At 70.1% G+C, this 47,765-nt stretch carries 39 protein-coding genes and 1 tRNA gene (1 of these 40 running past the window's edge); 24 read left to right on the plus strand and 16 right to left on the minus strand.

The genetic code is table 11. The annotated features are described in order from the left end of the window. The 5 genes from purB to AC0IWM_RS16855 form a co-directional block, all read left to right on the plus strand. Positions 1-1,055, plus strand: the 3' portion of a protein-coding gene (gene purB / locus AC0IWM_RS16835; protein ID WP_471756870.1) for an adenylosuccinate lyase. Its footprint begins 253 nt before the window's first position; the window shows 1,055 of its 1,308 coding nt (coding positions 254-1,308); its start codon lies off the left edge, out of view; its stop codon occupies positions 1,053-1,055. Positions 1,056-1,113: 58 nt separating this feature from the next. Continuing rightward, positions 1,114-1,974 carry a D-amino-acid transaminase gene (locus AC0IWM_RS16840; protein ID WP_471756872.1) on the plus strand — a complete coding sequence of 287 codons (861 nt, stop codon included), beginning with the start codon at positions 1,114-1,116 and terminating at the stop codon, positions 1,972-1,974. Positions 1,975-2,112: 138 nt separating this feature from the next. Next, positions 2,113-2,463 (plus strand): hypothetical protein, encoded by a 351-nt coding sequence (locus AC0IWM_RS16845; protein WP_471756874.1) that lies wholly within the window; start codon positions 2,113-2,115, stop codon positions 2,461-2,463. A gap of 160 nt (positions 2,464-2,623) precedes the next feature. Continuing rightward, positions 2,624-3,916 carry an adenylosuccinate synthase gene (locus AC0IWM_RS16850; protein WP_471756876.1) on the plus strand — a complete coding sequence of 431 codons (1,293 nt, stop codon included), beginning with the start codon at positions 2,624-2,626 and terminating at the stop codon, positions 3,914-3,916. Positions 3,917-4,063: 147 nt separating this feature from the next. Further along, a complete protein-coding gene (locus AC0IWM_RS16855) occupies positions 4,064-5,593 on the plus strand; it encodes a histidine kinase (protein ID WP_471756877.1) in 1,530 nt (509 codons plus the stop codon). Between the two features lie 203 nt (positions 5,594-5,796). Here AC0IWM_RS16855 and rpoH read toward each other — a convergent pair whose 3' ends face one another. Further along, positions 5,797-6,687, minus strand: a complete 891-nt coding sequence (rpoH, locus tag AC0IWM_RS16860; RefSeq protein ID WP_056469801.1) for an RNA polymerase sigma factor RpoH — start codon at positions 6,685-6,687, stop codon at positions 5,797-5,799. Positions 6,688-6,922: 235 nt separating this feature from the next. Then, positions 6,923-7,906, minus strand: a complete 984-nt coding sequence (locus tag AC0IWM_RS16865) for an RluA family pseudouridine synthase (protein ID WP_471756940.1) — start codon at positions 7,904-7,906, stop codon at positions 6,923-6,925. A 196-nt stretch (positions 7,907-8,102) separates the two neighbouring features. On the opposite strand from AC0IWM_RS16865, the gene AC0IWM_RS16870 reads away from it, so the two are divergent. Next, positions 8,103-8,177, plus strand: a tRNA-Glu gene (locus AC0IWM_RS16870). A 354-nt stretch (positions 8,178-8,531) separates the two neighbouring features. After that, positions 8,532-8,954, plus strand: a complete 423-nt coding sequence (locus AC0IWM_RS16875; protein WP_471756879.1) for a MarR family winged helix-turn-helix transcriptional regulator — start codon at positions 8,532-8,534, stop codon at positions 8,952-8,954. Between the two features lie 120 nt (positions 8,955-9,074). On the opposite strand, the gene AC0IWM_RS16880 is transcribed toward AC0IWM_RS16875, so the two are convergent. Together AC0IWM_RS16880 and AC0IWM_RS16885 are read right to left on the minus strand one after the other, a co-directional pair. Next, entirely contained in the window at positions 9,075-10,493 is a 1,419-nt protein-coding gene (locus AC0IWM_RS16880) for an ATP-binding protein (RefSeq protein WP_471756882.1), read from the minus strand. Next, positions 10,490-11,209: a response regulator gene (locus AC0IWM_RS16885; protein ID WP_471756884.1), complete on the minus strand. Its 720-nt coding sequence runs from the start codon at positions 11,207-11,209 to the stop codon at positions 10,490-10,492. The genes AC0IWM_RS16880 and AC0IWM_RS16885 overlap by 4 nt, the downstream gene beginning before the upstream one ends. Positions 11,210-11,397: 188 nt before the next feature. On the opposite strand from AC0IWM_RS16885, the gene AC0IWM_RS16890 reads away from it, so the two are divergent. The 6 genes from AC0IWM_RS16890 to AC0IWM_RS16915 all read left to right on the plus strand — a co-directional run bounded on the left by AC0IWM_RS16890 (position 11,398) and on the right by AC0IWM_RS16915 (position 18,023). Further along, on the plus strand, positions 11,398-11,715 hold the full coding sequence (locus tag AC0IWM_RS16890; protein ID WP_471756886.1) for a GCG_CRPN prefix-to-repeats domain-containing protein: 318 nt from the start codon (positions 11,398-11,400) through the stop codon (positions 11,713-11,715). Between the two features lie 83 nt (positions 11,716-11,798). Next, positions 11,799-12,233 carry an EF-hand domain-containing protein gene (locus AC0IWM_RS16895; protein ID WP_471756888.1) on the plus strand — a complete coding sequence of 145 codons (435 nt, stop codon included), beginning with the start codon at positions 11,799-11,801 and terminating at the stop codon, positions 12,231-12,233. A 610-nt stretch (positions 12,234-12,843) separates the two neighbouring features. Continuing rightward, entirely contained in the window at positions 12,844-13,047 is a 204-nt protein-coding gene (locus tag AC0IWM_RS16900) for a hypothetical protein (protein WP_471756890.1), read from the plus strand. A 2-nt stretch (positions 13,048-13,049) separates the two neighbouring features. Further along, positions 13,050-13,610, plus strand: coding sequence for a TetR family transcriptional regulator (locus AC0IWM_RS16905; RefSeq protein ID WP_471756892.1), 561 nt, complete (start codon positions 13,050-13,052; stop codon positions 13,608-13,610). A gap of 42 nt (positions 13,611-13,652) precedes the next feature. Beyond that, positions 13,653-14,819: an efflux RND transporter periplasmic adaptor subunit gene (locus AC0IWM_RS16910; RefSeq protein ID WP_471756894.1), complete on the plus strand. Its 1,167-nt coding sequence runs from the start codon at positions 13,653-13,655 to the stop codon at positions 14,817-14,819. A gap of 45 nt (positions 14,820-14,864) precedes the next feature. Continuing rightward, the gene (locus AC0IWM_RS16915) at positions 14,865-18,023 is read left to right on the plus strand and encodes a multidrug efflux RND transporter permease subunit (protein ID WP_471756896.1); all 3,159 of its coding nucleotides are present in this window, start codon (positions 14,865-14,867) and stop codon (positions 18,021-18,023) included. A 124-nt stretch (positions 18,024-18,147) separates the two neighbouring features. Here AC0IWM_RS16915 and AC0IWM_RS16920 read toward each other — a convergent pair whose 3' ends face one another. From AC0IWM_RS16920 to AC0IWM_RS16935, 4 genes are all read right to left on the minus strand, one after another. Next, a complete protein-coding gene (locus AC0IWM_RS16920) occupies positions 18,148-19,326 on the minus strand; it encodes a DUF3829 domain-containing protein (protein WP_471756898.1) in 1,179 nt (392 codons plus the stop codon). A 339-nt stretch (positions 19,327-19,665) separates the two neighbouring features. Next, positions 19,666-20,298 carry a class I SAM-dependent methyltransferase gene (locus AC0IWM_RS16925; protein WP_471756900.1) on the minus strand — a complete coding sequence of 211 codons (633 nt, stop codon included), beginning with the start codon at positions 20,296-20,298 and terminating at the stop codon, positions 19,666-19,668. 178 nt (positions 20,299-20,476) lie between these two features. After that, complete coding sequence (locus tag AC0IWM_RS16930) at positions 20,477-20,869, minus strand: group III truncated hemoglobin (protein WP_471756902.1); 393 nt, start codon at positions 20,867-20,869, stop codon at positions 20,477-20,479. Between the two features lie 284 nt (positions 20,870-21,153). Further along, a complete protein-coding gene (locus AC0IWM_RS16935) occupies positions 21,154-21,915 on the minus strand; it encodes an isocitrate lyase/PEP mutase family protein (RefSeq protein WP_471756904.1) in 762 nt (253 codons plus the stop codon). Positions 21,916-22,404: 489 nt separating this feature from the next. Here AC0IWM_RS16935 and AC0IWM_RS16940 point away from each other — a divergent pair, with 489 nt between their 5' ends. The 3 genes from AC0IWM_RS16940 (at position 22,405) to AC0IWM_RS16950 (ending at position 26,056) form a co-directional block, all read left to right on the plus strand. Further along, a complete protein-coding gene (locus AC0IWM_RS16940) occupies positions 22,405-24,582 on the plus strand; it encodes a marine proteobacterial sortase target protein (RefSeq protein WP_471756906.1) in 2,178 nt (725 codons plus the stop codon). A 32-nt stretch (positions 24,583-24,614) separates the two neighbouring features. Further along, a complete protein-coding gene (locus AC0IWM_RS16945) occupies positions 24,615-25,205 on the plus strand; it encodes a class GN sortase (RefSeq protein WP_471756942.1) in 591 nt (196 codons plus the stop codon). An 86-nt stretch (positions 25,206-25,291) separates the two neighbouring features. Beyond that, the gene (locus tag AC0IWM_RS16950; protein WP_471756908.1) at positions 25,292-26,056 is read left to right on the plus strand and encodes a helix-turn-helix domain-containing protein; all 765 of its coding nucleotides are present in this window, start codon (positions 25,292-25,294) and stop codon (positions 26,054-26,056) included. Positions 26,057-26,186: 130 nt separating this feature from the next. On the opposite strand, the gene AC0IWM_RS16955 is transcribed toward AC0IWM_RS16950, so the two are convergent. From AC0IWM_RS16955 to AC0IWM_RS16970, 4 genes are all read right to left on the minus strand, one after another. Continuing rightward, on the minus strand, positions 26,187-26,837 hold the full coding sequence (locus AC0IWM_RS16955; protein WP_471756910.1) for a glutathione S-transferase family protein: 651 nt from the start codon (positions 26,835-26,837) through the stop codon (positions 26,187-26,189). A 739-nt stretch (positions 26,838-27,576) separates the two neighbouring features. After that, positions 27,577-29,898, minus strand: a complete 2,322-nt coding sequence (gene katG / locus AC0IWM_RS16960; protein ID WP_471756912.1) for a catalase/peroxidase HPI — start codon at positions 29,896-29,898, stop codon at positions 27,577-27,579. A gap of 403 nt (positions 29,899-30,301) precedes the next feature. Then, positions 30,302-32,749 (minus strand): DNA topoisomerase (ATP-hydrolyzing) subunit B, encoded by a 2,448-nt coding sequence (gyrB, locus tag AC0IWM_RS16965; RefSeq protein WP_471756914.1) that lies wholly within the window; start codon positions 32,747-32,749, stop codon positions 30,302-30,304. 220 nt (positions 32,750-32,969) lie between these two features. Then, a complete protein-coding gene (locus tag AC0IWM_RS16970; protein ID WP_471756916.1) occupies positions 32,970-33,614 on the minus strand; it encodes an MBL fold metallo-hydrolase in 645 nt (214 codons plus the stop codon). A gap of 285 nt (positions 33,615-33,899) precedes the next feature. On the opposite strand from AC0IWM_RS16970, the gene AC0IWM_RS16975 reads away from it, so the two are divergent. After that, positions 33,900-35,534 (plus strand): ABC1 kinase family protein, encoded by a 1,635-nt coding sequence (locus tag AC0IWM_RS16975; protein ID WP_056469745.1) that lies wholly within the window; start codon positions 33,900-33,902, stop codon positions 35,532-35,534. A 15-nt stretch (positions 35,535-35,549) separates the two neighbouring features. Here the strand turns inward: AC0IWM_RS16975 and AC0IWM_RS16980 are convergent, their stop codons facing one another. Then, positions 35,550-35,849, minus strand: a complete 300-nt coding sequence (locus AC0IWM_RS16980; RefSeq protein ID WP_471756918.1) for a HigA family addiction module antitoxin — start codon at positions 35,847-35,849, stop codon at positions 35,550-35,552. A 141-nt stretch (positions 35,850-35,990) separates the two neighbouring features. Between AC0IWM_RS16980 and AC0IWM_RS16985 the strand changes: the two genes are divergently transcribed. Further along, the gene (locus AC0IWM_RS16985; protein WP_056252909.1) at positions 35,991-36,251 is read left to right on the plus strand and encodes a DUF3892 domain-containing protein; all 261 of its coding nucleotides are present in this window, start codon (positions 35,991-35,993) and stop codon (positions 36,249-36,251) included. 76 nt (positions 36,252-36,327) lie between these two features. Here the strand turns inward: AC0IWM_RS16985 and AC0IWM_RS16990 are convergent, their stop codons facing one another. Next, positions 36,328-37,995, minus strand: a complete 1,668-nt coding sequence (locus AC0IWM_RS16990) for an alpha-amylase family protein (protein ID WP_471756920.1) — start codon at positions 37,993-37,995, stop codon at positions 36,328-36,330. A gap of 216 nt (positions 37,996-38,211) precedes the next feature. On the opposite strand from AC0IWM_RS16990, the gene AC0IWM_RS16995 reads away from it, so the two are divergent. The 4 genes from AC0IWM_RS16995 to AC0IWM_RS17010 all read left to right on the plus strand — a co-directional run bounded on the left by AC0IWM_RS16995 (position 38,212) and on the right by AC0IWM_RS17010 (position 44,143). After that, entirely contained in the window at positions 38,212-41,289 is a 3,078-nt protein-coding gene (locus AC0IWM_RS16995) for a penicillin-binding protein 1A (RefSeq protein WP_471756922.1), read from the plus strand. A gap of 74 nt (positions 41,290-41,363) precedes the next feature. Beyond that, positions 41,364-42,434 carry a hypothetical protein gene (locus AC0IWM_RS17000; RefSeq protein WP_471756924.1) on the plus strand — a complete coding sequence of 357 codons (1,071 nt, stop codon included), beginning with the start codon at positions 41,364-41,366 and terminating at the stop codon, positions 42,432-42,434. A gap of 506 nt (positions 42,435-42,940) precedes the next feature. Beyond that, entirely contained in the window at positions 42,941-43,657 is a 717-nt protein-coding gene (locus AC0IWM_RS17005) for a hypothetical protein (protein ID WP_471756926.1), read from the plus strand. 159 nt (positions 43,658-43,816) lie between these two features. Beyond that, positions 43,817-44,143: a 3-keto-5-aminohexanoate cleavage protein gene (locus AC0IWM_RS17010; RefSeq protein ID WP_471756928.1), complete on the plus strand. Its 327-nt coding sequence runs from the start codon at positions 43,817-43,819 to the stop codon at positions 44,141-44,143. Here AC0IWM_RS17010 and AC0IWM_RS17015 read toward each other — a convergent pair. Together AC0IWM_RS17015 and AC0IWM_RS17020 are read right to left on the minus strand one after the other, a co-directional pair. Then, positions 44,107-45,486, minus strand: a complete 1,380-nt coding sequence (locus AC0IWM_RS17015; RefSeq protein WP_471756930.1) for a tetratricopeptide repeat protein — start codon at positions 45,484-45,486, stop codon at positions 44,107-44,109. The two genes, AC0IWM_RS17010 and AC0IWM_RS17015, sit on opposite strands and share 37 nt — an antisense overlap. A gap of 552 nt (positions 45,487-46,038) precedes the next feature. Beyond that, positions 46,039-46,254, minus strand: a complete 216-nt coding sequence (locus AC0IWM_RS17020; RefSeq protein WP_056469719.1) for a hypothetical protein — start codon at positions 46,252-46,254, stop codon at positions 46,039-46,041. A 224-nt stretch (positions 46,255-46,478) separates the two neighbouring features. Between AC0IWM_RS17020 and AC0IWM_RS17025 the strand changes: the two genes are divergently transcribed. Continuing rightward, complete coding sequence (locus AC0IWM_RS17025) at positions 46,479-46,730, plus strand: hypothetical protein (protein WP_056220000.1); 252 nt, start codon at positions 46,479-46,481, stop codon at positions 46,728-46,730. Positions 46,731-46,922: 192 nt separating this feature from the next. Beyond that, positions 46,923-47,732, plus strand: a complete 810-nt coding sequence (locus AC0IWM_RS17030; protein ID WP_471756944.1) for a Crp/Fnr family transcriptional regulator — start codon at positions 46,923-46,925, stop codon at positions 47,730-47,732. Positions 47,733-47,765 lie beyond the last annotated feature (33 nt).

Here is a 47,765-nt window from a genome sequence, read left to right on the forward strand (position 1 = left end):
GCCCCGAGGCCCGCTTCGTCCACCAGGGCATGACCTCGTCGGACGTGCTCGACACCTGCCTCAACGTCCAGCTGGTCCGCGCCGCCGACCTCCTGATCAAGGACGTCGACGCCCTGCTGGCCGCCCTCAAGCGCCGGGCCTTCGAGCACAGGATGACGCCGACCATCGGCCGCTCGCACGGCATCCATGCCGAGCCGGTGACCTTCGGCCTCAAGCTCGCCGGGGCCTATGCCGAGTTCGAGCGCGCCCGCGCCCGCCTCGTGGCGGCGCGGGAGGAGATCGCCACCTGCGCCATTTCCGGCGCCGTCGGCACCTTCGCCAACATCGACCCCCGGGTGGAGGAATACGTGGCCAAGGCCATGGGCCTGACCCCCGAGCTGGTCTCCACCCAGGTCATCCCGCGCGATCGCCACGCCATGTTCTTCGCGATCCTGGGCGTCGTCGCCTCCTCGGTGGAGCGCCTGTCGATCGAGGTCCGCCATCTCCAGCGCACGGAGGTGCTGGAGGCGGAGGAGTTCTTCTCGGAGGGGCAGAAGGGCTCCTCGGCGATGCCGCACAAGCGCAACCCCGTGCTCACCGAGAATCTGACGGGCCTCGCCCGCATGGTGCGCAGCTACGCCCTGCCCGCCATGGAGAACGTCGCCCTCTGGCACGAGCGCGACATCTCGCACTCCTCGGTGGAGCGCATGATCGGGCCGGACGCCACCGTGACCCTGGACTTCGCCCTCGGCCGCCTCACCGGCGTCATCGACAAGCTGCTGATCTATCCCGAGAACATGCAGCGCAACCTCGACAAGCTCGGCGGCCTCGTCCACTCGCAGCGGGTGCTGCTGGCCCTGACCCAGGCCGGGGTCTCGCGCGAGGATGCCTACCGCCTCGTCCAGCGCAACGCGATGCCGGTCTGGCGCGGCGAGGGCGACTTCCTCGCCCTTCTCAAGGCCGATGCCGACGTCACCGCCGCGCTGACCCCGGAGCAGATCGAGGAATGCTTCGATCTCGGCTACCACTTCAAGCACGTGGACACGATCTTCTCGCGGGTGTTCGGCGCAAGCTGAACAGCGCACGAATCCCGCCTGTCCCGAACAGCCCCACCCGGACCGAAGAGGTAACCCCGTGTCCCAGGCCCGCATCGTCTACCTGAACGGCGACTTCCTGCCCTTCGCCGAGGCGCGCGTGCCGATCATGGACCGGGGCTTCCTCTTCGCCGACGGGATCTACGAGGTCTCGGCGGTGCTCGACGGCCGCCTCGTCGACAACGAGGCGCACCTGGCCCGCCTCGATCGCTCGCTGGGCGAGATCGACATCGCCAACCCGCACACTATGTCCGAATGGATCGGCCTGCAGACCGAACTCGTCGCCTGCAACGGGCTCGCCGAGGGGCTGGTCTACATGCAGGTGACGCGGGGCGTGTACGAGCGCGACTTCGCCTATCCGCCGGCCGGCACGGCGCCCACCGTGATGATGTTCACGCAGGCCAAGACCGTCGCGGCCAACCCGTTGGCCCAGACCGGCGCCAAGGTCATCACCGTGCCGGACCTGCGCTGGAAGCGCCGGGACATCAAGTCGGTGGCCCTCCTCGCCCAGGTGCTGGCCAAGCAGCAGGCCGCCGCCGCGGGCGTCGCCGAGGCCTGGATGGTCGAGGACGACGCGGTCACCGAGGGTTCGTCCTCGACGGCCTTCATCGTGACGAAGGCGGGCGCCCTGGTCACCCGGCCCCTGTCCACGGCGCTCCTGCCCGGCATCACCCGCAAGGCGGTCCTGCGTCTGGCCGAGGAGGCCGGTCTCGCCCTGGAGGAGCGGCTGTTCAGCGTCTCGGAGGCCCTGGCGGCGGCGGAGGCCTTCTACACCAGCGCTTCGGCCTTCGTGATGCCGGTGGTTAGCATCGACGGCCACGCCGTCGGCGACGGCCGCCCCGGCCCGCATACGCGGCGCCTGCGCGAACTCTACCTCGGCATGGCGCGCGCGAGCGCCTGACGTTTCAAACTACGGCACGTGAGAGCGCGTGAGGCGTCGTCCCAGGACCCTGTTCCCATCACGGGACCGATGGGACAGGAACGCTTCGGCCCCGGGTCTGTTCTCCCTCAAACCTCGCATCCGAGACAGGGAGACCCTATGCGCTCGATCCTCACCCTCGCGGTCGGCCTCGGCCTGGTCGCCGGCGCGGCCTTCGCACAATCCCCCGACGCGCCGCTGAAGGGCCGGGACACCGACCCGGCCCTGCCGCCGCCGAACCAGACCATCCCCGACAAGATCCGCCCGTCCGAGGGGACCGCCGATAAGGGCACCTCCGGCGACACCGGCACCCTCAGCGACAAGCTCGAGAAGAGCGACGGCGTGATCAAGCCGCCGGGAAACACCGCCCCCGGCATGGTGGTGACCCCGCCCGATCCGAATCCGGGCGGAATGCCGGTGATCAAGCCCGGCGATCTGCCTGGCCGCCAGCCCGGCACGGAAGCCCGGTGAGGCATCGCTGCCGGGGCGGCATGGCCGCCCCCCGCAGGGGCGGGCGGCCCCCTTGCTTGATTTCCGCGCACGGATCGCGGAAAGACCCGAGGACAGCAGGAGCGGTTCGCCCGTCGGGTCGGACCGCTTTCGCGCGGGTTACGGCACAGGTTTTCAGTGAATGGCAAACGTCGTCGTCGTAGGCGCCCAGTGGGGTGACGAAGGCAAGGGCAAGATCGTCGACTGGCTCTCCGAGCAGGCCGACGTGGTGGTCCGCTTCCAGGGCGGCCACAATGCCGGCCACACGCTCGTGGTCGACGGCGTGACCTACAAGCTCGCCCTCCTCCCGTCCGGCGTGGTGCGCGGCGGCAAGCTATCGGTGATCGGCAACGGCGTCGTGGTCGATCCCTGGCACCTCGTCGACGAGATCGCCCGGCTCCAGGCCCAGGGCGTCGAGATCTCGCCCCGCACCCTGCGCATCGCCGACAACGCCACCCTGATACTGCCGCTGCACCGCGAGCTCGACCATTTCCGCGAGACCTCGAACGCGGGCCTGAAGATCGGCACCACGAAGCGCGGCATCGGCCCGGCCTACGAGGACAAGGTTGGCCGCCGCGCCATCCGGGTCGTCGACCTCGCCGACGAGTCGACGCTCGAGGCCAAGATCGAGCGGGTGCTCACGCACCACAACGCCCTGCGCCGGGGCCTCGGCATCGCCGAGGTCGATGCGGGCGCCCTGCTCTCCGAGCTGAAGGCGATCGCGCCGACGATCCTGCCCTACGCCGATACGGTCTGGAAGCTACTCGACGACGAGCGCCGCGCCGGCAAGCGCATCCTGTTCGAGGGCGCGCAGGGCGCGCTCCTCGACGTCGACCACGGCACCTATCCCTTCGTGACCTCCTCGAACATCGTGGCGGCCCAGGCGGCGACCGGCTCCGGCATGGGCCCCTCGGCCATCGGCTACGTGCTCGGCATCGCCAAGGCCTACACCACCCGCGTCGGCGAAGGCCCCTTCCCCACCGAGCTCTTCGACGAGATCGGCGAGACCATCGGCTCCCGCGGCCGCGAGTTCGGCGTGAACACCGGCCGCAAGCGCCGCTGCGGCTGGTTCGACGCGGTGCTGGTGCGCCAGACCGTGCGGACCTCGGGCATCGACGGCATCGCCCTGACCAAGCTCGACATCCTCGACGGCTTCGAGTCGATCAAGGTCTGCACCGGCTATCGCCTCGACGGCCAGGTGGTGGATCATCTCCCCGCCAATCAGGCGGCCCAGGCCAAGGTCGAGCCGATCTACGAGACCATCGAGGGCTGGTCGGGCACCACGGCGGGCGCCCGCTCCTGGGCCGACCTGCCGGCCCAGGCGATCAAGTACGTGCGCAGGATCGAGGAACTGATCGGCGCGCCGGTGGCGCTGCTCTCGACGTCGCCGGAGCGCAACGACACCATCCTCATGCACAACCCCTTTGAGGACTAGGGCCGTTTTCACTTGATGGGGGCATGGCCGCGTGGGGAAGATGCGCCCACGCTGGTACCGCGGCGGTCGGCCGGTGCGCGTCCGTCCGTGGGGCTGCGGGACGAGGCGGCCAGCCAGCCGCCGGTGAGAGGGCGGACCTGAGGCACGATGGCCGACTATTATCCCCTGCTGGCACGGGCGCTCGACGCGATGCCCGACCGCTCCCCGGCCCTGCGCCAGGCCGTCTACGAGCGCGCGCGCGGCGCGCTGATCGGGCAGCTCCGGTCCCTCGATCCGCCCCTGTCCGAGGACGACATCGACCTCGAGCGCAACGCCCTCGAAGCCGCGATCCTGCGCCTCGAGCGCGACCACGGCGGTGCGGCACCCGCCGCGTCGGCGCCGGAGCCGCCCGCCCCCGCGCCGGAGCCCTTCCTCCCGCCGCCGCCGGCCAACGACCCCATCGACCTGCCGGAAGCGACGCTGCCCGAGGCGACCCTGCCGCCCGCGCCGCCGCCGGATTTCGGCGCGCCGGCCGCGGCAGCGCCCGAGCCCGCGCATCCCTCGCCCGCCTCCCCCGAGCCGGAGGCGCCCGTTCCGGTCGCGCCGCCGATCCCGGTCGCGCCACCGCGCGAGCCCCCGGTTCCGCCCGCGCCGAGCGAGGCCGGCCCGGCACCCGACACCATCCCGCCGCCCGTCCGCATCCAGGCCCGCAAGGCCAAGTCCCCGCCCTTCATGGCCGCCGAGGCGCCGGACGAGGCGGGCCAGCCGGTCCCGGCCGCCGACGAAGCCGGCTCCGACCTGCCGGCGCCCGATGGGAACGGCCAGCGCCAGCGGCCGCGGATCGAGGTGGTCGGCCCCCGCGACGGGCGCTCGCGCCTCCTGCGCAACGTCCTCGTCGGCAGCATCCTGATCGCCGTGATCGGACTCATCGCGGTGGCGGCCTTCCTCCTGCGCGACAAGCCCGCCGACCTCCAGCCGATCGCCACGGAGCAGCAGGCCGCCCCGGACGGCGCCGACTCGAAATTCGCCGACCGGGTCGGCGGCGATGCGGCACCGTCCGCTCCCGCCGCGCCGGCGCGGCGCGCGGCGCCCGCGCCGACCCCCGCACCGAGCCCCGCCGCACCGAACCCGGCCCAGCCCGACCTCGCGGTGACCCAGCGGGCCATGCTCTACGAGGAGACGGTGGGCGGCGGCGCCAACGCCGCGCCGACGACCACCCAGGGCCGGGTGGTCTGGCGCCTCGACACGGTGCCGGGCGAGCAGGGCCAGCAGCTCGAGACCGTGGTGCGGGCCACCGCTGAGTTCGCGGATGCGGGCCTGACCCTCGTCATGACCCTGCGCCGCAACCTCGACGCCACCCTCCCGGCCTCGCACACCGTCGAACTCGCCTTCACGCCGAGCGGTCCCACGGCCGCGCGCCACAACGTCCAGGATATCGGCCTCTTGCAGGGCAAGGACGAGGAGGGCGCCCGCGGCTCGCCGGTGGCCGGCCTGCCGGTGCGGGTGCGCGAGAACCTGTTCCTGATCGGGCTCTCGTCGCTGCCCAACGACATCGAGCGCAACACCGACATCCTGCTGCACAAGAACTGGTTCGACATCACCCTGAAGTTCGCCGCCGGTCCGCGCGGGATCATCGCCTTCGAGAAGGGCAGCGCTGGCACCCAGGTGCTGCAGAACGCCTTCGATCAGTGGCGCTAGGGCCGTCCCCGACCACGTTGGGTCGGGCACGGCTCCAGACCCTTGTTGCGACGCGCTTTCTTTCGACGGACCCGCGATCGCGCCCTCGCAAAGCGCTTCTCGGGCGCGGTGGCGCCTGAGGACCTAGCCCGCAAAACGACGACAGCCCCCCGGCCTCGTGGCCGGGGGGCTGTTCGCGGTTCCCGATCTCGGGATGCGTGGGATCAGGCGTGCGCCTCGGCCCGCGGAGCCTCGCGGGTGGCGAGGTTGCGCTTGACCGCCTCCTGGATCTTCTCGAAGGCGCGGACCTCGATCTGGCGGACGCGCTCGCGCGAGACGCCGAACTCGCCGGAGAGATCCTCCAGGGTGATCGGGTCGTCGGCGAGGCGGCGCGCCTCGAAGATGCGGCGCTCGCGGGGGTTGAGCACCGAGAGCGCGTCGCGCAGGGCCGTGAGGCGGTTCTGCCCCTCCTCCTCGCGGGCGAGCACGGTCTCCTGGCTCGGGCTGTTGTCCACGAGCCAGTCCTGCCACTCGCCCTCGCCCTCCTCGCGCAGGGGCGCGTTGAGGGAGGTGTCGCCGGAGAGGCGACGGTTCATGTCGATCACCTCCTGCTCGGGCACGCCGAGCTTGACGGCGATCTGCGCGACCTGGTCCGGCTTGAGGTCGCCCTCGTCGAGCGCCGAAATCCGGCCCTTGGCCTTGCGCAGGTTGAAGAACAGCTTCTTCTGGTTGGCGGTGGTACCCATCTTCACGAGCGACCACGAGCGCAGGATGTATTCCTGGATCGCCGCCTTGATCCACCACATGGCGTAGGTGGCCAGCCGGAAGCCCTTGTCCGGCTCGAAGCGCTTGACCGCCTGCATCAGCCCGACATTGCCCTCGGACACGACCTCGCCGATCGGCAGGCCGTAGCCGCGATAGCCCATGGCGATCTTGGCCACGAGGCGCAGGTGCGACGTGACGAGGCGGTGGGCCGCGTTGCGGTCGCCCTTCTCGCGCCAGTCCTTCGCGAGCGTGAATTCCTCGTTCGGCTCGAGCATCGGGAACTTGCGGATCTCGTCGAGGTAGCGTGAGAGGCCACCTTCGGTGGCGAGCACTGGCAATGCGCCGGCCATGATCTTACCTCCTTGAAAGGACCCCCTGAGGGGCGGTCCGAAGCGAACCGCCGCTCCCTTGAGCCGGCCGTCCGATTCCCGAGTGTAGCGGGAAACCGGCGGAGACGGAAAGGTGACGCGTGGGACGCGTTCGTCATCAACGCGCGGGATCTCGCTTGGGTCTGTGATGGCACGAATGGCCGCAGCCCGCCGTGTCCTGGCGCACGCCCATGCGGTCTTGACTGTGTCGGCCGCGCTACGCCCCCGCCCTCAGCGTGGCGACGAGGGCTTCCAGATCGGCCGGCAGCGGGCTCTCGAAATGCAGGGGCTCGCCGGTGCGCGGATGGGCGAAGCCCAGCACGCTGGCATGCAGCGCCTGGCGCCCCAGGGTGGCGAGGGCGTCCCGCGCCGCCGGGCCGAGGCGGCCCGCCTTGGTCTTGAAGGCCCCGCCATAGACCGCGTCGCCGAGGAGCGGGTGTCCGCGATGGCTCAGGTGCACGCGGATCTGGTGCGTGCGCCCCGTCTCCAGCGTGCAGCGCACGAGCGCCACCGGCGCGTCGGTGCCCAGCACCGCCTCGACGCGGTAATGCGTGATCGCGTGCCGCCCGCCCTCGCCGCGCACCACCGCGATCTTCTCGCGGTTGCGGACGCTGCGGGCGAGGTTCGCCTCGATGGTGCCGGCCCGCGGCTCGGGCACGCCCCAGGCCAGGGCGAGGTAGGCCCGCTCCAGGGGGCCGGTGCGTCCGTGATCGGCGAACTGCGCCGTCAGTCCCGCATGGGCGAGGTCGTTCTTGGCCACCACCAGCAGGCCGCTGGTGTCCTTGTCGATGCGGTGGACGATGCCCGGCCGGCGCACGCCGCCGATCCCCGACAGGCTGTCCCCGCAATGGGCGATGAGCCCGTTCACCAGGGTCCCGGATTCGTGGCCGGGGGCCGGGTGGACCACGAGCCCGGCCGGCTTGTCGATGACGACGAGGTCGTCGTCCTCGTACACGATGGCGAGGTCGAGGGCCTGGGCCACCGGCTCGGGCGCCACCGCCTCCGGGATCGCGACGGCCAGCGCGGCCCCGGGGCCGACCTTCACGGACGGGTCGCGGCTGACGGCCCCGTCGCGGCGCACCTGCCCGGCGCGGATGAGATCCTGCAGGCGCGAGCGCGAGACGTCGGGAAAGGCCCGGGCCAGGGCCCGGTCCAGGCGCTCGGTCGCGGCGTCCTCGGCGAGGGTCGCGCGCCGGTCCACGGAGCCCGGCGCGTCCGCGCGTTCCGGCAAATCTTCGAGTCCCGGCAAAAAGGCGATCCTTCGGTTCAAAATGTCGCTTGCGCCGCGCCGGCGCGATTTCGGCCCTTGTCGGGCCGCGCGACCCTCGCTATACGATCGCCCATCGGCCGGGAAGCACGGATCGCCGCAGCGATCTCCAGGCGCTTCCCTCCGGTCCGCGCCCATCGTCTAGCGGTTAGGACAGGTCCCTCTCACGGATCAGACCGGGGTTCGATTCCCCGTGGGCGCGCCAAGAACTCTCGCTCCCCAATTTTTTCCTCTTCCGTCGGCGTCCGATCGCGCTTGCTCCGTGCTCGTGGCCGGATCGATCCGGTGCCTGGATGGACGGTCGATGCCGTCGGTACGCGGGGTCCGGAGCGAGGCGTCCCGGACGCCCGGACGGTGTCGGGGCCGGCTGCCGACGCCCTTCAGGGCGCCGCGCGCGGCCGTTCATCGCTGCCGCAGATCGGCCCGTTCGCCGAGAAAGCGTTTGTCATGCCCTTTCAGATGTGTGCAATATGCACATATGTCGGCGGGCGGACCGGGGTCGGTGAACACAGTGCAGAGGACGCTCCCAACGGTGCTGCTGCGGGACTTGCATGGCGCCATGATCGATATCGTCAGCGTGATGAACCGGCCGCAGCGTGACGCGGCGATGGTTCGCGAGGCGGGGATCGTGCTCGATCGTGCGCTGTTCCCGCTGCTGATGATGGTGGACCGGCTTTGGCCGATCGGCATCGTCGACCTCGCCGACCGGGTGGGGCGCGATCACACGACGGTCAGCCGCCAAGTGACCAAACTGGAAGGCCTCGGCCTGGTCGTACGCCGATCGAACGCAACGGATGGGCGTATGCGCGAAGCCGTGATCACGGCCAGCGGCAAGGCCTTGACCGGCAAGGTCGACGTGGCGCTCGAGGCGATCGCGCACAGGATCTTCGCCGATTGGACAGACCAGGATGTCGCGGATCTCGCCCGGCTGATGCGCCGTTTCGCCGATGCCATGCAGAACGACCCGATGGAGCAGGGCTGACGCTCCGTCCGATGGGCTGCGTGCCGAGACGGGCGTGCGCGATCCGCTCCGGTCGGCCCGAGACGGAAACGTCTGCATCCCGGTCATGGCGCGGACGGGCGGGTCCCGACCGGACCTGGGTCAGGACTCGCGGCTCGTCCCGCGTCCCGACCTGTCCGCAGCCGTCGAATCCCCGGCACGGCGCCTCGCCGCGGAGGCGGGCAGCGTCACCTCCACCCTGAGGCCCCCGCCCTCCCGGTTGCGAAGGGCGATCTCGCCGCCATGGGCGCGGATGCCCGAGCGCGCGATGGCGAGGCCGAGACCGACCCCGCCGGTCTCGACGCTGCGGGAATCGTCGAGGCGGGTGAAGGGAGCGAACATCTCTTCGATCCGCTCGGACGGGATGCCGGGTCCATCGTCGTCGATCGTGCCGACGACGCCGTCGTCCCGGTGTTCGAGGGCGATCCGGGCACATCCGCCGTAGCGGACGGCATTGGCCACGAGGTTGTCGAACGCGCGGCGCAGAGCCGTGGCGCGTCCGTGGAACGGGAGGGCATCCGGGGCGCCAAGGATCACGGCGTGCCCCAGGACCCGGTGCTCATCGACGATGGCCGCCAGCAGCCCGGCGAGGTCGAACGGGGCGTCGTCCTGGCTGAGCGCGTCATCGCGCGCGAAGGCGAGCGTCGCCTCGACCATGTCGCGCATGTCCGCGATCGTGCGCACCATCGCACCGCGCAAGTCCGCGTCCTCGACCATCTCCGCGCGCAACCAGAGCGAGGCGATGGGGGTGCGCAGGTCGTGACTGATGGCGGCCAGCATCCGGGTGCGGTCCGAGACGAAGGCCCGCGAGCGCGCCTGCATCAGGTTGAAGGCGGCCGTCATGGTCCGCAGCTCGCGCGGCCCCCGCTCCGGCAGGGGCTCGACGGCCACGCCCCGGCCGGCGGATTCGGCGGCCCGGGCCAGGGCCTGCACGGGTCCGACGATGCCGCGCATGGCGATGCCGGTCACGACCAGGACGGCGACGACGCTGGCTGCGACCTGGATCAGCCCGATGCGAATCCAGGGCGGCGTCGACAGCGCGAGCGGCGCCTCGCCGTTGAGCCAGCGGCCGTCGTCGAGGCGGACGGAGACCCTCAGGACCTGCGGTCGGGCAGCGAGACGTTCCGACGACGCCTCGGGCTGCCGGTCCTGATCCCGCTCGACGAGCAGGAGGCGGGCCTGGCTCGCACCGTCCCGCATGCGTCGGTCGAGGCGACGGGCGAGCCTGGTCTCGTCGGCATCCATCGCGTTGTCCGGCACCAGGCTGGCCGTGTCGATGGTGAAGCGATGCCGGGGCGAACCGTAGGCTTCGATCACGCCGGGGACGGCGTCCGGCGGCACCGTCTCCAGCAGCCGAACGAGGGTGGCGACGCGGTCGACGACCTGGGTGCGAACAGCCGCACGCCCGACCAGGGACGATTCCCGCGTGAACATCGCGAAGGCGGCGGCCTGCGCGCCCACGACCGCGAGCACCAGCAGGAGCGCCAGCCGGCCGGCGAGGGAGCCCTGCCACCCGCTCACGGCGCGGCCCTGACATCGGTCGCGAGGACGTAGCCGCCACCCCAGACGGTCTTGAGAAGCTCCGGATGGGCCGGGTCGCGTTCCAGCTTGCGCCGAAGCCGGCTGACCTGGTTGTCGATGCTGCGGTCGAACCCCTCGGCGGCCCGGCCGCTGGTCAGGTCGAGGAGCTGGTCGCGCGAGAGGACGATGCGCGGATGCCGGGTCAGCGCGCAGAGCAGGCGGAACTCGGCGGTGCTGAGGGCCACCGCCCGACCCGCCTCGTCGACCAGTTCGCGGCGGTCGGTGTCGAACACCCAGCGGTCGAAGGCGAGCCGGCTTCCGTCGCCGGCGTCGCGGAGGCGGGGGAGCGCCCGGGCGCGGCGCAGGAGGTTCTTGGCCCGGGCCAGGAGCTCGCGCGGGTCGAAGGGCTTCACGACGTAGTCGTCCGCGCCGATCTCCAGGCCGACGATACGGTCCGTCTGCTCGGCCAGCGCGGTCAGCAGGATGACGGGCGTGTCGTGGACCTCGCGGATGTGCCGGCAGAGCGAGAGCCCGTCCTCGCCCGGCATCATTACGTCGAGGATGACGAGGTCGATGGCGGAGCCCGAGAGGACGGCACGGGCCGCGACCGCGTCGGCGGCAACGCTGACGCGCAGGTCGTGCCGCTTGAGATAGGCCGCGAGGGGGTCGCGGATGTCGCGGTGGTCGTCGACCACCAGGACATGGGCGTGGTCCATGGCTGAGTGTCCCATCGGCGGGTTCTAGCGCGGCCGGAGATCCGGCTCTCGACGAAGTTGTCGCAACCTGTGTCAGGCCGCCCGGATCCGCGACCCTTCGCGACACAATCGGGATGTCCCGGCAAATTCCTGCGACAGGAGGCGGGCAATCTCTCCGCATCGCAATCACCCACCAGGGAGACCCTGCAATGACGGGACTGACGAACATCGCCTCCAGCGGACTCAAGCGCTTGGCTCCGGCGGCACTCCTGGCCGCGGGGCTGGCGGCGCCGCTGGCCACCGCCGGCACGGCGGAAGCCCGCGACGGCTGCGGCCTCGGCTTCCACCGCGGACTCTACGGCTATTGCCGCCCGAACCTCGGACCGCGCGTCGTCTACGCGCCCTACGTCGTTCGGCCGGCCTTCTACGGACCCCGGTTCTACGGTCCCCGCCGAATCGGCTGGGGCGGCCCGCGCTGGCACCGTTGGGGCGGCTACCGCCACGTCGGCTGGCATCACCGCTGGTAACGCGGCCGGCCCGGCCTTCCCCGCGCGGGATCGCGCCCGAGGGGTGCGATCCCGTCTCCTCCCTCCAGCACAAGGGTGCCGCTATGGCCCGTCGAACCTTATGCCTGACGCTCGCGGCGTTCCTGTCGGCATCCGCCGCCATCGCCCAGACTCCCGGGGGCCAGACTCCCGGGGCCCAGACTCCCGAGGCGCCCTCGCCCCCGTCGAGGCTCGAGGACCGCAAGCCCGAGGGCGTCGACCTGGCGACCTTCCAGGCGCGGCATCGGATGCGCCTGATGCGGGCGGACACCGACCACGACAACCGGATCAGCGAAGCGGAATGGACCGCCTGGTGGGCCGCCCATCCGGGCAAGGGCCCGGCCGATCCGGCGAAGCGCTTCCGCCGGCTCGACGCCGACCGGGATGGCTTCGTCACGGTCGAGGAGATCGACGCCGTCACGGCGAAGCGCTTCGCGCGCCTCGACGACAATCACGACGGGCGCGTCACGCGCGCGGAGCGCCCATGCCGGACACGCTGAACCGGGCGGACCGGCCGGACCCGACCGGCGGGCGTCGACCCGTGCCATCCGCGCCCCGGCCCCGGCGTCTGGACGCGACGGCGAGAGCCGTCGCGTCACCGGGCTTCTCCAGGCCGCGGGCTGGCAGGCCGGCAAGGCTCGGGTTCGACGCATCCGGCGTCGCGAGGGACCCAGGATCGCGTGGAAACGCCGGCCGCAGCCTCGCAATCCCGTTCGGCGCTTCGAACTTCGTCCAGGGCTGAACCCGTAACGGTCGCGCCTGGCGCATCCCGTCCGCTGCGGCAACGGCCCGGAGATGATCGCGACGGCTTTGCGCGAGGGGGCGCCGAGACGGCCCGCGGATCCGACACACGGCGGCAGGATCGCCGTGGGCGAACGCCTGCTCCGAGAGCATCGACGGCAAGCGCGAAGTCGAAGGCCGGAAACAGGCGCCCTCCGACGCGCGCGAGACGGTGCGGAGCGTGATCGGCCCGTGGCGGAACACCGACCATCGCGTTCGGCCGCACGCGTCGTCGGGATGCCTGTCACCGGTGCCTTGCCCGCCCCGATTCGCCCTTGAAAGATACCAAACAGTCGGTATTTATGGCGGCAACGACTCACCGGTGGGATCATGCCGAACCAGACCCTCGCCGACTCGGCGCCGCATGCCGCCCGGCCCTGTAAGATCACTGACATGACCATGCTCCAGACCTCGGACCGATGCACGAAGGCGGTGCCGACGCTGGCCATGACCGCCCGCGATCGTGGCGCGTTCGACCCGATGACGCATGCCCGCAGGGCGATGCCGCTCGCCGCGACACAGACGGGACACTGAGCATGGACGCCGCCCGCCGCAGGAAGCAGCCCGAACGCGTCCGGCGCAGCCTCCTCGATTGCGCTGCCGCCCTCGCCCTCGAACAGGGACTCGGCGCCGTCACCGTGCAGGCCGTCTGCGAGGCGGCCGGCGTCACCAAGGGCGGCCTGTTCCACCACTTCGCGAGCAAGCAGGCCCTGATCGACGCCGTGGTCGCCGAGCTGCTCGAGAAGCTCGACGCCGACATCGAGGCGGCCATGGCCCGGGACCCGGAAGCCTGGGGACGCTTCACCCGCGCCTACGTCACCGTCACCCTGGACGACCTGATGCTCAACCAGAGCAGTCAGTGGACCGCCCTCTACATCTCGTCCCTCACCGAGCCGAGCCTGCGCCGGGTCACGGCGGCGTGGTTCGCGCGCTTCGTCGAGCGCCACCGCGCCACCGACGACGATCCGACCCTGGAAATCGTGCGGCTCGCCACCGACGGGGCCTGGCTCGCCGCTCTTCTGCGGGAGGATGGCGGACCGATGCCGGACCTTTCGGCTCTGCGCGAACGCCTCCTGGCGATGACCCGCCGGGCCTGACGGCCCGCGCACTCCTTCCTCGATCCAAGGACCCGGACAGCCATGCGTGACCTCGCGCGCCGACGGTGGCCCGTCATCCCCCTCGTGACGCCCTGCCTCGTGCTGCTCGCGGTGTTCGGCTGCAAGCCGGCGGCGAACGGCCCGGCCGAGCCCGGGGCCGAGGCCCCGGTGCCGGACGTCTCCACCGTGACCGTGGAGGGCACCACGGTTCCGCGCCTGCTCGACTTCGCCGGGCGTCTCGCCTCGACCCGCGTGGCCGAGGTCCGTGCCCAGGTCTCCGGCATCATCCAGGAGCGTGCCTTCGAGGAGGGCAGCCTCGTCGCCAAGGGCGACGTGCTCTTCCGGATCGATCCCGCCATCTACCGGGCCGAGGTCGACGCCAAGGCCGCGGCCCTCGCCCGGGCGGAGGCGACGCGCGTGCAGGCCCAGCGCCAGTCCGAGCGCACCGAGACGCTGGTGGAGCGGCAGGCGGCGAGCACCGCCCAGCAGGACGTCGCCCTGGCCAGCCTGCGCCAGGCCGAAGCCGACGTCGCCAGCGCCCGGGCTCAGCTCGCCCGTGCGCGGATCGATCTCGACTTCGCCACCGTGCGCGCGCCCATCGCCGGGCGCATCGGGCGTGCGCTGATCACCGAGGGGGCGCTGGTCGGCGCGGCCGACGCCACCAGGCTCGCCGTCATTCAGCAGATCGACCCGATCTTCGCCGACTTCAACGCGCCGGCCACGAACCCGGACTCGCTGGCCGGACCAGGCGCCGACCTGCCGGCGACCGAGGTCCGTCTCCTGCGACCCGATGGCGGCCTCTATCCCGATGCCGGCCGCCTGCTGTTCACGGATGTCGGCGTCGATCCCGGCACGGGCCAGGTCTCTCTGCGCGCGACCTTCCCCAACCCGAAGGCCGCCCTGCTGCCCGGCACCTACGTGCGCGTGCGCGTCGGCCAGGGCCAGAAGGCCGATGCGGTCATCGTCCCGGCCCAGGCGATCCAGCGCAGCAGTGCCGGCGAGGCGCAGGCCTACGTGGTGACGGAGGGCCGGACCGCCCTGCGGCCCCTGCGCACCGGCCCCCTCACGGAGGGAGGCTGGATCATCGAGCAGGGGCTGAAGGCCGGCGAGACCGTGGTGGTCGAGGGCTTCCAGAAGATCCAGCCCGGCATGGCCGTCAAGCCGGTGCCCTGGGCGGGCGCCCGCACCGCCGCCCTTCCGGCGCCCTGACCGAACGCGCCGTCCACCCTCCCCCGCTCCCGCAGGCGCAGTCCCATGACCCGGTTCTTCATCGACCGCCCGATCTTCGCCTGGGCGATCTCGCTCTTCATCGTTCTGGTGGGGGCGATCTCGCTCCTCGTGCTCCCCGTCTCGCAATACCCGGACGTGGCCCCCGTCACGATCCAGGTCACGGCGACCTATCCGGGTGCCCCGCCCGAGCGGCTCTACGACGGCGTCACCCGCATCATCGAGGAGGAGCTGAACGGCATTCCGGGGCTGATGTACTTCGAGAGCACCAGCGACACCTCGGGCCAGACCCAGATCATGGCCTCCTTCGCGCCGGGCTCGGACGCATCGCGGGCGACGGTGGCGGTCCAGAACCGGATCAAGCGCATCGAGGCGCGCCTGCCCCGCGCCGTGACACAGCAGGGCGTCATCGTCGAGGAGGCCAGCACCAGCTTCCTGCAATTCATCACCCTGAGTTCCCGCGACGGCTCCCTGAGCGAGACGGATCTGGGCGACATCGCCGCCCGGCGGGTCCTCGGCGAGCTGCGGCGGGTGCCGGGCGTCGGACGCGCCACCCTGTTCTCGTCGGAGAAGGCGCTGCGCATCTGGATCGACCCGGTCAAGCTCGTCGGGTTCAGCCTGACGCCGGCCGACGTCACGGCGGCGGTCGGCGCGCAGAACGCCCAGATCGCGTCGGGCATCGTCGGCGCCCAGCCCGCCCGGGACGGCCAGCGCATCGCCGCCAACGTCCTGGTGAAGGGACAGCTGACCTCCGCCCGCGAATTCGGCGCGATCGTGCTGCGCGCCAACCCGGACGGTTCGCTGGTGCGCCTGCGCGACGTCGCCGAGGTGGAACTGGCGGGCCAGTCCTACACCATGCAGACCCGCCTCGACGGGCGCCCCGCCGCCGGCATCGGCATCCAGCTCAGCCCCGGCGGCAACGCCCTCGCGGCGGCCACGGGTGTGCGGGCCCGGATCGCGACCTTGGCGAAGACGCTGCCCGCCAACGTGGCGATCACGATCCCCTACGACACGACGCCCTTCGTCGAGGTCTCGATCCGCAAGGTGCTGGTGACCCTGGCCGAGGCGATGGCCCTGGTCTTCGCCGTGATGTTCCTGTTCCTCCAGAACATCCGCTACACCCTGATCCCCACCATCGTGGTGCCGGTGGCCCTGCTCGGCACCTGCGGCGCCCTGCTGCTGGCGGGCTTCTCCATCAACGTGCTGACCATGTTCGGCATGGTGCTGGCCATCGGCATCCTCGTCGACGACGCCATCGTGGTGGTCGAGAACGTCGAGCGCATCATGGCCGAGGAGGGCTTGGCGCCGCGCGAGGCCACCGCCCGGGCGATGGGCCAGATCACCGGCGCCATCGTCGGCATCACCGTGGTTCTGGTCGCGGTGTTCGTGCCGATGGCGTTCTTCCCCGGCTCGGTCGGGGTGATCTACCGCCAGTTCGCGGTCAGCATGGCGACCTCCATCGCCTTCTCGGCCTTCCTGGCCCTGTCGCTGACGCCGGCGCTCTGCGCCACGCTCCTGAAGCCCATCGCGCCGGGCCACGGGCACGGCGGGCGCGGGGTCTTCGGCTGGTTCAACCGGTCCTTCGCGGCCGGGACCCGCGCCTACCGCTCCGGCGTGGACGGGACCCTGCGCCGGCCGCTCCGAGCGCTGGTCGTCTACGCCGCGCTGATCGCGGCGCTCGGCTGGGGCTACGCGCGGATGCCGTCGAGCTTCCTGCCCGTCGAGGACCAGGGCTACATCATCGTCGACGTGCAGACCCCGCCGGAATCCGCCACCGGCCGCACGCTCGACGTCGCCCGGCAGATCGAGGCGCATTTCGCCCGGGAGCCCGGCGTCGACAACCAGACCTTCCTCCTCGGCTTCGGCTTCTCGGGCCAGGGCCAGAACGCGGCGCTCAACTTCATCGGCCTCAAGCCCTGGGGGGAGCGCGGGCCGGCCGACAGCGCCGATGCGATCAGCGCCCGCGCCAACGCCATGCTGGCCGGGCTGCCCGACGCCGTCGCGATGTCGCTCGCCCCGCCGGCCATCGATTCCCTGGGCAATTCCAGCGGCTTCAGCTTCCGCCTCCAGGACAAGGCCCAGCAGGGCTACGCCGCCCTGGCCGCCGCGCGCGACCAGCTTCTGGCTGCCGCCACGAAGAGCCCGATCCTGCAGGGCGTCTACGTGGAGGGCCTGCCGACCGCGCCGCAGGTGGAGCTCCTGATCGATCGCGAGAAGGCGAACGCACTGGGCGTCACCTTCGCGGACATCAACGACACTCTCTCGACGAGCCTCGGCTCGGCCTATGTCAACGACTTCCCGAACCAGGCGCGCATGCAGCGGGTGATCGTCCAGGCCGAGGCCGGCCGGCGGATGAAGGCCGAGGACCTGCTCGACCTCCACGTCCGCAACGCCAGGGGCCAGATGGTGCCCCTGCAATCCTTCTCGCGCCTCGACTGGACGATGGGGCCGGCCCAGGTTGTCGGCTTCAACGGCTATCCCAGCATCAAGTTCGGCGGCACGGCGGCGCCGGGCTTCGCCAGCGGCGACGCCATGGCGGAGATGGAGCGCCTCGCCGGGCAATTGCCCGCCGGCTTCGATTTCGCCTGGACCGGGCAATCCCTCCAGGAAAAGCTCTCGGGCTCCCAGGCGATCTACCTGCTCGCCCTGTCGCTGGTCTGCGTGTTCCTGTGTCTGGCCGCCCTCTACGAGAGCTGGTCGATCCCGCTCGCCGTCCTGCTGGTGGTGCCGACCGGGATCGTCGGCGCGGTCTTCGCCATGCTGATGCGCGACATGCCCAACGACGTCTACTTCAAGGTCGGCCTGATCACGGTGATCGGCCTGACGGCCAAGAACGCCATCCTGATCATCGAGGTCGCCAAGGACCGCGTGGCGCAGGGGCGGCCCCTGCACGAGGCCGCCCTGGAGGCCTGCGCGCTCCGCTTCCGGCCCATCGTGATGACCTCCTTCGCGTTCATCCTCGGCGTGGTGCCGCTCGCCATCGCCACGGGGGCCAGCATGAACAGCCAGCGGGCCATCGGCACCGGCGTGCTCGGCGGCATGATCAGCGCGACGGTGCTGGCGGTGTACGTCACCCCGCTCTTCTACGTGCTGATCGCCTCCGCCTTCCGGCGGCGCGCGCCCTCCGCCGGCGCCAAGGCACCGCTGGCTTCGGCGGATCCCCACGGGGAAAAGGCACCCGCATGAGGCGCGGGCGCGGGACGCCGGCCGGCCGCGCTGGGCCGTCGGCGCTCCGAAGCCGAAGCGGCGGGTGACCGGGCGGAAGGAAGGGCGGGCCGGACGGGGACGTCGCGAGATCCCGCGAAGACCCTCAGCTCGGCCGCATCCGGTCCTCGTTCCTCTGGCAGGATTCCAGGTCGCGCACCGAACGATTGTAGGCCTCGTTGAAACGCTGCGCCGGCTGGCTCGGATCGCCCTTCGCGCGAATGTCCCGGGCGACATCCCGGCCGTGCCCGATCAGGCTCGCGACCGTATCGGTGTAGCCGGTGCAGGATGTGTTCGCCTTCGGGCTCATGCCGTCGAAGGTCGTACCGAGCTGGCGATTGGCGTTCGATACCTCGCCGAGGGCGGCCAGGAAGGGGGCGACATCCGCCCTGGGACCGAGGGCCTCGAATTGCCGGATCGCGCGGCGCAGCGTGAGGCTGGTGGAGAGGAGACGCCGCGCCGGCGCATCGTCCGGCAGGGCCGACAGACGGCGCTCGTCCCGGGCGATCTCGCGCTCGAACAAGGCCGTGCCGTAGGCGTCCATCGCCTTGGCCGCCGCCTCGACCCGCGGGACGAGGATCGCGTGCTGCTCGCGCGCGAACTTGAAGCCGTCCTCCTTGAACTCCCGCGTGGTCTGGTAGCGCGTCAGCACCTTCAGGGTCGGATTGACCTCGCGCAGGGCCGCCAACAGCCGGGCGGCCTGGGCATCGACCTCCGGCACGGCGCCCGGCAGCGCGACGGCCTTCTCCAGCTCCTCGATGACGCCGTCGAAATCCACGATGCCGAAATGGTACCAGGCATTGGCGCCGAGCTTCGTGCCGAGCTTGAGCACCCGCTCGTTGTCGCGCCGGTAGTCGGCCAGGTGTTGCGTCAAAGGATGCGACCGGACGAGGTGGTTCTGGGCCTCGGTGTAGGCGTTCGCCTTCGCCAGATTCTGAGACTCGGGCGTTTGCGTCGGCGCCGGACGGGCGGGCGCCCGAGCCGAGGCGGGCGGCGGCGGCGGGCTCTGCAGCAGGGCCTGGGAGGCCGCGGGTGCAGCGGGGAAATCGCACTTGAAGGCCTCGACCAGGCTCTTGCGGACGGCCTCGTGAGCCTGTGCGCACTGATAGGCCACGGTCGCCCGCGCGGCTTCGTTGCGCGCGACCGAGTCCCGGAAGCTCTCGCGCATCGTGCCGATCCCCTGGCGGATGCCGGGGCGGGCGGCCTCCGGCACGCCGGGGCTGGCGGCGCATTGGGCATAGGCGGCGAGGAAGGCGTCGCAGCTCTCGACGCCTACCGGTGTCACCGGCGTGACTGCGCGAGCAGGCGTCGGCGCGCACCCGACCAGGATGGCCACCACGGGGAGGACGTCACGAAACGATCCGACCCCGAATGCCCGTGCCCCGAATGCCCGTGCGCCGAGTGCCCGTGGCCCGAGTGCCCCTGCCCCGAGTCTCCGTGCCGGTCCTCGCATTCCCGTCCCTTTCCTCGAAGCGCCGATTGCGTTGAAGCGTCGCGCGGGACCCCGGTAGGGTCCCGCCGCTCGCCGGCCGCCGAATCCGGTCGGCCCGAGCCGTTGGAGCCGTCCCCGTGCCATGCGCGTGTCGCCCGGCTCGCGCAACCGCGACGGCGCGGAGCGGGGGTCTCACGCGCCTGACGTCCAGCCGATCACCGCCGTCAGCGGATCGCCGAGGCCAGGCTCCGGGATCGGTACGTGCACCGCGGTCCGCGCGAAGCCGGCATCCTGCAGATAGCGCTCGACCAGTCGCGCGCGCCCCGCCCCATCCAGAGCGTTCCAGATCGCCACGGCCTTGGTCGGGAAGCATCGGTTCGAGAAGCTGATGACCACCGGTGCCCCCGGGCGCGACACGCGCGCGACCTCGGACAACACCGCGATCGGCTTCTGCAGGTACTGGACCGAGACGCACAGCAGTGTCGCGTCGACGCTCGCGCTATCCAGGGGAAGCCGGGGCGCGGCGTTCAGATCCTGGACGAAGTGCTGAGTCAGGCGGGGGTTCGCCGCAAGTTCCGAGGCGTTCAGCCCGTGGCCGATGACCCGCGCGAAGGTCAGGTCCTCCGGCAGGTGGCTGACCCAGCTGGACATCAGGTCGAGAACCGTTCCTCCGGCCGGAACGACCTCCCGGTAGAGGCGCGTGACCGCGGCGATGGCGGCGTCGTCGATATGCGTGACGAAGCGCGGTTGCCGGTAGAACAGCGGATCGGGGCTCGGATCGTCCTTGGCGAACGCCGCGGGCGGAAAATCTGTCACCGGTGTCATCGAACTCTCGCGCTGCCTGCCGCCGACACGCTGGCCGAGGCCGGATCACGGAGCGCGATCCGGCCGGAGCCCATCGTGGCGAGGTCCAACGGCGCTGCGGGGCGATCGATCCTTGTCCACGGAAGGGACAGTCGCGTGTCGGGGGGGCGCGCGCCACGGGCGGGCAACGCACGGGATCTCAGCGGTCTCGCTGCAGGGATTCCGGTCTGAAGAACAGGCCCGCTTGCAGGCTGTCGCCGATCCGGTTCGCGCGCTCGGTGAGGCGCGCCGCCACGTCGGCGGGATACATCTGCCGGGCCGTCTCCTCGAAGAGAGCCAGCCAACGGGCAAAGTGGGCGGGGGTCAACGCACCGAGCCCCTGGTGCTTGCCGAACGGATTGCCCTTGTAGCGGCCGGATCGCAGCAGCAGCGAGGACCAGAAATCCTGGATCACCGCGAGGTGGCGGGGCCAGTCCCCATCCGGGATGGCGCGGGCAAAGACCGGCCCGATCAGGGGATCGCGCCGCACCTTGGCGTAGAAGGCGGCCAGGAAGGTTCGGAGGCTCGCTTCCGTCAGGGTTTCGGTGAGCATCTGGAACCAACCCGTTGCGACTCGAGGCGGGGCTGCCGAGCCTGTAACCGGAAATCGTTGTCGGGAGCCAGAGCAGGCCGGCGCGGATGGAACGATGCCGGCTCGGCAAGCCTGCCGGCGGAGCGAGATGCGCAGACATCCTCCTCGGGTCGGACGTCCCTGCCCTGCGCCCGGCGATCCAGGCATGGCTCACGGATAACCACAGAGGACCGGCGGGCGTTCACGACGCCGCCACCTGTTCCGCGATGGGGTGGACATGCCGGTGGAGCGTGGCGTCGCGACCTTCAGGATCCGTCGCCCGTGTCGTAGCGCTGCAAGCTCTGCGCGGCGGCATCGAAGGCCGCCCAGGTCCTGCGGGCGAGGCTTCCACCCACGCTGCAACGACGAACCCCGAGTTCGGCGAACACCCGGATTGCCTCGTCGTACTCGTTCACCACGACGTTGACCGGCTTCGGGGCGACGGCCGCGACGAGTTCCGCGACGGCACCGTGATCGAGGATGAAGGGCACGAAGAGGCAGTCGGCGCCGGCCTCCGCATAGGCGACGGCGCGCACGATGCTGGCACCGACCGACAGGTCGGGGACACGGAAGTTCTCGTTTCGACCGACGAGCATCACCGTGGGATCGACGGCGTCGATGGCGCTGCGTGCGGCGGCGATCCGTTCGACGGCTTGATCCGTCCCGTACATCGCGGTTCCGGACCAATCCTCGATCGACAGGGCGGCCACGCCCGTCTCGACGGCCAGGGCGACGGTCCGCGCGACATCCTCCGGACGGTCGGCGAAGCCGTTCTCGAAATCCGCGTTGACCGGCAGGTGGGTGCTGGCGACAAGCAGTCTCATGTGGTCGAGGGTGGCCTCCAGGCCGAGTTCCCCATCCTGCTTGCCGGCGGCCCAGGCCGCCCCCGCGCTCGTCGAGGCGATGGCCTTGAAGCCGAGCGTGGCGAGCCGAACCGCGCCGCCGGCATCCCAGGCATTGGGCAAGAGGAAGAAGCCGCTTTCGTGAAGGCCGCGAAAGGCGCTCCGCTTCTCTGCCGTGCTGGCCATCGCTCGCTCCATCGTCTTCAGGCCCGACGATCGTCCCGTCGCCGCCGCCGCGCCATGGCCCGCCCCCGAAGGAAGCGGCCGCTCTCGATGACGCCGTGGGTCGGATCGCTCCGCATCCGGGCCGGGCGCCCTTCTGAACGTTGCATCGCTCGATCGATGACATCCCGGCAGGACGAGGTCCATCTCCAGGGCAGCCGGTCGCGGCCCCAGGACCGGAGCCGGCCAGGATCTCGGCCGCCGTCGTCGATCGCTCGTGTTCCGGATGCGGACGACCCGGACGCGGATGGCGCGTCTGCCGAGGCGCGCTCCGCCGGGGAGCGCCGGGGGGCGTACGCCGCCGCACCGGCCCCGCACAGATCCGCCCGGGCGCGGCGGGCGGGTGCGGTTCCGGCCCGGGAAAGGGCGAAGTTTCTCGTGGTGGCGGAGGGGCCGGCGCGGGAGCTTCAGCGGCGAGCCGGCCCCGATCCGCCGGCGCAGGAGGTTTTCCCGATGCCGTTCTCTTCGCCACGATCCGCGGTCGAGCTCCCCCGCAACGCCGCGCTGTCGCCGCTCTTCCTCGCGCTGCTGGCGCTCCTCTTGCTGGTCGCCTCCGCCCAGGCGTCGCCGGGGCCGACGCGGGGCGGCCTGACGCTGCGCGGGTCGGCCGGCGGCGCGCCGGTCGAGGCCGTCCAGCTCGCGACCGACATCAGCGTCGATGTCAGCGGCCCGACCGCCCGGGCCGTCGTCACCCAGGCCTTCCGCAACACCGGTGCGGACTGGGTCGAGGGCACCTACGTGTATCCCCTTCCGGAGGACGCGGCCGTGGACGGCATGAAGCTCGTCGTCGGCTCCCGGGTGATCGTCGCCGACATCCGCGAGCGGGCGGCGGCCAAGCGCGCCTACGAGGCCGCGAAGGCGGCCGGGCAATCGGCCGCCCTGACCGCGCAGGCGCGGCCCAACATCTTCACCAACGCGGTCGCCAATATCGGCCCCGGCGAGACGGTGCTGGTCCAGATCACCTATCAGCAGACGATCCCCGTCTCCGGCGAGACGCGGATGCTGCGCCTGCCCCTGGTGGTCGCGCCCCGTTACAATCCCGCCCCCGCCGCGCTTGACGCGGTCTCCCTCGACGGCGTGGCCGAGGCGGCCCGCGACCCGGTTCCCGATCGCGCCCGGATCAGCCCGCCGGTGCTCGACCCGTCGGTCTCCCGCCCGACCAACCCCGTCGCCGTCACGGTGCGGCTCCGGGCGGGCTTCGCCATCGGCAGCCTTCGCAGCGCGACCCACGCGATCCGCGTGACCGAGGCGGGCCCGGAGGCCCGGACCGTCACCCTGGCCGACGGCGTCGTGCCGGCCGACCGTGACCTCGAGCTGACCTGGGCGCCGGTCCCCAGCCGGATGCCCGGCCTCGGCCTCTTCCGCGAGACCGTCGCCGGCCGCACCTACCTGCTGGCCGCCGTGAACCCGCCGGAGATCGGGGCCGACGCGGCGACCAGGCCGGTGCGGGACGTCACCTTCGTCATCGACAATTCCGGCTCGATGTCCGGCGCCTCGATGCGCCAGGCCAAGGCCGGGCTGCTGGCCGGCCTCCGCCGCCTGACCCCGCAGGACCGCGTCAACGTCATCCGCTTCGACGACACCTGGGACGCACTGCATCCCGAGCCCGTCCCGGCGACGCCGGATGCCCTGGCGGAGGCCGAGCGCTTCGTCGCCGCCCTGGAGGCGCGCGGCGGCACCGAGATGCTGGCGCCGCTCAAGGCGGCCCTGGCCGATCCCCACCCGGAGGACGGGCGCGTGCGCCAGGTGGTGTTCCTCACCGACGGCGCCGTCGGTGACGAGGAGCGGATCTTCGCGGCGATCCACGCGAATCTCGGGCGCTCGCGCCTGTTCATGGTCGGCATCGGCTCGGCGCCCAACGGCCACCTGATGCGCCACGCCGCCGAGATCGGGCGCGGCAGCTTCACGGAGATCCGCGACCTCGCGCAGGTCGGCGAGCGGACCCGCGCGCTCTACGAGAAGCTCGAATCCCCCGCCGTCACCGACCTGACCGCGAGCTTCTCGGTCCCGGGCGTCGCGGTGACGCCGGGCGCGCTTCCCGACCTCTACCGCGGCGAGCCGCTGGTCTTCGCCGCCCGGCTGCCGGGGGAAGCCGGGGGGACCGTGACCGTCGCGGGCCGGGTGGGTGGCCGGGCCTGGAGCCGGACGCTGCCGCTCGCCGAGGCGGGCGCGGGCGCCGGCATCTCCAAGGTCTGGGCGCGCTCCCGGATCGGCGAGACCGAGACGGCGCGCATCACCGGGCGCTTCGGCCCCGATACGGCCGACGCCGCCATCCTGGCCCTCGCCCTGGAGCACGGCCTGACGACGCGCCTGACCAGCCTCGTGGCGGTCGACGCCACCCCGCGCCGGGCGCCGGGCACCCCCCTCGTCGCCGCCGACCTGCCGCTGAACCTGCCGGCGGGCTGGGACTTCGCCAGGGTGTTCGGCACGGACCGGCCCGGCGCGGAGCCCGCCGACGGCGGGGCGGCCCGGATCGTGCCGATCGGCGCCGACGGCGCGGCCGTCGACCTGCCACAAACCGGGGCCGGGATCCTCGCGCAGCTCGGCCTGGGCCTGCTCCTCGCCCTGCTGGGCCTGCTGCTGGGCGCCGGTCTCCGGACCGGCGGCCGGCGGACCGGGGACCTCCGATGAGCCGTCGTCTCGCGATGAGCCGCCGCTCCGCGATGAGCCGTCGCCTCGGAACCGGAGTGCGGAGGGCCCTCGCGGCCCTCCTCACCCTCGCGGGCCTCGGGCTGGCCGTGCAGGCCGCCTGGATCCCCGCCAAGGCCGCCCTGGCGCAGGGGCTGCTGGAGCGTGCCTTCGCCCGCAGCCTGGCCTCGGGGCAGCCCGCCCGGCCCTGGCCCTGGGCCGACACCGAGCCCGTCGCCCGGCTCACCGTCATGGGCCGCAGCTTCGTGGTCCTGCGAGGCGGGAGCGGGCAGGCCCTGGCCTTCGGCCCCGGCCATCTGGACGGCACCCCGGAGGCCGGCGCACCCGGCACCGCGGTCTTCGCCGCGCACCGCGACACGCAGTTCGCGGGGCTGGGGCGGCTCGGCCCCGGCGATCCGGTGGTGGTGACGGGCCGGGACGGCCGAACCCTGCTCTTCCGCGTCACCGGCACGCGGGTGGCGCGCTGGGATGCCTCGGGCATCGACCCGCAGGCCCCCGGCCGGCATCTCGACCTCGTCACCTGCTGGCCCCTGGATGCGCTGCAGGCCGGCCCGCTGCGGCTGATCGTCGAGACCGCGTTGGTGCGGGAGGCGGGGCGTCCCTGATGGATCGCCGGGGATGGCCAGCTTGGCCGCCCTTGCGCATATGTGCGGTTTCGTGCGGATCTGTGCGGATCGAGCCTGCGCGAGCCATGTCCGTGAGCGATGTCGAATTGTCCGAGGCGCAGAGCCGCGCCATTGCCCAGATCGTGCGCGAGGCGCTGGCCCGCCGGCGCATCTCCCGGCAGACCTTGGCCGAAGAGGCCCGGATCAGCCTCTCGACCCTGGAGAAAGCGCTCGCCGGCCGCCGGCCGTTCACCCTCGCGACCACGATCCGGCTGGAGGAAGCGCTTGGCCAATCCCTGCGCCAGCCGACGGGGCAGGCACCGGCCTCGGAACCGCCCCGTCACGCCCCCGACGAACTCGGGGCCTACGCGCGGCAGGGCGTGGCCTGGCTGGAGGGCCGGTACCTCACCCTGCGCCCCTCCTTCGAGACGGTGGGGGTGATCTTCGCCTACCGGACCGAGATCGCCTGGGATGCCGACAGCGCGCGCCTGGTGTTCCGTGAGGCCAAGCGGATCGATGCGCCGTTCGCACAATCCGGCAGTGTCGCCGTCCCGAGCCAATCCGGCATGATCTACCTGGTGACCAACTGGCACGGGCAGCATCGTCTCGCGGTGTTGTGCCGTCCCAATATCCGCGGCGAGATGTACGGGATCCTCACCACGCTGCACGCGGGCCGCGGGACCCAGCTCACGCCCGCTTCGGCACCGCTCGCCCTGCTGCCGGAGCGCGACGCGGCCGAACTCCGCTACGGCCGCGTCGCTCCGCACGAGCCGGCTTACGCCGCCTTTCGGGCGCATCTCGATCGCGTCCACGCGGACGGCTACGCCACGTTCTTCACGAACGCTTCCTAGCCGGACCGACACCGGACGCGGCCGACAGTCCGGGCAGACGCCTTCTGACACCCTGTCGACCGCCCACCTTCGAGCGCGCGATCGAAGCGCTCGCCTGTCGGGCTGTCCGACGCGCGGGCCACCGCAATCCCTAACCGGTGCGGTGCTCGATCTCGCCCTCGAGGTCTCGGGCGAGCCTCTCGTCGATCGCCTCGGCCCGGACGATGGCGGACCGGGTGCGGAAGCGCTCGACATACCGCAGCAATTCGAGGTTCGGCGGCACGAGCTTCCGGCGCGTCGTCCAGTCGAGGGCCGTCGCCCAGAGGACGTCGGCGGCCGTGAACCGCTTGCCGAACAGGTAGGGTCCCCGGCGAAGCTGCGCCGTCAGCGCCTCCATCACGGCGTCGTAGCTGCCATACGGCGACATCGCCGGGGGGCCCGGGTCGCGCGTCATGGCGCGATCGACGATCGCGGGCTCGAAGGAGGCGCCGTGGAAGGCGAGCCAGCGCAGGTAGGGACCGCGCAGGGGGTCGTCGAGCGCCGGGGCGAGCTTCGCCTCGGGGTAGAGGTCGGCGAGGTAGATGACGATCGCCGCCTGCTCGGTCACGACCACGTCGCCGTGCACGATCGCCGGCACCTTGCCGAGCGGATTGACCGCGAGGAACGCGGGCGCGCGGTGTTCGCCCGCCTTCAGGTCGAGGGTGCGGAGCCCATAGTCGGCCCCGAGCTCCTCCAGCAGGGCCAGGACACCCGACGAGCGGGTGCGCGGCGCATGGTAGAGCGTGATCCGGCGGGAATTCATCGCGAACAGCTCCGTCGTTCGATGATCATGGCGTCGCGCAAGACACTGCGCGGCTCGAAGGCGACCTGCCTGCTGTCCTTATTCGTCATCGGTGGGGATGGAGACAAGCGACGCTCGTCCACGACGATGACGGGCGTCGCCTTCGACCGCGGCAGATCGGCGGGACCCGCGCCGAAACCTTGGCGCATCACCTCGGCACGGGCTCCTGATCGAGCTCGCCACATCCGCATGTCGATCCGGCCAGGGAGATCCCAGGCTGAGACAGCCCGGCCCCGATCCGCGGGATCGTGGGGTCTCGACGGCCCGACGGCACCCGCGCATCCGATGGCCGCGTCCCGACCATCCCGCGCGATCTGCCGGCGTGATTCCGGCCGGCGCCGCCGGCCGCCGATCGGCTCCGACGGGGCAGCGGCACTCGCTCTGCGAAGGTCCGCTCCTGAAAACCTCGGGAAGCGGAGGCTGCGACCGGAAGGGGCCGGCATCTCCCGGTCGATGCCCGGCCCGACGGCTTCGAAAGGAAGCGGGTTCTCGCTGCAACGTCGTGCGGAGCACCGCGGCCGGTCGACGCGCGTCGGTGCCGAACCGAGGGCTGGATGGCGCAGGCGTCTCCCGGCGCGGACCGACGCGCTCGGGGACGCCTGCGCTCGTTCGGAGATGCAGGATCCGGCGCCGTCGACCAGGATATTGCAGTTCCTCCGGGCGGCGGGATGGGGTCGCGGGCTGCCGCGACCCCCGTCTCTCAGGCCGCCATCGGTCCGGAGCGCCGGTGGCCCTTCACGTCGAACCGGTCGAGCATCATGACCTTGTCCCAGACCCGAACGAAATCCGCCACGAACCGACCCTGGCCGTCGCTGCCGGCATAGGCATCGGCGATGTTGCGCAGCTGCGCGTTCGATCCGAAGACGAGATCGCTGCGCGTGGCCTCGAACCTGACCTGCTGCGTGTCGCGGTCCTTCAGGGCGAAGGTCGTCCCGGCCGCATCGGCCTTCTCCCAGACCAGATTCGTGTCGGTCAGGTTGCGGAAGAAGTCCGTCGTCAGCACGCCCACCCGGTCGGTGAAGATGCCCCGGTTCGATCCATCGTGGTTGGCGTTCAGGGCCCGCAGGCCGCCGGTCAGCACCACCCATTCCGGCGCGGTCAAGGTCAAGAGATTGGCCTTGTCGAGGAACATCTCCTCCGGGGACAGGCGCTGGGCCATCGCCCCGAACCCGTCATCGACGTAGTTGCGGAAGCCGTCCACGACGGGCCTCAGCCACTGGAACATCTCGATGTCGGTCAGTTCCTGCGTGGTGTCGACCCGGCCGGGCGTGAACGGCACCTGTGCCTCGACCCCGGCCTCCCTGGCCGCCTTCTCCACGGCGGCGCAGCCGGCGAGCACGATGAGGTCGGCGAGCGAGACCTGCCTGCCGTCGCTCCGCCCGGCGTTGAACGCGGCCATGACCCCGCGCAACGCCTCGACCACGGGCGCGGCCCGGCGGTTGACGGCCCAGTCCTTCTGCGGGGCGAGGGCGAGCCGCCCGCCGTTGGCGCCGCCGCGCTTGTCGCTGTCGCGGTAGGTCGAGGCCGCCGAGAAGGCCGTGAAGGCCAGGTCCGAGACCGGGAGGTTCGTGCCCAGGATCGCTTGCTTCAGGGCGGCGATCTCGGCCCCGCCGATCGGCACATAGGCGGCATCGGGGATCGGGTCCTGCCACAGCAGGCCGTCCTCGATCGTCACCTCCGGGCCGAGGTAGCGGTGCTTGGGTCCCATGTCGCGGTGGGTGAGCTTGTACCACGCCTTGGAGAAGGCCTGCGTGAAGGCGTCGAAGTCGCCGAGGAACTTCTCGCAGACCTTGCGGTATTCCGGATCGACCTTCAGGGCGATGTCGGAGGTCATCATCATGAGGGGATGCATCTGGCCGGCGACATGGGCGTCGGGGGTCTTGGGCGCGTCCGGATCCTTCGGGGTCCATTGCAGGGCGCCGGCGGGACTCTTGGTCTGCTCCCAGTCGAACTTGAAGAGGTTCTCCAGATAGGCGTTGTCCCACCGGGTCGGATCGGGGGTCCAGCTGCCCTCGATGCCGTTGGTCATGGTGTCCTTGCCCGAACCGGCGCCCTTCGGGTTGTGCCAGCCGAGACCCATCGCCTCCATCGGCGCCATCTCCGGCGGCGGCCCGATCTCCTTGGCGGGGGTCATGCCGTGGCTCTTGCCGAAGGCGTGGCCGCCCGCGATGAGCGCCACGGTCTCCTCGTCGTTCATGGCCATGCGGGTGAAGGTCACCCGGATGTCGTTGGCCGAGCCCTGCGGGTCGCCGTTCGCGTAGGGTCCCTCGGGGTTCACGTAGATCAGCGACTGGTGGGAGGCGGCGAGCGGGTTCTCCAGGTCGTAGTCGGCGTTGCCGTTCCGGCCGCGCCAGCGCTGGTCGCGATTGACCATCTCGTCGAAGCTCGAGACCGTGCCCATCTCGACGACCTCGGGACCCCAGTAGGTGGCGTTGTCCGCCTCCCAGGCGTCGAGGCGCCCGCCGGCGAAACCGTAGGTCGGCAGGCCCATGATCTCCAGGGCGCAATTGCCGGTCAGCACCATCAGGTCGGCCCAGGAGAGGGCGTTGCCGTACCTGTGCTTGATCGGCTGCAGGAGGCGGCGCGACTTGTCGGTGTTGCCGTTGTCCCACCAGCTCGAGATCGGCGCGAAGCGCTGCATCCCGGTGCCGGCGCCGCCGCGGCCGTCCGCGATCCGGTAGGTGCCGGCCGAGTGCCAGGCCATGCGGATCATCTGCGGTCCGTAATTGCCGTAGTCGGACGGCCACCACGACACCGACGAGGTCAGGAATTGCTTGATGTCGCTCTTGAGCGCCGCGAGGTCGATCGTCCCGAAGGCGCCGGCATAGTCGAAATCCGGCCCGAGCGGATCGGCCGCGAGCCCGTTCTGGTGCAGGAGCTCGACCCGCAAGCGGTGCGGATACCAGTTCTCCAGCGCCGGACGGCTGCCGAGAGCCCCACCGATCCGGTCGCCTCCGAACGGGCACTGGCCCGCCATCGGATAGGATTCGGTGTCGGTCTTGTCGGTCGTCATCGTGTTCATCAACATTCCCCCTGGGCGCGGGATCGGCGTCACCGGACGTCTGGGGCCTCCGGCCCGTTGCCGACGGAGGCGTGAGGCGCGCAGCGCCTCAGGAAAAGCAACTTTTGCGCGATCCAGCCGTGAGCGAAATCAGCCGATTTGATCAAAAATCAAGGCGCCGCGGACCTTATGCGCCGGGCGGCGGCGGGATCGCCCTGGAAGCGACGGCCTCACGTTTGCGCGAGTCCGCGACGCGCGATCCGTCGGTGGCCAAGGCCACACCCTGGCCACGCGCCGGCGGCCCGACGGTCGAGCCGTCATCGCGCGCCGATCTCTCGGCAGCCGCCGGCCCTGGCAGCCAAAGCCGTCCCGGGAGCAAATCGCTCGCGATCGGCGATCCCTCGTGCGAGGGCCGCCCCCGGCCTCACACGTCGAGGTTGGCGACGCTGAGCGCGTTGTCCTGGATGAACTCGCGGCGGGGCTCCACCACGTCGCCCATCAGCTTCACGAACAGGTCGTCGGCGTCCTGGGTGTCCTTGACCCTGACCTGGAGGAGCGAGCGCACGTCGCGGTCGAGGGTGGTCTCCCAGAGCTGCTGGGCGGTCATCTCGCCCAGGCCCTTGTAGCGCTGGAGCTGCAGGCCCTTGCGGCCGAAGGCCATCACCGCCTCGAACAGGCCGACGGGCCCGTGCAGGACCGTCTCGTCGCCCTTGCGGGCGTAGGTGACGGGCTGGTCGTAGATCTCGCGCAGGGCCTCCGCCCGATCGGCGAGGCGGCGCGCCTCCTGGGAGGCGAGCAGCGAGGCGTCCAGGGTCGCCACCTGGCGCACGCCGCGCAGGGTGCGGCTGAGGACGTAGCCGCCGTCCGAGACGGACCCTTCCCAGCCGCGCTCGATGTCGTCGGCGATCCGGTCCATGCGCCGGGCGACCTCCTCGGCCAGCACCTCGGCCTCGGCCTGGGCCTCGTCGACATTGGTCCGGAAGGCGCCGGCGATCAGCGCCTGCTCGACTACGGCCCGGTCGTAGCGGGTGTGGAGGGCCTGCATGAGCCCGCGGAACTGGCGGGCCTCCTCGACCAGGGATTTCAGCTGCGCGCCGCCGAACTCGGTGCCGGAGGCCAGCCGCAGCACGGCGCCGTCGACGCCCGCATCGATGAGGTAGTCCTCCAGCGCCCGCTCGTCCTTGAGGTAGATCGCGGACTTGCCCTTGGCGGCTTTGTAGAGCGGCGGCTGGGCGATGTAGAGGTGCCCGCGCTCGATCACCTCGGGCATCTGCCGGAAGAAGAAGGTCAGCAGCAGGGTGCGGATGTGCGAGCCGTCGACATCGGCATCCGTCATGATGATGATGCGGTGGTAGCGCAGCTTCTCGGGGTTGAAGCCCTCGCGGTCCGTCGACGAGCGCCCGATGCCGGCGCCGAGCGCCGTGATCAGCGTGCCGATCTCGGCCGAGGACAGCATCCGGTCGGCGCGCACGCGCTCGACGTTGAGGATCTTGCCGCGCAGGGGCAGCACCGCCTGGAAGGTGCGGTCGCGGCCCTGCTTGGCCGAGCCGCCGGCGGAATCGCCCTCCACCAGGAGGATCTCGCACTTCGAGGGATCGCGCTCCTGGCAGTCGGCGAGCTTGCCGGGCAGGGAGGCGATGTCGAGGACGCCCTTGCGGGTTACGGTCTCGCGGGCCTTGCGGGCCGCCTCGCGGGCGGAGGCCGCCATGATGACCTTGGCCATCACCGAGCGGGCCAGCGCCGGGTTCTCCTCCAGCCAGTTCGACAGGCCCTCGTTGAGGACGTTCTCGACGGCCGGGCGCACCTCCGAGGAGACGAGCTTGTCCTTGGTCTGCGAGGAGAATTTCGGGTCCGGCACCTGCACCGAGATCACGGCGGTGAGGCCCTCGCGGCAATCCTCGCCGGTGAGCGAGATCTTCTCGCGCTTGGCGATGCCCGACGACTCGGAATAGCCCGTGATCTGCCGGGTCAGGGCCGCGCGGAAGCCGGCCATGTGGGTGCCGCCGTCGCGCTGCGGGATGTTGTTGGTGAAGGGCAGCACGGTCTCGTTGAACGAGTCGTTCCACCAGAGGGCGACCTCGACGCGGATGTTGTCGCGCTCGGCCCGCACCATCACGGGCTTCTGCATGCCCTCGATGGGTTTGCGCGAGCGGTCGAGGTAGCGCACGAAGGCCTCGATGCCGCCCTCGTAGAACAGCTCCTCGCGCTTGTGCTCGGCGTGGCGCGCGTCGGTGAGCACGATGCGCACGCCGGAATTGAGGAAGGCGAGCTCACGCAGGCGCTTCTCCAGCGTCGCGTAGTCGAACTCGATCATCGTGAAGGTGTCGGTGGAGGGCAGGAACGACACCTCGGTGCCGCGCCGGCCGTTGCCGTCGCCCACCACGATCAGCGGCGAGACCGCGTCGCCGTGGCGGAACTCCATCGCGTGCTCCTTGCCGTTGCGCCAGATGCGCAGGCGCAGCCATTGCGAGAGCGCGTTGACCACGGAGACGCCGACGCCGTGCAGGCCGCCGGAGACCTTGTAGGAATTCTGGTCGAACTTCCCGCCGGCATGGAGCTGGGTCATGATGACCTCGGCCGCCGAGACGCCCTCCTCCTTGTGGATGTCGGTGGGGATGCCGCGGCCGTTGTCCGAGACCGTGACCGAGCCGTCCGCGTTCAGCGTGACGGTGACGAGGTCCGCGTGGCCCGCGAGCGCCTCGTCGATGGCGTTGTCGACCACCTCGTAGACCATGTGGTGCAGGCCCGAGCCGTCGTCGGTGTCGCCGATATACATGCCGGGGCGCTTGCGCACCGCGTCAAGGCCCTTGAGGACCCGGATGGATTCCGCGCCGTAGGCATCGGCCGCGAGGTTATGGGAGCTGTCGGACATGAACTTCCTCGGACAGGCGGGCATTCAGGCCGGGCTTGCCGGCCCAGGCCGGGCCCCCGCCGCCTGCGTTTCTTCTTGACCCACGCAATATAAGCATTTCCCACTGGAAATGCATCGTTTTCGGGCGCTCGGGCGCCCGCGTTCGCGACCACGATGCCCCGTCCGCGTTAACCGCCCGTCAAGGCCCCGCCGGGATCCGGCCGCCGGGACCCGGCGGGGCTCAATCCTGCAGGAAGGGGTTCGACACCCGCTCCTCGCCCAGCGTGCTGGTGGGGCCGTGGCCGGGGATGAAGGCGACGTCGTCGCCCAGGGGCAGGACCTTGTCCCTGATCGCCCGGATCAGCTGCTCGTGGCTGCCGCCGGGCAGGTCGGTGCGCCCGACCGAGCCCTTGAACACCACGTCGCCCACCAGGGCGAAGCGCGCGTCGCGGCTCATGAAGACCACGCTGCCGGGGGAGTGGCCGGGGGCGTGCAGGATGTCGAAGGCGAGGCCGCCCACCTCGACCAGGTCGCCGTCGGTCAGCCAGCGGTCGGGCGTCACCACCCGGGCGCCGTCGATGCCGTAATTGGCCCCCGTCTCCGGCAGGCTGTCGAGGAGGTAGCGGTCGGCCTCGTGCGGACCCTCGATCGGCACGCCCAGGCGCTCGCGCAGCTCGGCCGCGCCGCCGGCATGGTCGATATGCCCGTGGGTGAGCAGGATCTTCTCGATGGTGATGCCCTGGGCGGCGATGGCCGCCTCGATCCGGTCGAGGTCGCCGCCCGGATCGACCACGGCCCCGACCTTGGTCTCGTCCGACCAGATCAGGGTGCAGTTCTGCTGGAAGGGGGTCACCGGAATGATTCCGGCGCGGGGCGTGCCTGGCATCGGGGGTCTCGCGGGATGGCGCCGCGGCGGTGCGGACTGGCCGCCCGCCCCGGCAGGGAGTTGGCGCCGCTCCGGCGCCGATGGAGGCCTGTCTAGCCCGAGATCGGCGCGGGCGCGAATCCGCCGCGCGTGCCGCGGGCGCGATTCCGCCGCGCTCGCCGCGGCCTCATGGTCAAACTTCGGCCTCGCCACGGGCCTAACGGAGCCTTAACCACGGTCCGGCCGCACCGCCTCGCCGGCCGACCCGTTCCGCTTCCCCTCTCCCCATCCGGGCCCCTTGCGCACATGCTGAAAACCGCCTTCGTCGCCGCACGGGACCGGCAGCGCCTCGGGGAGATCGCGTCCGTCCTCATCGGCTTCGGCGTCACCAAGGTGGTCGAGCGCCTGGGCCTCGCCCAGGTGGCGCGGCTGGCCAAGCGCCGGACGCCGCAAGTGGACATCGCCCGCCTGTCGCAGCCCCAACGGGTGCGCCGGGCGATCGAGACCCTGGGGCCGACCTTCGTCAAGCTCGGCCAGATCCTGGCGAGCCGGCCCGATCTGCTCACCCCGGAATGGACCGAGGAGCTGGAGAAGCTCCACAGCCAGGTCTCGCCGATCCCGTGGGAGCGCATCCGGCCCCAGCTCGAGGAGGATCTCGGGGCGCCGCCCGCGGAGGTCTTCGCCGAGTTCGACACCACGCCGCTCGCCGCCGCCTCCATCGCCCAGGTCTACCGCGCCCGCCTGCAGACGGGCGAGGAGGTGGTGGTGAAGGTGCTGCGGCCGGGCCTGCGCAAGACCATCGAGGCGGACCTGCGCCTGATGGGCCACGCCACCCGCATCGTCGTGGACGAGTGGCCGGAATTCGGCCGCTACCAGCCCCAGGAGCAGATGCGCCACCTGGCCAGCGGCCTCTACGGCGAGCTCGACCTCATCAACGAGGCGCGCAACTGCGAGACCATCGCGGCGATCTTCGCCGACCGCGACGACATCGTGGTGCCCAAGATCCACTGGGAATGGACCTCCGAGCGCGTGCTCGTGCAGGAATTCGTGCACGGCATCCCGCCCAACGACCATGCCCGCCTGGACGCCGCCGGCTACGACAAGGTGCTGCTCGCCCAGAAGGGCACCGACGCCTTCCTGCAGATGGCCCTGATCGAGGGCGTGTTCCACGCCGACCCGCATCCCGGCAACATGCTGATCATGCCGGACAACCGGATCGGCTTCATCGATTTCGGCATCATCGGGCGCCTGTCCCAGCGCCGGCGCACGCAGCTCCTGATGCTGATCGGCGCCATGCTCAAGGAGGATTCCGACGGGCTGATGGCCGTGCTCCTCGACTGGAGCGGCTCGAGCAACCCGGACCTGACCAAGCTCGAGGCCTCCTCGCAGGCCTTCGTCGCCCGCCACACCGGCGCCACCCTCGATTTCGGGGCACTGCTCACCGACTTCATGACCATGGCCCGCGAGAACGACCTCGCCATGCCCACCGACCTCGCCATCCTGTTCAAGGGGCTGGTGACGGCCGACGGGGTGATGCGCCAGCTCGATCCGGGCTTCGACCTGTTCTCGGCCGCCGGCCCCACCGTGCGGCGCAAGCTCGCCTCGCAATTCTCGATCAAGGGCCTCACCCGCAAGGTCGAGGCGGTGGGCGCCGGCCTGTTCGGCGCGGCCTCCGAGCTGCCGACCCTGATCCACCTGATGCTGGTGCGCCTGAAGCAGGGCCGCGTCACCGTCGAGATCGAGCTCAAGGGCATCGAGAAGCTCACTCGCGGCATCGAACGCGCCGCCGCCCGCATCGCGGTGGCGCTCATCGTCGCCGCCTTCGCGACGCAGCTCGCCCCCCGCTTCATGGACCTCGGCACCCCCGCCTTCATCACCGTCGGCGCCATGGTCTGCGTGATCGGGATCGGCTGGCTCGTGCTGCTCGGGCGCAACAAGTAGCGGATCGGGCGATCCTCAGGACGTCGCGGCGGCCTCGCCCTCCCGGGGTCGGACACTGGAGTAATCCACCGTCGCGCGCGCCTTCGACAGGTCGTGCGCGTTCTGCAGGTTGAGCCAGAATTGCGGCGCGGTTCCGAAGCGGACGCCGAGCCGGATCGCGGTATCGGCGGTGATGCCGCGCCGCCCCCGGATGATCCCGGAGACGCGATTGGGCGGCACGCCGATCTCCGTTGCGAACTGCCGGGCGGAGAGGTCGAGCGGCGTCAGGTATTCCTCCACGAGGATTTCGCCGGGATGGGTGCGGATGCGGGCCATGGCCGATCTCCTGGGCAGTCACGCGATCGGGCTCACAGGCCCGGCATCGCAGAATGTTTCTGTGAGGTTGTATTTTTCTTGAATAAAATTACCTGAGGTTCGCATGCCTGATCGGGCTGCCAACGGAAGGAAAGATACACCATGGCTGATCGCGCCGTCAGGAAGACCGGAAAGAACGCTCAGGGCGATATCACGGCTCTGTGCAACGATGGCGATGTGTGGTCGCCCCGTCGCAAGCAGGACGCCATCAACGACATCGAGACCGGACTTCACACCTATCACGTGCCCTGGACCAACGGACGGACCGAGATCCGGGTCGTCCAGGGTCCGAACGGCAAGTACCTGCGCACGGATCGGGATCAGACAACCCGGAACAACCTGGACGACCTTCCGGATTGCTGATCCGAGCTGCGGCGGAACCGTGATCGGCGGCAGGCCTGACTTTTAGCGGACCCACCGTTCGAACCGCCTGCGCGGTTCACCCCACCCGCCGCTTCAGCGGCGCGTCGAGGCCGCCGACGCGGAACCAGTGGTAGCCGTAGCGCTCCATCATCAGGCAGTGGCGGCCCGCCTCGTCCGCCTCGCAGCGGCGGCCGGTGAGGAGGTCGACGAGGATCCGGCCCTCCGGTCCCTCGATTCCGGCCGAGAGTTCGATCTCCATCGGCGTGCCCGCGAGGTTGTGCACGCACAGCACGGAGTTGCCCTCCCAGTCGTAGCGGATCGCCAGGATCGCCGGCGAGGCCGTCTCGATCACCACGAAGTCGCCCCAGCCGATCTCCGGCACCTCCTTGCGGGTGCGGATGATGCTCTCCATCCAGTTCAGGAGCGAGCCTCGGTCGTGGCGCTGGCTCGCCACGTTGACGTGGTCGAAGCCGTAGGCGCCGTGGTCGATCACCGGCAGGGTCGGGGTCTCGCTCTTGGTGAAGCCGCCCTGGACCTCGGCGTTCCACTGCATCGGCGTGCGGGCGCATTCGCGCTCCTTGAGCGCGAGGTCGTCGCCCATGCCGATCTCGTCGCCGTAGCGCAGCACCGGCGTGCCCGGCAGGGTGAACATCAGCGAATAGGCGAGCTCGATGCGCTTCTGGTCGCCCCCGAGCATCGGGGCGAGGCGCCGCCGGATGCCGCGGTCGTAGAGCTGCATCCCCTTCTCGGGTCCGAAGGCGGAGAACACCGCCTGGCGCTGGGCCTCGGTGAGGCGCCCGAGGTCGAGCTCGTCGTGGTTGCGCAGGAACACCGCCCACTGGGCCGAATCCGGCCGGTTCCAGGTCTTGCGCATGGCCTTGGCGAGCGGGCGCCCGTCGCCGGCGGCGAGCCCGTAGAACAGGGCCTGGTTGACCTGGAAGTTGAACAGCATGTGGAGCCGGTCGGCATCGTCGCCGAAATAGTCCAGGTCCTTCCTGGGCAGGATGTTGGCCTCGCCCAGGATGATGGCGTCGCCCTGGCGCCATTGCAGGAACTCGCGGAAGTCGCGCAGCATGTCGAACTGCTCGTCGGGCTCGCCCGTGACCTCCGGCCCCTTCTTGGCGATGACGAAGGGCACCGCGTCCATGCGGAAGCCCGAGACCCCGAGCTGGATCCAGAAGCCCATGATCTTCTGGATCTCGGCCCGCACCGCCGGGTGGGCGGTGTTGAGGTCCGGCTGGAACGGCATGAAGCGGTGGAAGTAGTAGGCCCCCGCCTTGGCGTCCCGGGTCCAGGTCGTGGTCTGGACCCCGGGGAAGACCATGCCCTCGTCGGCGTGCGGCGGGCGGGTCTTCGACCAGACGTACCAGTCCCGGTAGGGTGAGTCGGGGTCCGAGCGGGCCGACTGGAACCAGGGATGCTGGTCCGAGGTGTGGTTGACCACGAGGTCGATCAGGACGCGCAGGCCCCGCTGCTTGGCCGCGTGGGTGAAGGCGACGAAGTCGCCGAGCGAGCCGTAATCCGGGTCGACGCCGTAATAGTCGGAGATGTCGTAGCCGCCGTCGCGCTTGGGCGAGGGCTGGAACGGCATCAGCCAGATCGCCGTGATGCCGATGCCCTGCAGGTAGTCGAGCCGGCGCTCCAGCCCGGCGAAGTCGCCGATGCCGTCGCCGTTGCCGTCGAGGAAGGTCCGGACCGACAGGCAGTAGACGACGGCGTTCTTGTACCAGAGGTCCTTGATCATGCCGCCATCCCCAGGGGCCGATGCCCCGGGCCCAACGCGGATCCCCGGGAAAGCGTTGCCGTGCGCGGCGCCGGGGGCGGGAGGCGTCGAGCTTGGCCGCGCCGTCCTTAAATCAGCCGCCTTGTGCAGCGCATCTGCCACGCTCCGGCGCGCGGTCTCGGCTATGACCGTGCGGCCCCGACCGCGCCACGCCCAACCTCCGGTATCCCGGCCCGCATGAACATCATCCTGATCAAGCTGTTCGCCACCGCGCTGACGCTCAGTCAGGTCACGACGCGGCCGGACGCGGTGAAGACGCAGTTCGATCCCGTGGCCGACAAGGCCCAGGTGGTGCAGATCCTGCGCGACGGCTGCGCCCACATGCGCAAGGCCTTCGACATCGAGGACATCAACCTCGACGAGCTGATCTCCACCGCCATGGAGGACCCGAGCGCGGTGGCGGGCGCCAGCGCCCCGAAGATCCTGCACGGCCTCGACATCGGCGAGCTGAACGTCAGCTACCGCCAGTTCTGCAAGGGCGAGAATCCGAAGGACTCGCCCTTCGACGCGGCCGAGGTCATCGCCTTCTACAACAAGGCGGTGGCCGACCTGCCCTCGGCCGAGGCCCTGAAGGAGCGCAAGCTCCCCGGCGCCAGCCTCATCCTCGACGGGGCGGGCAAGCGCTACGCCGAGGCCTTCGAGGCCAACGGCCGGCGCCTCAGCGTGCCGATCGCCGAGGTGCCGACGCTGGTGCAGAAGGCCTTCGTGGCGGCCGAGGACAAGCGCTTCGAGACGCACAAGGGCATCGACGAGCGCGGCGTGATCCGGGCCTTCATCGGCAACCTTGCCTCGCCGGGCCGTCCGGCCGGCGGCTCCACCATCACCCAGCAGGTGGTCAAGAACCTCTCGGTCGGCGACGACGTCACCTACGAGCGCAAGATCCGCGAGATGATCGTGGCCTCCCGCCTGGAGCACATCCTGGGCAAGCCGCAGATCCTGGAGCTCTACCTCAACGGCATCTATCTCGGCCGCGGCGCCTACGGCATCGAGATGGCGGCGCGCAGCTACTTCGGCAAATCGGTGGGCCAGCTCACCGTGCCGGAGGCCGCGCTGCTCGCCGGCATGCCCAAGGGCCCGAACTTCTACAGCCCCGACAAGTACCCCGACCGGGCGCGCGAGCGCCGGGCCTACGTGCTCGCGCGCATGAAGGAGGAGGGCCTCATCACCGAGGCGCAGCTCGGCGAGGCGGCCAACGCGCCCCTCGGCCTCAAGCCGATCGAGGCGGCCCGGCGCGATTCCGGCTTCTACTTCGTCGACCACCTGGCCCGGGAGGTGCGCACCTTCGCGGGCGTCGAGTCGCTGACCGCCGCCAGCCACGTGGTGCGCTCGACCCTCAATGCGGGCCTGCAGACCGCCACGGAGACCGCCCTGCAGGAGGGGCTCTCCACCTACGAGCGCTCCACCGGCCGCGCCCGCTACGAGGGGCCGGAGCTCAACCTCGCCGACGCGGTGCGCAGGCTCGAGGCGGCGGTTCCCGCGGCCGAGGCCTCGCCGCTGGGCGTGCCCCTGCTCACCGGCGATCCGGTCAAGCCGGCCCCGGCCGCGAAGCCGGCCCCGAAGACGAAGGCGGAGCGCAAGGCCGCGGCCGCCGCGGAGAAGGCGGCCGAGCAGGCCGCGCCCAAGGTCGAGCGCCCGAAGCCGGCCTGGCAGCGTGCGCTGGAGACCGCCCGCCCGGTCCTCTACGACGTGCACTGGCCGCTCGCCGTGGTCCTCGAGGCCGGCCGCGGCGGCGCCGCGAAGGTCGGCCTCGCCGACGGCCGCATCGCCAGCCTCGAGCCGGGGCCGGCGCGGGGAAAACTCCAGCCCTACGACGTGGTGCGGGTGAAGCTGCGCGATCCGAACGCGAAGGTGCCGCGCGCCGACCTGCGGGTCCGCCCGAGCGTCCAGGGCGCCGCCCTGGTGCTGGAGAACCGGACCGGGCGCATCCTCGCCATGGCGGGCGGCTTCTCCTATCCGGTGAGCCAGCTCAACCGCGTCACCCAGACGGTGCGCCAGCCGGGCTCGACCCTGAAGCCCCTCACCTATCTCGCCGCGCTCAATGCCGGCCTGCAGCCCAACACCCTGGTGATGGATTCCGCCATCACCCTGCCGCCCATCGGCGGGGTCGGCGATTCCTGGTCGCCGAAGAACTACGAGGGCGCGGGGGCCGGGGCCACCACCCTGCGCCGGGGCCTCGAATTCTCGAAGAACCTCGTCACCGCCCGCCTGCTCCAGGGCGGCATCGCCGACAAGGCGCCGGCCAGCCTGCAGAAGGTCTGCGACCTCGCCCTGGAGGCCCAGATCTACGCCGAGTGCGAGCGCTACTACCCCTTCGTGCTCGGCGCCCAGCCGGTGCGGATGGTGGATCTGGCGGCGTTCTACGCGGCGGTGGCCAACGAGGGCGCCCGCCCGGCGCCCTACGCGCTCGAATCCGTCGAGCGCGACGGCAAGACCCTCTATACCCGCGAGGCGCGGGCGCCGACCCGCATCGGGTCGGCCGACCGGGTGGCGTTCTACCAGTTGAAGACCATGCTGCAGGGCGTGACCAACCACGGCACCGCCGCGGCGCTCAGCCGGTTCTCGTCCTCCATCGCCGGCAAGACCGGCACCTCCGAGAACGAGAACGACGCCTGGTTCGCGGGCTTCACCAACGAGATCACCATCGTGGTCTGGGTCGGCTACGACAATGCCGACGGCACCCGCCGGACCCTCGGGCGCGGGCAGACCGGCGGCCACCTCGCGGTGCCCATCGCGGGCACCATCCTCCAGGCGGCCTGGGCCAACGGCGTGCCGCGCACGTCGCTGGCACCGCCCTCCCCGGAGGCGCGCCCGTACCTCGCCGATGCCGGCATCGACCCGCGCAGCGGCGAGCGCGTGGAGGGCGGCGGCTTCCAGGAGCATTTCCGGATCAAGGACGGCCGGATGGCCGACACCCAGTACAAGCTGCTGCCGCGCGAGACCCGGACCGCCATGCGGCCCGATCCCGAGGACGGCGACCTCGGCGCCGCGGACGAGGCCCCCGACGTGGCGGGCGGCCTGTTCGGCGGCCTCGACGGCGGCAGACGGGTGCAGCCGGATTACGATCAGCGGCGGTCGCAGCCCGATTCCGATTTCCTCGATCCGTTCGGCGAGCGGCGCAATCGCCGGGCGCAGTCCGAGACCTACCAGCCCTGGCCGGGCACGCAGCGCTCGCCCTTCGGCGACGACGAGGAGATCCGGCCGCGCCAGCGCCGCCGCGATCCCGACTACCTGTTCGGCGACGAGCCGCGCTTCTGAGGGCGCTCCGCCCCGGGCGCGGTCCCCGATTCCCCTGTTTCCGACCCTTTCTTGCCGACCTCCGAGGCCCCGACGTGCACAGGCAACTTCCGGCGACCCTTCTCCTCGCGCTCACCCTGACGGGCGGCGCCCTCCGTCCAGGGCTCGCCCAGGAGGGCATCAAGCTCCAGCCGCCCGCCGTCCGGGCGGTCTCGGAGCGGATCAAGGATGTCCCCGCCATCGAGGCGGCGGGTCTGGCGAGCCTGAAGCCCGGCACCATCCTGTTCACCGACCATCGCGACGATCCGGCCAAGCCCGAGAACGGCCTCGTGCCCTATCTCGACTGGGGCAAGCTCCGCCCCGGCGAGCGCGCGGTGCTGGCCCCCCATCCGGACTACGCCGAGCCCGACTACGTGCAGACCCTGAACGGGGTCGCCAAGCGCCGGCACGAGACCCTCAAGGTTTACGTGGCGCAGGGGCGCTTCGTGGTGGCCAAGGCCCCGGAGAGCATCGATCTCTCCGCCTACGCCACCCTCGGCTTCGTCTCGAAGATGGACCCGGTGATCAAGCACAAGGCGCTCAACCCCGCCGACGCGACCCCGAACAAGGACCCGGCCGCCGCCTTCGCCAAGCGGCCGGACCGGCCCTGGTGCGAGGTCGGCACCACCTGCATCGAGTCGCGCTACGATCTCGAGGGCAAGCTGCCGCTGGGCGTGAAGCTCGCCAACCGGCTCGAGGACGGGGCCGCGAAGAAGATCGCCGAGTTCGTCGCGTTCCAGAGCGAATTGCGCACCCTCCCCCCGGCGGAGATCGCGGCGCTGGGCAACCTCACCAAGGTCGACACGCCGGTGACCGGCGGGCTGGAGCAGACCATCTTCTGGGTCAACCAGATCCTGCGCTTCGGCAAGTTCCTGGCGGTGTTCCAGCCCATGCCGGGCGACCCGGGCAAGACCGTGGTGACCACCTACATGGCGCTCGCGATCAAGGGCGATGTCCTCGACCGCAAGCAGGAATACGCCCGCGTGCCGGTGCTCAAGAACCTGCTGCCGGCCCAGGTGCTGATGGGCAACTCGTCCTTCAACACCGGTACCTCGATCAGCGCCGGCCTGCCGACCTATGCCCGCAACCGGATGATCGCCTTCGCGGACGCGCTGGCGAAGAATTGAGGGGACGCGCTGGCCTCCTCCCTGTGGGGAGGAGGAGGTGGGGGTGGCTCCGATCAGGTCGAGACCCGACCCGCTTGGCCCTGCGCGGGGCTGCACCCGACCCCTTCCGGAAGGCCGAAAGGTCCGCTTCCGGGCAGTCATACGAAATAACGGCGGCAACTTTGATTTTGATCGGCTGACAGTGCCGACCGGAGATTTATTTAACGGCGCGGATACATCGACGGCTTAGACTTGGTTATAATGCTCGCCGTTTATCAATGGCCAATATTTTGCTTTGGTAGCCATCCTCGCGTCAAGTTTTGCGAAACAGCACTCAAGCGGTCAATATCGACAAGACCTATCATGTACAATTAGCAGCGGACGGCATCTTGTATCTTCTACATGGGCTTGGCATTATCCCGAACGTTAGTAAAGGGCCGCGCTAAATCGGCCGCAGTTTGGGAGGCAATCTGTCAATGCGGACGGTTTCAATTCTGCTTCACGCCGTTTCATTCAGTTCCAGCATCATGGCCAGCAGCATGGCCCACGCCGAACGTCTTGTTCAGTCGTCAACAGAAATGCGGACCTATATCTACCTTCAGGTTGAGGATGACAAACTTAGGAAACTTATACCCGAAGGATGGACCTTAAATCCCGGCACAAAACTACTTCAGGGTGCCAACATTGCCATGGTGTTCATCGAAGGATTGGCCGCAACTGATGCCGAGAACAAGGCAATGCCGTTCCACGACTCGTATGTAGTGGTTGGAGTCCTCGCAAAGCACCTTCGGAGCGGTGTCAGCACGTTCATGGTCGTGAGCGGCTTCATTCCTCAATCGCAGAGTGCGCCGGGTCCGTATGGCGCTTACTCAAATGCGAAGGTGTCTATGAGTAAGGAAGTGAAAACTGACGATACTGTATCAAACAGAAGTGAAAATTGGTCATTTACAACAGATAGTGGCGAGCGTCTAGATTTCTCAACGGAGTTTCAGCTTGGAATCGGCGTCAAATCTCATGTCGAGCCTCATGTCTACTCAGGCATAAAACCAGATTTCTATCGTATATACAAAGTGGATCAGACAACCGACATAGTTCACAGTGCTACGCCCGAGGGAAGAAAAGCCAAGTCGGTCAGCTTCTCCGCGAAAGGTCCTCGACTGGGCAAAGTCTTTGACGGTAGCGAGAAGGTCATCGCTTTGGTTTCAGTGCCTGCGTATCAGAGGGCAATTTTCTTGCCGGAATAGACAAGCGTGGCCTTTGATTAATTCTATAGCTCCGCGGAGTGCGCTTCAAAGCGCAACGCCGACCTCGCCACGCTGATCCTCCACGACCTTGTTCGGCTGAAGCTGTCCCCCTTATAGGCGTGAGGTCAACTTCCGCTTGCCACCCTTCTCGGACGTTCGGTGTGGATACCAAGCGTCAAATTTCTCCTACTAGACCCATGTTTCGACGCCGATCCACAACCGAGGAAACATCGATGTCGTTTCCAGCCGGCGTTCCTTACTCCGGCGGAGCTCGCCCACGTGGTCACTTCGGGCGTGGAGGCAGGTGCGTGCATGGTGCGCCTTCATGTGCGCCTGGCGGAAGGTCGACACCTGCTCGACACAGACGCCTATGCCGACGCGACGAACGCGATTCGGGCCGCCACGGGTGCCAAGGAGGTAATCCAGATCATGAGCGAGGCCCTTGGCTGTTATCTCGGTGTTTCGGACGCCGGTCCTGCTCCATGAAAAGTCAGAGGGTTGGTCGATGGAACGATTTCAGAGGCATCGAATGGTGCCGCCGTTCGGAGACGATCGGAATCAACACGGTCAGCATCTGCTTTGACCTTATCTCCGAGGAGGGCATGGATGCGGCTACGATTGGCGTATGCGGTGCCAAAGGTCGGTTCGAGCCGCACGGCTTCGTTCAGGTCCGACAATGCACCCTTAAGATCGCCTAGCCGCTCGCGAACGATACTTCGGAGATTAAAAGCACCTGCGTCATCGTCCTTCAGACGGATCGCTGCGTCGATTGCTGAGAGGGCAGCAACCGCATCACCTCGATCTAGCAGGCACGCCCCCCGGCCAAGATATGCGCGATCTAGGTTCGGATCACGGACAAGCGCTGCGTTAAAATCAACAGATGCCAAGCTGCAATTATGCTTTCGGTAATGTGCCTCGCCGCGTTCAAGCCTGGCGCGAGCATTGCTCGGATCCAAACGTAAGGCGGCGTCAAGGTCGGTGATGGCACTGTCGAGCCGCCCGAGACCGAGTTTGAGGGCTCCGCGATAACGTAGTGCTTTCGAATATGCTGGGCTCAGCTTAATTGCACTATCCGTATCCGCCAAGGCTCTGGCGGCATCACTGTGCGCTAGCGTGTAGGCGCGATTGAGATAGTACATCGCATTTTGCGGCTCGGCGGCTATAGCAGAATTGAAGTCAGCTCTGGCCTCTTCCTCTTTGCCCAACGCACGATAGACAAGGCCACGGCCATTGAGATACCGCGCCACACCCGGTCCATAAAACAATGCGGCGTTATGTTCTACTAGAGCCCGGCTGTAATCCTTCGCGTGCAGATAGAGCGTGCCGCGGCCCCAATACGCGTCGGCGAAGCGAGGATTGATTTCAAGAGCACGATCGTAGTCGGCTGCCGCCACAGCGTCGCGCCCTTGCCTCTGATAAGCCGCAGCTCGATTGCCGTAGGCAACTGCGGCCTCATTGGGGTGCAGCCCAATGGCCGCACTGGCGTCGCTGATTGCGGCGTCTAATCGCTTCTCAGCAAGGTGAGCGGCGCTCCTGTTCGTGTAGGCCGATGCGTCGGATGGATCGAGCCGGATTACGCTGTCGAAATCCGCAACAGCGTGGACGTAATCGTTTGTCCTTAGATACGCAAAGCCTCGGGCATTATAGGCCGCTGGATCGCTCGGTGCCGTCTTGATGGCTTCGCTGAATGCGATAATGGCTGCCACGAAGTCGCCCTTGGCAGAGAGGGCTCGGCCCCGTTCAAGATCGGTGGAATTACCAAATACGGCACCGATGGCCGCGATCCATATGGTACCAGCAAGCGCCAGATTTCGATGTATGCTCTGCATCGCAGCCTTTCTATTGAGAACCGCTGTGCTTCGTGGATGATGCGACCCGGTGCGCTCCAGTTCCAATGGACTGCCCCGATTCGGTGGCGCAGATTCTAAATTGGTGCATCGTGGGTCTGGAGTTGACCTCGTTTGTGGTCCACGGTCGCCTTTCCACCCTAATGAGCCTCCCGCTTCCGACCCCGAGCCGAAGTTGCCAGAGGGCTGGCGAACGGCTGCTTTGAAGAAGCGCTGATGGCGGTCCGGAAGGCCGGGTTGGGTCGGAGGTGGAACGTCCGCTTCGGGCCGAAAGGCCAGGGTCCGCTCGCCACCCGCAGCAACCCTTCGCAGGGTCGCGCGGATCGGGTTTCGACCCCAGCCTCCGCAGCCCGAGAGTCACCCAGTCATCCCGACGCCGAACCTCTCCCCGCGCGGGGGAGAGGGATGCGCCCTGCGCCCAGGACGGGCGTCAGGGGAGGCCGGCCGCTTCCAGCCCTCAAAGGCGCCGGGCGGGCGGCCCCCCGGGCCGGGCCGTGGGCGGCCCCGGAATGCGCCGGGGCGAACCCCGCCGGCTCAGTTGCCGCGGAAGGCGATCGAGGGAATCGAGGGCTGGGTGTACTGGCGGTTGACGTCGCGGCGGGTCTGGGTGCCGTTGGTGTCGCTGGACTGGCGGTAGTTGCTGGTGTCGAAGGCATCCGAGATGCCGCTGCGCCCGCTCGGGCTGTCGCTGTTGCAGGCGCAGAGCCCGCCGAGGAGGGCGGCGGCGAGGGCGAGGGAGGCGAGGCGCATCGGTGTTTCCTGTGACGAGAGCAGCGTCCGTGGTGCTGCCCGGCCCCCTCGCCCGTCAAGCGAAAGGCTAACGAATCGTCGCCGGTTCCTGCCGCACTGATGTCGCCGTGCCACGAAAATGCTCACCACCTCGGCAAGGAAGCGGCGGTTCGGGGGGTGAAGATGTGGAATCCGGGGGCTCCCAGGCTGGCGCTTTGCCCGCGAACACGCGAGACATAGTGCCAATGAGCAACGTCGTCCCCTTCCTCCGCCGCCCCGCCGCTCCGCCGGTCGTCGTCACCGACGTGGTGGCCGTCGCCGACGATCTCTTCGCGCTCCTGGAGCAGCTGGAGCTCGTGAGCGCCCGGGCCGCCGCCATGGGACGCCCGGCCCGCGAGGTCGAGCGGACGGTCCAGAACCTCCTCGACGCGGTGACCGCGGTGGAGCGGGCGCTCGACTGTATCGGCGAGGGCGACGAGGCCGGACAGGCCCGCTGAGCCCGCAGCGGATCAGTTTTTTTCATCGGCGGACGCCTCTCGGGTCCGGATTTTCAGGCGCTCGTCAAACATTTCGCCGGAGTTCCCATCAAAACGACAAAATTGTCTCAGCAAAAGTCTACTTGTAGACAGACGGATGCGACGGCTCTGCGCTAGAGGCCAGAGAGACAGACGGTGAACACAGCGCGTTGCATGGGCCCGGCCTCCGATCGACTCACGGGCAATCTTCTCCTCGACGGCCTCCGGCCCGAGGACCGCGCCCTGCTCGACCCCCATCTCGACCCCCTGCCGCGGGAGCGCGGCGAATCGCTGTTCCGGGCCGGCAGCGACGTCACCGCCATCGCCTTCCCCTGCCGGCAGACGGTGGTCACCCTCATCGTCGCCATGCGCGACGGCCGCAGCGCCGAGGTCGCCACGGTGGGACGGGAGGGCGCCGTCGGCGGCGTGGTCAGCAGCGGCTTCCTGCCCGCCTCCTCGAACGCCGTCGTTCAGATCGGCGGCCCGATCCTGCGCATGGACGCGCTCCGCCTCCAGGAGGCCAAGCGGCACTCCCCGGCCCTGCGCAACCTGTTCACCCGCTACGCCGACTGCCTGCTCGCCCAGGTCCTGCAATCGGTGGCCTGCAACGCCCTGCACCCGATCGAGTCGCGCTGCCTGCGCTGGCTCCTGACCCTGCAGGACCGCATCGGCACCGACGTCCTGCCCGTGACCCACGAGCTGCTCGCCGCCATGCTCGGGGTGCAGCGGACCTACCTCACCCGCATCCTGCGGGCCCTGCAGCAGCAGGGCCTGATCGAGGTCGGGCGTGGCCGCATCACCGTGCGCAGCCGGGCGCTGGCGGAGATGGCCGCCTGCGAGTGCCACGGCGTCGTCCGGAACCATTACGAGACGGTGCTCGGTGCGGTCTACGATTCCGGCGGCGCCCTCGTGGCGGTGGAGCCGCCTCCCGACCGGCGGGAGACCGAGGCGCCGCGCGAACTCGCGCCGCCCGAACCGGCCTGACCCCCTCTCTCGCGACGATCCGATCCCCCGCCC

This window comes from Methylobacterium sp. AC433 (genome assembly GCF_979253015.1).

Coding starts and splice junctions, on each gene's coding strand:
- AC0IWM_RS17020 (WP_056469719.1), bottom strand. CDS start 46,254: ATGCGCCTCGCCTCCCTCGCCCTCGCCGCCGCCCTCCTCGGCGGGCTC.
- AC0IWM_RS16915 (WP_471756896.1), top strand. CDS start 14,865: ATGACCCGGTTCTTCATCGACCGCCCGATCTTCGCCTGGGCGATCTCG.
- AC0IWM_RS16930 (WP_471756902.1), bottom strand. CDS start 20,869: ATGCTCACCGAAACCCTGACGGAAGCGAGCCTCCGAACCTTCCTGGCC.
- AC0IWM_RS16845 (WP_471756874.1), top strand. CDS start 2,113: ATGCGCTCGATCCTCACCCTCGCGGTCGGCCTCGGCCTGGTCGCCGGC.
- AC0IWM_RS17025 (WP_056220000.1), top strand. CDS start 46,479: ATGAGCAACGTCGTCCCCTTCCTCCGCCGCCCCGCCGCTCCGCCGGTC.
- AC0IWM_RS16875 (WP_471756879.1), top strand. CDS start 8,532: ATGATCGATATCGTCAGCGTGATGAACCGGCCGCAGCGTGACGCGGCG.
- AC0IWM_RS16895 (WP_471756888.1), top strand. CDS start 11,799: ATGGCCCGTCGAACCTTATGCCTGACGCTCGCGGCGTTCCTGTCGGCA.
- AC0IWM_RS16995 (WP_471756922.1), top strand. CDS start 38,212: ATGAACATCATCCTGATCAAGCTGTTCGCCACCGCGCTGACGCTCAGT.
- katG (WP_471756912.1), bottom strand. CDS start 29,898: ATGAACACGATGACGACCGACAAGACCGACACCGAATCCTATCCGATG.
- AC0IWM_RS16985 (WP_056252909.1), top strand. CDS start 35,991: ATGGCTGATCGCGCCGTCAGGAAGACCGGAAAGAACGCTCAGGGCGAT.
- AC0IWM_RS16990 (WP_471756920.1), bottom strand. CDS start 37,995: ATGATCAAGGACCTCTGGTACAAGAACGCCGTCGTCTACTGCCTGTCG.
- gyrB (WP_471756914.1), bottom strand. CDS start 32,749: ATGTCCGACAGCTCCCATAACCTCGCGGCCGATGCCTACGGCGCGGAA.
- AC0IWM_RS16935 (WP_471756904.1), bottom strand. CDS start 21,915: ATGGCCAGCACGGCAGAGAAGCGGAGCGCCTTTCGCGGCCTTCACGAA.
- rpoH (WP_056469801.1), bottom strand. CDS start 6,687: ATGGCCGGCGCATTGCCAGTGCTCGCCACCGAAGGTGGCCTCTCACGC.
- AC0IWM_RS16940 (WP_471756906.1), top strand. CDS start 22,405: ATGCCGTTCTCTTCGCCACGATCCGCGGTCGAGCTCCCCCGCAACGCC.
- AC0IWM_RS16970 (WP_471756916.1), bottom strand. CDS start 33,614: ATGCCAGGCACGCCCCGCGCCGGAATCATTCCGGTGACCCCCTTCCAG.
- AC0IWM_RS16900 (WP_471756890.1), top strand. CDS start 12,844: ATGCCGAACCAGACCCTCGCCGACTCGGCGCCGCATGCCGCCCGGCCC.
- AC0IWM_RS16950 (WP_471756908.1), top strand. CDS start 25,292: ATGTCCGTGAGCGATGTCGAATTGTCCGAGGCGCAGAGCCGCGCCATT.
- AC0IWM_RS17015 (WP_471756930.1), bottom strand. CDS start 45,486: ATGCAGAGCATACATCGAAATCTGGCGCTTGCTGGTACCATATGGATC.
- AC0IWM_RS17005 (WP_471756926.1), top strand. CDS start 42,941: ATGGCCAGCAGCATGGCCCACGCCGAACGTCTTGTTCAGTCGTCAACA.
- AC0IWM_RS16925 (WP_471756900.1), bottom strand. CDS start 20,298: ATGACACCGGTGACAGATTTTCCGCCCGCGGCGTTCGCCAAGGACGAT.
- AC0IWM_RS16945 (WP_471756942.1), top strand. CDS start 24,615: ATGAGCCGTCGCCTCGGAACCGGAGTGCGGAGGGCCCTCGCGGCCCTC.
- AC0IWM_RS16855 (WP_471756877.1), top strand. CDS start 4,064: ATGGCCGACTATTATCCCCTGCTGGCACGGGCGCTCGACGCGATGCCC.
- AC0IWM_RS16955 (WP_471756910.1), bottom strand. CDS start 26,837: ATGAATTCCCGCCGGATCACGCTCTACCATGCGCCGCGCACCCGCTCG.
- AC0IWM_RS16980 (WP_471756918.1), bottom strand. CDS start 35,849: ATGGCCCGCATCCGCACCCATCCCGGCGAAATCCTCGTGGAGGAATAC.
- AC0IWM_RS16850 (WP_471756876.1), top strand. CDS start 2,624: ATGGCAAACGTCGTCGTCGTAGGCGCCCAGTGGGGTGACGAAGGCAAG.
- AC0IWM_RS16885 (WP_471756884.1), bottom strand. CDS start 11,209: ATGGACCACGCCCATGTCCTGGTGGTCGACGACCACCGCGACATCCGC.
- AC0IWM_RS17030 (WP_471756944.1), top strand. CDS start 46,923: ATGGGCCCGGCCTCCGATCGACTCACGGGCAATCTTCTCCTCGACGGC.
- AC0IWM_RS16890 (WP_471756886.1), top strand. CDS start 11,398: ATGACGGGACTGACGAACATCGCCTCCAGCGGACTCAAGCGCTTGGCT.
- AC0IWM_RS16905 (WP_471756892.1), top strand. CDS start 13,050: ATGGACGCCGCCCGCCGCAGGAAGCAGCCCGAACGCGTCCGGCGCAGC.
- AC0IWM_RS16910 (WP_471756894.1), top strand. CDS start 13,653: ATGCGTGACCTCGCGCGCCGACGGTGGCCCGTCATCCCCCTCGTGACG.
- AC0IWM_RS16975 (WP_056469745.1), top strand. CDS start 33,900: ATGCTGAAAACCGCCTTCGTCGCCGCACGGGACCGGCAGCGCCTCGGG.